The sequence below is a fragment of the Pseudomonas sp. 300 genome (genome assembly GCF_055803035.1).
The window spans coordinates 2886381-2940847 of the sequence record NZ_JAVLRV010000002.1 but is presented as its reverse complement, the minus strand read 5'-3'; the positions used below and the strand labels follow the sequence as shown (position 1 = coordinate 2940847).

Annotated in this window: 58 protein-coding genes, 1 tRNA gene and 1 pseudogene; 36 read left to right on the top strand and 24 right to left on the bottom strand. The window is 59.0% G+C overall.

Features of this window, described 5'->3' with window-relative positions; translation table 11 throughout:
- The first annotated feature begins 148 nt into the window (after nt 1–148).
- A complete protein-coding gene (locus Q7W83_RS19875) occupies nt 149–820 on the top strand; it encodes a response regulator (RefSeq protein ID WP_084322654.1) in 672 nt (223 codons plus the stop codon).
- Nucleotides 813–2201: a sensor histidine kinase gene (locus Q7W83_RS19870; protein WP_150630908.1), complete on the top strand. Its 1389-nt coding sequence runs from the start codon at nt 813–815 to the stop codon at nt 2199–2201. Before Q7W83_RS19875 ends, Q7W83_RS19870 begins: the two co-directional genes overlap by 8 nt.
- 42 nt (nt 2202–2243) lie before the next feature.
- Here Q7W83_RS19870 and Q7W83_RS19865 read toward each other — a convergent pair whose 3' ends face one another.
- Complete coding sequence (locus Q7W83_RS19865) at nt 2244–3065, bottom strand: HDOD domain-containing protein (RefSeq protein ID WP_150630907.1); 822 nt, start codon at nt 3063–3065, stop codon at nt 2244–2246.
- Nucleotides 3066–3101: 36 nt separating this feature from the next.
- Nucleotides 3102–4043: a CAF17-like 4Fe-4S cluster assembly/insertion protein YgfZ gene (gene ygfZ / locus Q7W83_RS19860; RefSeq protein ID WP_150630906.1), complete on the bottom strand. Its 942-nt coding sequence runs from the start codon at nt 4041–4043 to the stop codon at nt 3102–3104.
- A gap of 150 nt (nt 4044–4193) precedes the next feature.
- Here ygfZ and Q7W83_RS19855 point away from each other — a divergent pair, with 150 nt between their 5' ends.
- Both Q7W83_RS19855 and Q7W83_RS19850 read left to right on the top strand, forming a co-directional pair.
- The gene (locus Q7W83_RS19855) at nt 4194–4448 is read left to right on the top strand and encodes an FAD assembly factor SdhE (RefSeq protein WP_007944081.1); all 255 of its coding nucleotides are present in this window, start codon (nt 4194–4196) and stop codon (nt 4446–4448) included.
- Nucleotides 4432–4884, top strand: coding sequence for a protein YgfX (locus Q7W83_RS19850; protein ID WP_150636332.1), 453 nt, complete (start codon nt 4432–4434; stop codon nt 4882–4884). Before Q7W83_RS19855 ends, Q7W83_RS19850 begins: the two co-directional genes overlap by 17 nt.
- On the opposite strand, the gene nadB is transcribed toward Q7W83_RS19850, so the two are convergent.
- Nucleotides 4853–6469, bottom strand: a complete 1617-nt coding sequence (gene nadB / locus Q7W83_RS19845; RefSeq protein WP_150630904.1) for an L-aspartate oxidase — start codon at nt 6467–6469, stop codon at nt 4853–4855. The two genes, Q7W83_RS19850 and nadB, sit on opposite strands and share 32 nt — an antisense overlap.
- A gap of 557 nt (nt 6470–7026) precedes the next feature.
- Here nadB and rpoE point away from each other — a divergent pair.
- The 4 genes from rpoE to Q7W83_RS19825 all read left to right on the top strand — a co-directional run bounded on the left by rpoE (nt 7027) and on the right by Q7W83_RS19825 (nt 10799).
- Nucleotides 7027–7608 (top strand): RNA polymerase sigma factor RpoE/AlgU, encoded by a 582-nt coding sequence (rpoE, locus tag Q7W83_RS19840; RefSeq protein WP_007944079.1) that lies wholly within the window; start codon nt 7027–7029, stop codon nt 7606–7608.
- Nucleotides 7609–7638: 30 nt separating this feature from the next.
- Nucleotides 7639–8226: a sigma-E factor negative regulatory protein gene (locus Q7W83_RS19835; RefSeq protein ID WP_150630903.1), complete on the top strand. Its 588-nt coding sequence runs from the start codon at nt 7639–7641 to the stop codon at nt 8224–8226.
- 8 nt (nt 8227–8234) lie between these two features.
- Nucleotides 8235–9191, top strand: coding sequence for a MucB/RseB C-terminal domain-containing protein (locus tag Q7W83_RS19830; RefSeq protein WP_150630902.1), 957 nt, complete (start codon nt 8235–8237; stop codon nt 9189–9191).
- Between the two features lie 180 nt (nt 9192–9371).
- Entirely contained in the window at nt 9372–10799 is a 1428-nt protein-coding gene (locus Q7W83_RS19825; protein ID WP_473656618.1) for a DegQ family serine endoprotease, read from the top strand.
- Nucleotides 10800–10865: 66 nt separating this feature from the next.
- On the opposite strand, the gene Q7W83_RS19820 is transcribed toward Q7W83_RS19825, so the two are convergent.
- Complete coding sequence (locus tag Q7W83_RS19820; RefSeq protein WP_150636336.1) at nt 10866–12299, bottom strand: M48 family metalloprotease; 1434 nt, start codon at nt 12297–12299, stop codon at nt 10866–10868.
- A 98-nt stretch (nt 12300–12397) separates the two neighbouring features.
- On the opposite strand from Q7W83_RS19820, the gene Q7W83_RS19815 reads away from it, so the two are divergent.
- Nucleotides 12398–12637 (top strand): sulfurtransferase TusA family protein, encoded by a 240-nt coding sequence (locus Q7W83_RS19815; RefSeq protein WP_028621876.1) that lies wholly within the window; start codon nt 12398–12400, stop codon nt 12635–12637.
- Nucleotides 12638–12668: 31 nt separating this feature from the next.
- Complete coding sequence (locus Q7W83_RS19810) at nt 12669–13739, top strand: AI-2E family transporter (RefSeq protein ID WP_150630898.1); 1071 nt, start codon at nt 12669–12671, stop codon at nt 13737–13739.
- Between the two features lie 119 nt (nt 13740–13858).
- Here Q7W83_RS19810 and Q7W83_RS19805 read toward each other — a convergent pair whose 3' ends face one another.
- Nucleotides 13859–14332: a peroxiredoxin gene (locus tag Q7W83_RS19805; RefSeq protein WP_150653777.1), complete on the bottom strand. Its 474-nt coding sequence runs from the start codon at nt 14330–14332 to the stop codon at nt 13859–13861.
- Between the two features lie 10 nt (nt 14333–14342).
- The gene (locus Q7W83_RS19800) at nt 14343–14903 is read right to left on the bottom strand and encodes a glycine cleavage system transcriptional repressor (protein WP_109628402.1); all 561 of its coding nucleotides are present in this window, start codon (nt 14901–14903) and stop codon (nt 14343–14345) included.
- Nucleotides 14904–15231: 328 nt separating this feature from the next.
- Here Q7W83_RS19800 and dapA point away from each other — a divergent pair, with 328 nt between their 5' ends.
- The 8 genes from dapA to Q7W83_RS19760 all read left to right on the top strand — a co-directional run bounded on the left by dapA (nt 15232) and on the right by Q7W83_RS19760 (nt 20975).
- Nucleotides 15232–16110 (top strand): 4-hydroxy-tetrahydrodipicolinate synthase, encoded by an 879-nt coding sequence (gene dapA, locus Q7W83_RS19795; protein WP_150630896.1) that lies wholly within the window; start codon nt 15232–15234, stop codon nt 16108–16110.
- 17 nt (nt 16111–16127) lie between these two features.
- Nucleotides 16128–17243, top strand: a complete 1116-nt coding sequence (gene bamC / locus Q7W83_RS19790) for an outer membrane protein assembly factor BamC (protein WP_150630895.1) — start codon at nt 16128–16130, stop codon at nt 17241–17243.
- Nucleotides 17244–17247: 4 nt separating this feature from the next.
- A complete protein-coding gene (locus tag Q7W83_RS19785) occupies nt 17248–18006 on the top strand; it encodes an MBL fold metallo-hydrolase (RefSeq protein ID WP_008034928.1) in 759 nt (252 codons plus the stop codon).
- Nucleotides 18007–18034: 28 nt separating this feature from the next.
- The gene (gene purC / locus Q7W83_RS19780) at nt 18035–18748 is read left to right on the top strand and encodes a phosphoribosylaminoimidazolesuccinocarboxamide synthase (RefSeq protein ID WP_008034929.1); all 714 of its coding nucleotides are present in this window, start codon (nt 18035–18037) and stop codon (nt 18746–18748) included.
- 83 nt (nt 18749–18831) lie between these two features.
- Nucleotides 18832–18921, top strand: a tRNA-Ser gene (locus Q7W83_RS19775).
- A 366-nt stretch (nt 18922–19287) separates the two neighbouring features.
- Nucleotides 19288–19479 carry a YegP family protein gene (locus Q7W83_RS19770; RefSeq protein ID WP_150630894.1) on the top strand — a complete coding sequence of 64 codons (192 nt, stop codon included), beginning with the start codon at nt 19288–19290 and terminating at the stop codon, nt 19477–19479.
- A gap of 146 nt (nt 19480–19625) precedes the next feature.
- Nucleotides 19626–20552, top strand: a complete 927-nt coding sequence (locus Q7W83_RS19765; protein WP_150630893.1) for a LysR family transcriptional regulator — start codon at nt 19626–19628, stop codon at nt 20550–20552.
- A gap of 57 nt (nt 20553–20609) precedes the next feature.
- A complete protein-coding gene (locus tag Q7W83_RS19760) occupies nt 20610–20975 on the top strand; it encodes a 5-carboxymethyl-2-hydroxymuconate Delta-isomerase (RefSeq protein WP_473656612.1) in 366 nt (121 codons plus the stop codon).
- A gap of 3 nt (nt 20976–20978) precedes the next feature.
- Here the strand turns inward: Q7W83_RS19760 and Q7W83_RS19755 are convergent, their stop codons facing one another.
- From Q7W83_RS19755 to Q7W83_RS19745, 3 genes are all read right to left on the bottom strand, one after another.
- Nucleotides 20979–21914, bottom strand: coding sequence for a LysR family transcriptional regulator (locus tag Q7W83_RS19755; RefSeq protein ID WP_473657665.1), 936 nt, complete (start codon nt 21912–21914; stop codon nt 20979–20981).
- Nucleotides 21915–22019: 105 nt separating this feature from the next.
- The gene (locus Q7W83_RS19750; protein WP_473656609.1) at nt 22020–22940 is read right to left on the bottom strand and encodes a DMT family transporter; all 921 of its coding nucleotides are present in this window, start codon (nt 22938–22940) and stop codon (nt 22020–22022) included.
- A 14-nt stretch (nt 22941–22954) separates the two neighbouring features.
- Complete coding sequence (locus tag Q7W83_RS19745) at nt 22955–24139, bottom strand: cyanate transporter (RefSeq protein ID WP_473656606.1); 1185 nt, start codon at nt 24137–24139, stop codon at nt 22955–22957.
- A gap of 415 nt (nt 24140–24554) precedes the next feature.
- On the opposite strand from Q7W83_RS19745, the gene Q7W83_RS19740 reads away from it, so the two are divergent.
- The 6 genes from Q7W83_RS19740 to Q7W83_RS19715 all read left to right on the top strand — a co-directional run bounded on the left by Q7W83_RS19740 (nt 24555) and on the right by Q7W83_RS19715 (nt 31090).
- Nucleotides 24555–25937 carry a glutamine synthetase family protein gene (locus tag Q7W83_RS19740; protein ID WP_150636364.1) on the top strand — a complete coding sequence of 461 codons (1383 nt, stop codon included), beginning with the start codon at nt 24555–24557 and terminating at the stop codon, nt 25935–25937.
- Nucleotides 25938–26105: 168 nt separating this feature from the next.
- Entirely contained in the window at nt 26106–27755 is a 1650-nt protein-coding gene (locus Q7W83_RS19735) for a phosphoethanolamine transferase (RefSeq protein WP_150630888.1), read from the top strand.
- Between the two features lie 72 nt (nt 27756–27827).
- Nucleotides 27828–28490 (top strand): class I SAM-dependent methyltransferase, encoded by a 663-nt coding sequence (locus Q7W83_RS19730; protein ID WP_150630887.1) that lies wholly within the window; start codon nt 27828–27830, stop codon nt 28488–28490.
- A 123-nt stretch (nt 28491–28613) separates the two neighbouring features.
- Nucleotides 28614–29747, top strand: a complete 1134-nt coding sequence (gene rnd, locus Q7W83_RS19725; RefSeq protein ID WP_150630886.1) for a ribonuclease D — start codon at nt 28614–28616, stop codon at nt 29745–29747.
- Nucleotides 29744–30037, top strand: a complete 294-nt coding sequence (locus tag Q7W83_RS19720) for a YcgL domain-containing protein (RefSeq protein ID WP_007898694.1) — start codon at nt 29744–29746, stop codon at nt 30035–30037. Before rnd ends, Q7W83_RS19720 begins: the two co-directional genes overlap by 4 nt.
- A 120-nt stretch (nt 30038–30157) precedes the next feature.
- Complete coding sequence (locus Q7W83_RS19715) at nt 30158–31090, top strand: D-2-hydroxyacid dehydrogenase (RefSeq protein ID WP_473656598.1); 933 nt, start codon at nt 30158–30160, stop codon at nt 31088–31090.
- A 140-nt stretch (nt 31091–31230) separates the two neighbouring features.
- Here the strand turns inward: Q7W83_RS19715 and Q7W83_RS19710 are convergent, their stop codons facing one another.
- Nucleotides 31231–31824 carry a nitroreductase family protein gene (locus tag Q7W83_RS19710; protein WP_150630884.1) on the bottom strand — a complete coding sequence of 198 codons (594 nt, stop codon included), beginning with the start codon at nt 31822–31824 and terminating at the stop codon, nt 31231–31233.
- Nucleotides 31825–32104: 280 nt separating this feature from the next.
- Here Q7W83_RS19710 and Q7W83_RS19705 point away from each other — a divergent pair, with 280 nt between their 5' ends.
- Both Q7W83_RS19705 and Q7W83_RS19700 read left to right on the top strand, forming a co-directional pair.
- Nucleotides 32105–32554 (top strand): YcgN family cysteine cluster protein, encoded by a 450-nt coding sequence (locus Q7W83_RS19705; protein WP_150630883.1) that lies wholly within the window; start codon nt 32105–32107, stop codon nt 32552–32554.
- 18 nt (nt 32555–32572) lie between these two features.
- Nucleotides 32573–33802, top strand: a complete 1230-nt coding sequence (locus Q7W83_RS19700; RefSeq protein WP_150630882.1) for a hypothetical protein — start codon at nt 32573–32575, stop codon at nt 33800–33802.
- Between the two features lie 111 nt (nt 33803–33913).
- On the opposite strand, the gene Q7W83_RS19695 is transcribed toward Q7W83_RS19700, so the two are convergent.
- The 4 genes from Q7W83_RS19695 to Q7W83_RS19680 all read right to left on the bottom strand — a co-directional run bounded on the left by Q7W83_RS19695 (nt 33914) and on the right by Q7W83_RS19680 (nt 36171).
- The gene (locus Q7W83_RS19695) at nt 33914–34291 is read right to left on the bottom strand and encodes a YgaP family membrane protein (RefSeq protein ID WP_150630881.1); all 378 of its coding nucleotides are present in this window, start codon (nt 34289–34291) and stop codon (nt 33914–33916) included.
- A gap of 91 nt (nt 34292–34382) precedes the next feature.
- The gene (locus Q7W83_RS19690; protein WP_473656594.1) at nt 34383–34853 is read right to left on the bottom strand and encodes an RNA methyltransferase; all 471 of its coding nucleotides are present in this window, start codon (nt 34851–34853) and stop codon (nt 34383–34385) included.
- A gap of 211 nt (nt 34854–35064) precedes the next feature.
- On the bottom strand, nt 35065–35436 hold the full coding sequence (locus Q7W83_RS19685; RefSeq protein ID WP_017336997.1) for a YajD family HNH nuclease: 372 nt from the start codon (nt 35434–35436) through the stop codon (nt 35065–35067).
- A 48-nt stretch (nt 35437–35484) separates the two neighbouring features.
- The gene (locus tag Q7W83_RS19680) at nt 35485–36171 is read right to left on the bottom strand and encodes a spermidine synthase (protein WP_150636375.1); all 687 of its coding nucleotides are present in this window, start codon (nt 36169–36171) and stop codon (nt 35485–35487) included.
- A 93-nt stretch (nt 36172–36264) separates the two neighbouring features.
- On the opposite strand from Q7W83_RS19680, the gene Q7W83_RS19675 reads away from it, so the two are divergent.
- Nucleotides 36265–36555, top strand: a complete 291-nt coding sequence (locus Q7W83_RS19675) for a hypothetical protein (protein WP_150634631.1) — start codon at nt 36265–36267, stop codon at nt 36553–36555.
- Nucleotides 36556–36565: 10 nt separating this feature from the next.
- On the opposite strand, the gene Q7W83_RS19670 is transcribed toward Q7W83_RS19675, so the two are convergent.
- Nucleotides 36566–37039: a Crp/Fnr family transcriptional regulator gene (locus Q7W83_RS19670; RefSeq protein ID WP_150634632.1), complete on the bottom strand. Its 474-nt coding sequence runs from the start codon at nt 37037–37039 to the stop codon at nt 36566–36568.
- Nucleotides 37040–37127: 88 nt separating this feature from the next.
- Nucleotides 37128–39182 carry a S9 family peptidase gene (locus tag Q7W83_RS19665; RefSeq protein ID WP_473656590.1) on the bottom strand — a complete coding sequence of 685 codons (2055 nt, stop codon included), beginning with the start codon at nt 39180–39182 and terminating at the stop codon, nt 37128–37130.
- Between the two features lie 249 nt (nt 39183–39431).
- On the opposite strand from Q7W83_RS19665, the gene Q7W83_RS19660 reads away from it, so the two are divergent.
- The 3 genes from Q7W83_RS19660 to Q7W83_RS19650 are packed head-to-tail and all read left to right on the top strand — an operon-like array spanning nt 39432 to nt 41291.
- Nucleotides 39432–39929: an MFS transporter gene (locus Q7W83_RS19660; RefSeq protein WP_150634634.1), complete on the top strand. Its 498-nt coding sequence runs from the start codon at nt 39432–39434 to the stop codon at nt 39927–39929.
- A 30-nt stretch (nt 39930–39959) separates the two neighbouring features.
- A complete protein-coding gene (locus tag Q7W83_RS19655) occupies nt 39960–40736 on the top strand; it encodes a class II glutamine amidotransferase (RefSeq protein ID WP_150634635.1) in 777 nt (258 codons plus the stop codon).
- Nucleotides 40737–40748: 12 nt separating this feature from the next.
- The gene (locus Q7W83_RS19650) at nt 40749–41291 is read left to right on the top strand and encodes a DUF2937 family protein (protein WP_473656588.1); all 543 of its coding nucleotides are present in this window, start codon (nt 40749–40751) and stop codon (nt 41289–41291) included.
- 123 nt (nt 41292–41414) lie between these two features.
- Here Q7W83_RS19650 and Q7W83_RS19645 read toward each other — a convergent pair whose 3' ends face one another.
- Nucleotides 41415–42593 (bottom strand): vWA domain-containing protein, encoded by a 1179-nt coding sequence (locus tag Q7W83_RS19645; RefSeq protein ID WP_150634636.1) that lies wholly within the window; start codon nt 42591–42593, stop codon nt 41415–41417.
- A 12-nt stretch (nt 42594–42605) separates the two neighbouring features.
- Nucleotides 42606–43451: an AAA family ATPase gene (locus Q7W83_RS19640; protein ID WP_150636379.1), complete on the bottom strand. Its 846-nt coding sequence runs from the start codon at nt 43449–43451 to the stop codon at nt 42606–42608.
- A gap of 202 nt (nt 43452–43653) precedes the next feature.
- Between Q7W83_RS19640 and Q7W83_RS19635 the strand changes: the two genes are divergently transcribed.
- Together Q7W83_RS19635 and Q7W83_RS19630 are read left to right on the top strand one after the other, a co-directional pair.
- Nucleotides 43654–43884: a DUF4160 domain-containing protein gene (locus tag Q7W83_RS19635; protein WP_191623772.1), complete on the top strand. Its 231-nt coding sequence runs from the start codon at nt 43654–43656 to the stop codon at nt 43882–43884.
- Nucleotides 43872–44375 (top strand): DUF2442 domain-containing protein, encoded by a 504-nt coding sequence (locus Q7W83_RS19630; RefSeq protein ID WP_473656585.1) that lies wholly within the window; start codon nt 43872–43874, stop codon nt 44373–44375. The genes Q7W83_RS19635 and Q7W83_RS19630 overlap by 13 nt, the downstream gene beginning before the upstream one ends.
- Here the strand turns inward: Q7W83_RS19630 and Q7W83_RS19625 are convergent.
- Complete coding sequence (locus tag Q7W83_RS19625) at nt 44372–45478, bottom strand: DUF748 domain-containing protein (RefSeq protein ID WP_458377740.1); 1107 nt, start codon at nt 45476–45478, stop codon at nt 44372–44374. The genes Q7W83_RS19630 and Q7W83_RS19625 overlap by 4 nt on opposite strands.
- 97 nt (nt 45479–45575) lie before the next feature.
- Between Q7W83_RS19625 and cysK the strand changes: the two genes are divergently transcribed.
- The 3 genes from cysK (at nt 45576) to Q7W83_RS19610 (ending at nt 49050) form a co-directional block, all read left to right on the top strand.
- Nucleotides 45576–46550, top strand: a complete 975-nt coding sequence (gene cysK / locus Q7W83_RS19620; RefSeq protein WP_473656583.1) for a cysteine synthase A — start codon at nt 45576–45578, stop codon at nt 46548–46550.
- 225 nt (nt 46551–46775) lie between these two features.
- The gene (locus Q7W83_RS19615) at nt 46776–47714 is read left to right on the top strand and encodes an aspartyl/asparaginyl beta-hydroxylase domain-containing protein (protein ID WP_150634642.1); all 939 of its coding nucleotides are present in this window, start codon (nt 46776–46778) and stop codon (nt 47712–47714) included.
- A 472-nt stretch (nt 47715–48186) separates the two neighbouring features.
- Nucleotides 48187–49050, top strand: a complete 864-nt coding sequence (locus Q7W83_RS19610) for a DMT family transporter (RefSeq protein WP_150634643.1) — start codon at nt 48187–48189, stop codon at nt 49048–49050.
- Nucleotides 49051–49207: 157 nt separating this feature from the next.
- Here the strand turns inward: Q7W83_RS19610 and Q7W83_RS19605 are convergent.
- The 5 genes and pseudogenes from Q7W83_RS19605 to Q7W83_RS19585 form a co-directional block, all read right to left on the bottom strand.
- Nucleotides 49208–49380 (bottom strand): annotated as a pseudogene (locus Q7W83_RS19605) (LysR family transcriptional regulator); the annotation flags it as partial.
- A 44-nt stretch (nt 49381–49424) separates the two neighbouring features.
- A complete protein-coding gene (locus Q7W83_RS19600) occupies nt 49425–50342 on the bottom strand; it encodes a DMT family transporter (protein WP_150634644.1) in 918 nt (305 codons plus the stop codon).
- Between the two features lie 174 nt (nt 50343–50516).
- Entirely contained in the window at nt 50517–50936 is a 420-nt protein-coding gene (locus tag Q7W83_RS19595) for a hypothetical protein (RefSeq protein WP_150634645.1), read from the bottom strand.
- Nucleotides 50917–52089: a polymorphic toxin type 44 domain-containing protein gene (locus tag Q7W83_RS19590; protein ID WP_473656579.1), complete on the bottom strand. Its 1173-nt coding sequence runs from the start codon at nt 52087–52089 to the stop codon at nt 50917–50919. The genes Q7W83_RS19595 and Q7W83_RS19590 overlap by 20 nt, the downstream gene beginning before the upstream one ends.
- 20 nt (nt 52090–52109) lie before the next feature.
- Nucleotides 52110–52358 (bottom strand): hypothetical protein, encoded by a 249-nt coding sequence (locus Q7W83_RS19585; RefSeq protein WP_473656577.1) that lies wholly within the window; start codon nt 52356–52358, stop codon nt 52110–52112.
- Between the two features lie 275 nt (nt 52359–52633).
- Here Q7W83_RS19585 and aceK point away from each other — a divergent pair, with 275 nt between their 5' ends.
- A complete protein-coding gene (gene aceK, locus Q7W83_RS19580) occupies nt 52634–54352 on the top strand; it encodes a bifunctional isocitrate dehydrogenase kinase/phosphatase (RefSeq protein WP_150653787.1) in 1719 nt (572 codons plus the stop codon).
- Nucleotides 54353–54467 lie beyond the last annotated feature (115 nt).

Below are 54467 nucleotides of genomic sequence, written 5' to 3'. Positions count from 1 at the left end.
AAACCATCCGTGGGCCGACTGTAACGGTCGAACCTTTCACTAACCTTTCAGTGGGCTTTCACGGTTTTCGGGCTTCACAGCGGCGGATGCGGCTGTAAACTCCGCGCCAAAGAATGGCGTCGAACATCCCTGAATGAGGTAAAGATCCATGCGTGTTCTGCTCGTCGAAGACCATCTGCAACTCGCCGACAGTGTCGCCCAGGCGCTCAAGAGCACCGGGCTGACCGTGGATGTGCTGCATGACGGAGTGGCTGCCGACCTGGCGTTGAGTAGCGAGGAATACGCGATGGCGATCCTCGACGTCGGCCTGCCGCGCATGGATGGTTTCGAAGTGCTGGCGCGCCTGCGGGCCCGGGGCAAGAACCTGCCGGTGCTGATGTTGACCGCGCGCAGCGACGTCAAGGACCGGGTCCATGGCTTGAACCTTGGCGCTGACGATTACCTGGCCAAGCCTTTCGAACTGACCGAACTCGAAGCCCGGGTCAAAGCCTTGCTGCGCCGCAGCGTGCTCGGCGGCGAGCGCCAGCAGACCTGCGGCGTACTGGCTTACGATCTGGACACCCGGCGCTTCACCCTTGGCGAAGAATTGCTGACCCTGACCTCCCGCGAACAAGCGGTGCTCGAAGCGCTGATAGCGCGTCCCGGTCGGGTGATGAGCAAGGAGCAACTGGCTGCCCAGGTGTTCGGTCTGGACGAAGAAGCCAGTCCCGACGCCATCGAAATCTACGTCCACCGCTTGCGCAAGAAACTCGACGGCCAACCGGTCGCCATCGTGACCTTCCGCGGTCTCGGCTATTTGCTGGAAAGCCGCGATGCATAAGCCCAGCAGCCTGCGCTGGCGGTTGCTGTGGAACCTCGCGTTGTTGTTGGTGGTGTTGATGCTGGCCAGTGGTTTGAGCGCGTACTGGAACGGGCGCGAGGCCGCCGACACCGCGTACGACCGAACCTTGCTGGCCTCGGCACGAACCATTGCCGCCGGGGTGTCCCAGCGCGATGGCAGTCTGAGCGCCGACGTGCCCTACGTGGCCCTCGATACCTTCGCCTACGACAGCGCAGGGCGGATTTTCTATCTGGTCAATGACATCAATCAGAAGTTGATCTCCGGTTACGAAAACCTGCCGCCACCGCCGCCGGGCACGCCGCGCACCGATGACTATCCGGCGCTCGCACGTTTCTACAACGCGACGTATCAGGGGCAGAACGTGCGGGTGGTGAGTCTGCTCAAACCTGTGAGCGAGCCGAACATGAACGGCATGGCGGAAATCCGCGTGGCGGAAACCGATGAAGCGCGGGTCAGCATGGCCCGTAGCCTGGCGGCGGACACGTTGCTGCGACTGGGCATGCTGGCGGTCGGCGCGTTGCTGATGGTGTGGTTTGCGGTGAGTGCAGCGTTGCGTCCATTGGAGCGTTTGCGTACAGCGGTGGAGGAGCGGCAGTCCGACGATCTGCGGCCGCTGCCGTTGGTGGAAGTGCAGCATGAATTGTGGCCGCTGGTGCGCGCCCTCAATCACTTTACCGAACGCCTGCGCGGGCAGTTTGAGCGGCAGGCGCAATTCATCGCCGATGCCGCCCATGAACTGCGCACGCCACTGGCGGCGCTCAAGGCCCGGCTTGAGCTTGGCCTGCGCTCGACCGAGCCCGAGACCTGGCGCAACACATTGGAAACGGCGGCCCAGGGCACGGACCGCTTGACCCATCTGGCCAATCAATTGCTCTCGTTGGCGCGGGTCGAGAACGGTGCCCGGGCAATCGCCGAGGGCGGTGCGCAATTACTCGATCTGAGTCAGTTGGCCCGGGAACTGGGCATGGCGATGGCGCCGTTGGCCCATGCCCGTGGCGTGGCGCTGGCGCTGGAGGCCGACGAGCCGGTGTGGCTGCGCGGTGAGCCGACGCTGTTGAACGAGCTATTGAGCAATCTGGTGGACAACGCGCTGGCCCATACGCCGCCCGGCGGCAATGTGATCCTGCGGGTCTCGGCGCCAGCGGTGCTGGAAGTCGAGGATGATGGTCCGGGGATTCCGCTTGAAGAACGTGATCGGGTGTTCGAGCGCTTCTATCGTCGCAACCAGCAGGTGGCCGGGTCGGGGTTGGGGCTGGCGATTGTCGGCGAGATCTGCCGCGCGCACCTGGCACAGATCAGCCTGCACGATGGCGAGCAGGCGGGGTTGAAGGTGCGGGTGAGTTTTATCGCGGGGGAGTGATGGCTGTGCTGCCAGTTCGCGATGGGGGAGGCGCGGTTTCAATCAGTAAAACATCGACCGCGACTCTTCCAGATCCCTGCACATCGCCTCATTCTCCGGGTCGATTCCCAACTTTTTGAAGGCCGGTACGCTGAGCGGGTCGATACGGGCGATGGGATGGTCGGTGTCCTTGTGGCAATACAAGCTGGCCACTTGCACCAGATCCACATAGTCGACGCGCTCGGACTCACGCTTGAAGTCCAGATACAGCCCCGGCACCTGTACCAGCATTTCCGGAAATTCCCAGACCCGGAGCAATTTGTCGCCTAGCAGCGGGTGAATCTGGTCGATCACATGGTTCAGGCTGACCGAGTCTGACAACAGTTCGTAGTGGTCCTCTGCGTAGGTCAGGATCGGCAGTACGCCAATCTGATGTACCAGTCCGCCCAGCGCGGCCTGATCGGGTTTGAGCTGCGTGTAACTGCGGCACAGCGCATAGCTGACCCCGGCGATTTCCAGGCTTTTGCGCCAGACATCGCGCATCTTTTTTTCCACCACGTCAGAGCGCGCATGGAAAATCTGTTCCATGACCAGGCCGATGGCCAGGTTGCTGCTGTAGTTGACGCCCAGGCGCGTGATTGCCGTGTGCAAGTCAGTGACTTCCTGGGTCGCACGCAGCAGCGGGCTATTGACCACTTTGATCAGGCGCGCCGACAGCGCCGTATCGCGGCCAATCACTTTACTCAGGGTGCTGACACTGATTTCCGGGTCTTCAGCGGCCTTGCGAATCTGCAGAGCCACTTCCGGTAACGTTGGCAGAACCAGGTCATCGTTATCGATGGCCTCAACCAAATCCTGTTGGACCTTATCCGCCAAATCGCTCATTTCTTTTCTCTAGGGTGTTGCAAACAGGTACTGCTGTTAACGCTGGATTTCGCGATCGCGATCCAGTTCATAAGGCAGATCAAGCAGGTGCAGGGCTGGCCCTTCGAGCGCGCCCAGATGGACATCGCCACCGTCCGCAGCTTCGGCTTGCAGGACTGCCAGGAGTTCAATGTTTTGCTCCGCGCGTGCGGCAATCACCACTTCGCCGATGGAACTGCCGTGTGTCGGGGAAAACAACGGTGTGCCGGGCTCAGGCAATGCATCGGCGTCCAGCTTCAGACGATACAAGCGACGCTTGAGTTTGCCCAGATACTGCATCCGCGCAACGATTTCCTGGCCGGTGTAGCAACCTTTCTTGAAACTCACGCCGCCGACGGCTTGCAGATTGAGCATCTGCGGGATGAACAATTCGCGTGTGCCCGGCATGACCTGGCCGATCCCTGCGCGGATCTGGCCCAGCAGCCATTGATTGAGGTCGCCTTCGGCCAGCAGGGCAGACAGCTGGCCCTTGACGACATCGGCCTGATCGGCGCTGACCCAGAGTTCGGCACGGTCCGGCGAAACGCGGATAGCGATCAGTTGGTCATGGCGCGCAACGCTGTCGGTGTCTGCCGGCAACGCAAGTCCCAGGCTGCCGAGTGCGGCATCGCCATGGTCAACGCCGAACCGGACCCAGGCAGCGCTTTCATCGGTCAATTTCGATTTGGAGAACACGGCGTACTTTTTCAGATCCGCCAGTTGCGGCTCCAGCAGCTCGGTGGCCATGGCCATGAGCACGCCATCGCCTTGCAGCAGAATGCGGAAGCTCGATTGCATCCGGCCCTTCTGGGTGCAGCGCGCGCCGAGGCTGGCCTGGGTGTCGCTCAGGTAATTGAGGTTGCAGGTCAACTGGCCTTGCAAGAATTTGCCGGCATCAGCGCCGCGGACCGCGAGAACGCCTTCGTGAGACAGGGTGCAGAAAAAAGCAGAATCGGCCATGGGACATCGCAGGTTAAAAGAGTCTGGGGGACATCATAAGGGGGCGCCCATGAAATGGGTAGTTCACAAAAGCTCGGCACTGCCCGACCAAAGCCGACTGTTCGATGATGTCGGGGGCTGTATACTTGCCGCCTATTTGAGGAGCGCTCCATGGTCGAAGATGTAGAACTGAATCGCCTCTACTGGCACAGCCGCCGCGGCATGCTTGAACTTGACGTGTTGCTGGTGCCGTTCGTGAAAGAGGTCTACCCGCACCTCAATGATGTCGACCGTGATTGCTACCGCAAGCTGCTCGAATGCGAAGATCAGGACATGTTCGGCTGGTTCATGGAACGCGCCGAATCGGAAGACCCTGAGCTGCAGCGCATGGTTCGCATGATCCTGGATCGTGTCCAGCCCAAGTAATGCGTTCGAATGCCGCTGGCATGCCTCACGGCAGTTGCTGGCGGCGTATCTGTTGGCCCAGCTGTTCGCGCTGGGTGCGTTGTTTCTGCTTGCCATACCGGTCTGGGCCAGCTTGCTCGGCGCTGTTTGCTGCCTGGCTCATGGCGTCTGGGCATTGCCACGCCAGATTTTATTGACACACCCACAGGCGTTTCGCGGCTTGCGTCGCGATGCGGATGGCTGGCAGTTGTGGAATCAGGCGGCGGGTTGGCAGGCGGTTCAGCTACGGCCGGACAGCCTGGCTCTGCCGCTGGTCGTAGTCCTGCGTTTTCGCCTGCAGGGCGAGCGTCGGGTTCGGGCGATCTGCGTGCCCCGGGATTCGCAGGCGGCGGATGTGCACCGACGCCTGCGGGTTCGGCTCGCGTTCAGTCGGCGTAGGTGGGCGGCACCAGAATAGTGTCCAGCGCCACCGGCAGCAGGTTCGGGTAGTCGAGGGTGTAATGCAGGCCGCGACTTTCCTTGCGTTCCATGGCTGACTGGATCATCAGTTCTGCCACTTGGGCCAGGTTACGCAGCTCGATCAAATCCCGGCTGACCTTGTAGTTGCTGTAGAACTCGTCGATTTCGTCGAGCAACAGCCGCACGCGATGCTGTGCTCGTTGCAGGCGTTTGTTGGTGCGCACGATGCCGACGTAATCCCACATGAATCGCCGCAGTTCATCCCAGTTGTGCGCAATGATCACGTCTTCGTCCGAGTCGGTGACCTGGCTGGCATCCCAGACGGGCAGGGCGATCGGAATCGAAACTTGCGGCAGTTGCTCCAGAATGTCCGCTGCCGCGGAGCGCGCGTAAACGAAACACTCAAGCAACGAGTTGCTGGCCATGCGGTTGGCACCATGCAGGCCGGTGAAACTGGTTTCGCCAATGGCATACAGCCCCGGCACGTCGGTGCGGCCTTGCTGATCGACCATCACGCCGCCGCAGGTGTAGTGCGCTGCGGGAACCACCGGAATCGGTTGCTTGGTGATGTCGATGGAAAACTCCAGGCAGCGCTCGTACACCGTCGGGAAGTGCGTCTTGATGAACGCTTCCGGCTTGTGACTGATGTCCAGATAAACGCAATCGACACCGAGGCGCTTCATTTCGTGGTCGATGGCCCGGGCAACAATATCCCGTGGCGCCAGTTCGGCGCGCGGGTCGAAACGTTGCATGAAGCGTTCGCCATTGGGCAGTTTCAGGTGTGCACCTTCGCCGCGCAGGGCTTCGGTGATCAGGAAACTCTTGGCTTGAGGGTGATACAGGCACGTCGGGTGAAACTGGTTGAATTCCAGGTTCGCCACCCGGCAACCCGAACGCCAGGCCATGGCGATGCCATCACCGCAGGCGCCGTCGGGGTTGCTGGTATAGAGGTAGACCTTGGCGGCACCGCCGGACGCGAGGATCACGAAACGTGCGCCGTAGGTGTCGACTTCTCCAGTGCCGCGGTTGAGCACGTAGGCGCCGAGGCAGCGGTCGCCTTCAAGACCCAGGCGCTTCTCGGTGATCAGATCGACGGCGACCCGTTGTTCCAGCAACTCGATGTTGGGCCGTTGTCTGGCTTTGTCGAGCAGGGTTCTGAAAATCGCTGCGCCGGTGGCATCGGCGGCGTGAATGATGCGCCGATGGCTGTGACCGCCTTCACGGGTCAGGTGAAACTCGAAACCACCGTCTTCGGTGCCGGATTGTTCATCGCGGGTGAACGGCACGCCTTGATCGATCAGCCATTGGATGGCTTCTTTGCTGTGCTCGACGGTGAAGCGCACGGCGTCTTCGTGGCACAGGCCGCCACCAGCGTTGAGGGTGTCATCGACGTGGGACTCAACTGTATCGGTGTCGTCCAGAACGGCAGCGACACCGCCCTGGGCCCAGAATGTCGAGCCGTTGGCGAGGTCGCCTTTGCTCAGTACGGCGATACGCAAATGATCGGGCAAGGTCAGCGCAAGGCTCAAACCGGCAGCACCGCTGCCAATCACCAGAACATCGTGTTGAAACTGTTGGCTCATTTCAGGATTCCGCTCAAAGCGACCCGGGTCGGGGTTGGCGCATGACTCTGGAACGGCGAGTCGAGGCAGCCACACAGCGCACTAGTATATAGAGGGGGGGAGCGGCACAATAGCCGAGGTCACATGGCATTGTGAAACTACTGTGACGGAAAAGACTTGACGCTTCGTCGGATGATTTTTTCACCGGTTCGGCGACAAGAGGACTGTATCGTCGATTTAACAGTCTTTTTCCATTCACGGTTGCACAATGTCGGTCTGGCACAGCTATAAATATTTGGAACTTTTGCCAAAGGCCCAAGATCAATAGACCGTTGCCTGAATCAAGGGACAGTGTCGGCTTCAATGCAGGATTGCGGTTTGATCCTTGCCGGCGAATCCGATGACAAGATTATTCGCGCAGCCGGGTTTTCCCGAGCTGCGCTTTTCGTGCGTGCCAAATCAGAGCCCGCAGGAAACTTGCTTGGAGGGGGAGAACTTTTGCGAAAAGCCCGAGTCTATGTTTGCAAGTCTGGTCGTTTAGTTATGCAAGCTTCCTCCGAGCTTATCGAGGAGAGTTCATGCTAACCCAGGAAGAGGATCAGCAGCTCGTCGAACGCGTTCAGCGCGGCGACAAGCGAGCTTTCGATCTGCTAGTGCTGAAATACCAGCACAAAATTCTCGGGTTGATCGTGCGTTTCGTGCACGACACCCATGAAGCCCAGGATGTGGCACAAGAAGCCTTTATCAAGGCATACCGTGCGCTTGGAAATTTTCGCGGAGACAGCGCGTTTTACACGTGGCTTTACCGCATCGCCATCAACACGGCGAAAAATTATCTGGTTTCACGCGGCCGTCGGCCGCCGGATAGCGATGTCAGTTCTGAAGATGCCGAGTTCTACGATGGCGATCATGGCCTCAAGGATCTCGAGTCGCCTGAACGCGCATTGCTGCGGGATGAGATCGAAGGCACCGTCCATCGAACCATTCAGCAACTGCCAGAAGATTTGCGTACGGCTTTAACTTTACGTGAATTCGATGGTCTGAGTTACGAGGACATTGCGGCAGTCATGCAGTGTCCGGTGGGTACCGTGCGCTCCCGGATTTTCCGCGCTCGGGAGGCCATCGATAAAGCCCTGCAGCCGTTGTTGCAGGAAAACTGAGACAGCGGCGACAGCCAAGAGAGGAACGCCATGAGTCGTGAAGCCCTGCAGGAATCGCTGTCCGCAGTGATGGATAACGAAGCGGACGAACTGGAATTGCGTCGGGTATTGAATGCCTTCGACGATGTAGAAACCCGTGATACATGGGCTCGTTATCAAATCGCTCGGGCAGTGATGCACAAGGATCTGCTGCTTCCACGTCTGGACATCGCTGCGGCAGTTTCTGCTGCGCTGGCTGACGAAGCCGTGCCGGCGAAAGTCTCCCGTGGTCCATGGCGCAGCCTGGGTCGACTGGCTGTAGCTGCGTCGGTCACCGTTGCCGTATTGGCAGGTGTTCGTCTGTACAATCAGGACGAGATCGCGGGTGTCGAACTGGCTCAGCAATCCAGTCAACCGGGTCTGGCCGTTCCTCAGGTCAAGGGCCCAGCTGTATTGGCAGGCTACAATGAAAGTTCGGAAGCCACCGGTCCTATGGCCAATGGCGTTTTGCAAGGTCAGCCAGGCTGGCACGATCAGCGTCTGCCAAGCTACTTGCGCCAACATGCTCAACAGGCTGCACTGAAAGGTACTGAGAGCGCTCTGCCTTACGCTCGTGCAGCAAGCCTGGAAAACCGTTAAGGAGGATCATGCGCGCCATACCTCTACTTTCGCTTCTGCTCGGTGGCTGGTTCATCGTTCCAGCCCACGCCGATGAGGCACAAGACTGGTTGACCCGTCTTGGTCAGGCCGAGCAACAGCAAAGCTTTCACGGTACTTTCGTCTACGAGCGTAACGGTAGTTTTTCTACCCACAACATCTGGCACCGCGTCCAGGATGGCAAGGTCCGCGAGCGGTTGCTCCAGCTCGACGGGTCGGCTCAGGAAGTCGTGCGCATTGATGGACATACTCAATGCGTCAGCGGCACTCTGATTGCAGGGCTTGGGGATTCCCCCAACTCCGCAGCTCGTGCACTTGATCCACAAAAGCTCAAGAATTGGTACGAACTTGCCGTCATCGGCAAGTCGCGTGTGGCCGGACGTGCGGCGGTCATTGTTAGCCTGACGCCTCGCGATCAACATCGCTACGGTTTTGAATTGCATCTGGATAAAGAAACCGGCCTGCCTCTCAAATCATTGCTCCTGAATGAGAAAGGGCAGTTGCTGGAGCGATTCCAGTTTACGCAGCTGGATACTTCCGACGTGCCCTCCGACGACGAGTTGCAGGCGGGCCCGGATTGCAAAGCCGTCACCCTCGACAGCGACAAGGCGTCAGCGGTCAAGGCTGCCCAAAACTGGCATACGGACTGGTTGCCTGCCGGCTTCGAGCTGACAAGCAGTACCTCGCGCAAGGATCCCGAAACCAAAACCCAAGTCAGCAGCCTGATGTATGACGATGGTCTGGCCCGTTTCTCGGTGTTTCTGGAACCGCTGAATGGCGCTACCGTCACCGATACTCGTACTCAGTTGGGCCCAACCGTGGCTGTATCCCGGCGTGTGACGACCCCTCAAGGCGAGATGATGGTCACCGTGGTCGGTGAAATCCCGGTAGGCACTGCTGAACGGATCGCGCTGTCCATGCGCACCGATGCCACTGCAACCCAGTAGTGAGCTATATCGAAATGTTTGGTGAGCATTTCTATTTGCAAATATCCCCGAAATTTTTTATAGGTCAGAGCCCCTCGGCTCTGGCCTTGTTTGTTGTTCCCGGAACAAAAATACCGGCGTATTGTTCCCGGTGTTCCTTGCTCCATATCGCTTAACTATGCTCGTCGTAACGGGAGCCGTATGTCGATACCACGCTTGAAGTCTTACCTCTCCATTTTTGCCACCGTGCTGGTGCTCGGTCAGGCGGTCGCTGTGCAAGCAGCCGAATTGCCTGACTTCACACAGCTGGTCGAGCAGGCCTCGCCCGCGGTGGTGAACATCAGTACCACGCAGAAACTGCCGGATCGAAAAGTGAGCGAGCAGATGCCCGACCTCGAGGGCTTGCCGCCGATGTTGCGCGAGTTTTTCGAACGCGGCATGCCGCCACAACCGCGTACACCTCGCGGCGATCGTCAGCGTGAGGCCCAATCCTTGGGGTCGGGTTTCATCATCTCGTCTGACGGCTACATCCTGACCAACAACCACGTGATTGCCGATGCCGACGAAATTCTCGTTCGTCTCGCTGACCGCAGCGAGCTGAAAGCCAAACTGGTCGGCACCGATCCACGCTCCGACGTGGCGCTGCTGAAAATCGAAGGCAAGGATCTGCCAGTCCTGAAACTGGGCAAATCCCAGGACCTGAAAGCAGGCCAGTGGGTTGTGGCCATCGGCTCGCCATTCGGTTTCGACCACACCGTGACACAAGGCATCGTCAGCGCCATCGGCCGCAGTCTGCCGAACGAAAACTATGTGCCGTTCATCCAGACCGACGTGCCGATCAACCCGGGTAACTCCGGTGGTCCGCTGTTCAACCTGGCGGGTGAGGTAGTGGGGATCAACTCTCAGATCTACACCCGTTCCGGCGGTTTCATGGGCGTGTCGTTCGCAATCCCGATCGACGTGGCCATGGACGTTTCCAACCAGCTGAAAAGCGGCGGCAAAGTCAGCCGTGGCTGGTTGGGTGTCGTCATTCAGGAAGTGAACAAGGATCTGGCCGAGTCGTTCGGTCTTGAAAAGCCGGCCGGTGCGCTGGTGGCCCAGATCCAGGATGACGGTCCGGCTGCCAAGGGTGGCCTGCAAGTGGGTGACGTGATCCTGAGCATGAACGGTCAACCGATCGTCATGTCTGCCGATCTTCCGCATCTGGTCGGCGCGCTGAAGGCTGGCGCCAAGGCCAATCTTGAAGTGATTCGTGAAGGCAAGCGTCAAAATGTCGAGCTAACGGTCGGCGCCATCCCTGAAGAAGGTAAGGAACTGGATACCCTGCCGAAATCAACCACTGAGCGCAGCAGCAATCGCCTGGGTGTTTCGGTGGCCGAGCTGACCGACGAGCAGAAGAAAACCTACGACCTCAAAGGGGGTGTGGTGATCAAGGAAGTCCAGGAGGGTCCTGCTTCTCTGATCGGCTTGCAGCCAGGTGATGTCATCACTCACCTGAACAATCAGGCGATTGGCTCCACCAAGGAGTTCACCGATATCGCCAAGGCGCTGCCGAAGAACCGCTCGGTGTCGATGCGGGTTCTGCGTCAAAATCGCGCCAGCTTCATCACCTTCAAACTGGCTGAATAAACCGGTTGTCGGCTGAGTAAAAAACCGCCTCGAAAGAGGCGGTTTTTTTGTGCCTGTTGAAAGGCGTCAGCCCATCATGTCCTTGATCATGCGCTCTTGCTCCATCAGCTCCCGTTGGCGGGCGTCGATACGCGACGACAGCGGGAAGTTGGTCCCGGCCTTGCGCTTGGCGAAGTCCAGTTGCTGAATGGCCTGGCGGTAGTCGCCAACCAGCGCAAAGTACTCGGCGCGCGCCTGATGCAAACCGATGATATTGCCTGACAGACCACGGGTTTCCGCCACCATGTACCAGACATCAGGATCATCGGGACGGCTTTTGAGCAAACTCTCCAGCGCTTTTTCCGCTTCGGGCGCCCGGTTTTGCTTGAGCAGCAAATCGACGCGCACCTGATTCAGCGGGTAGTTGCCCGGATACTGAGTCAACATCCGGTCCACCCGGGTTTGAGCGTCCGGCAGGCGATTGTTGGTGATATCCAGATCGATCTGCGCCAGGTTGTAGATGATCTCGTTTGGCGACTTGGCCAGCAGCGACTTGAGATTCTCCCGTGCTTCGTTCAGTTGGCCACCCTTGATCTGGGCGATCGCCAACCCATAACGCGCAACGTCGTTTTTCGGGTTTTCATCCAGCTGTGCGCGGAAGCGCTTGGCGCCCAAGCCTGGGGTTTCTTCGTAAATCAGCTGGACTCGCGCACGAATCAGCTGATAACGCATGGAGTCTTCGATTCCGCCCTGTTTGGCCTGCTCGGCGCGGTTGCGGGTGTCGGCGATCCGCGATTCGGTCACCGGGTGAGTCAGCAGGAATTCCGGTGGCTTGGCGTCGAAGCGATATTGACGCGCCAACCGTTCGAACATGGTCGGCATCGAGCGGGGGTCGTAACCGGCTTTTTCCAGGTTGAGGATGCCGATGCGGTCGGCCTCCTGCTCATTCTGGCGCGAGAAACGTCGTTGTTCCTGAATCGCTGCTGCCTGCGTGCCTGCAATGGCCGCGATCCCGGCATCACCGGCACCGGCAGCGGCAATCACGATCCCGGCCAGCAGCGCGGCCATCATCGGTACCTGCATGCGCTGTTGTGCTTCAACGCCCCGGGCAAAGTGGCGCTGCGACAAGTGAGCCAGTTCGTGAGCGAGTACCGAAGCGTATTCGCCCTCGGTCTGGGCATTAAGGAATAACCCGCCGTTGACCCCGACAATCCCGCCCGGCGCCGCAAAGGCGTTGAGTTGCGGGCTGTTGATCAGGATGAACTCCAGGCGACGGTCGTTGACCTGGCTGGTTTCCACCAGCCGATAAACGCTGGATTCGACGTAATCCTTGAGCTGCGGATCATTGAGCTGGGAAACCTGGCTACGCAACAGCGCCAGCCAGGCGCGGCCCAACTGGTGTTCCTGTTGTGGCGAGACAATGGCAGAACTGGCGTCGCCGAGTGACGGCAGATCGTCGGCGAAGCCCGGTGAGGCGAGCAGGCAAGCGAGCGTCAGCAGGGTAGGGCGCAAAAAAGTCATGCACAAAGCCTTAGTCGACAAAGACCTTACTGTAGCCGGACAGTACGCTTCGGACCAGATATTCTAAGCCGCTCGAACACCAGACCAGGAGTAACGCAATGACCGACGCTGTAGCCCATGACGCCGAACTGGACGCCAGCGGCCTGAATTGTCCGTTGCCGTTGCTCAAGGCCAAGCTGGAACTCAATCGGATGGCCAGCGGCGCGGTGCTCAAGGTGATCGCCACCGATGCGGGCTCGCAGCGCGACTTTCGCACCTTTGCCCGTTTGGCCGGTCATACGCTGCTTCGTGAAGAAGATGAAGCGGGCGTTTACCGCTACTGGTTGAAAAAAGCCTGAAAACTGCTGCGTTCGTTTCTAAGGATTATTGATGTTCAAAGTGTTACGCGACTGGATTCAGCGTTATTTCTCCGATGAAGAGGCGGTGGTGCTGGCGGTCCTGCTGTTTCTGGCGTTTACCGCTGTGCTCACCCTGGGCGGCATGCTCGCACCGGTGCTCGCCGGGATGGTGCTGGCGTATCTGATGCAAGGGCTGGTGGTGACACTTGAACGACTTCGCGTGCCGGGCGGCGTGGCGGTGGGGCTGGTCTTCGCCTTGTTCATGGGCGTGTTGCTGGTGTTCATTATTGTCGTGGTGCCGTTGCTCTGGCATCAGCTGATCACGCTGTTCAATGAGTTGCCGGGCATGCTCGCCAAGTGGCAATCACTGTTATTGCTGTTGCCCGAGCGCTACCCGCATCTGGTCTCCGACGAGCAGGTTCTGCAGGCCATTGAGGTGGCGCGAGGCGAGATCGGCAAGTTCGGCCAGTGGGCACTGACCTTTTCGCTGTCGAGTCTGCCGCTGCTGGTCAACATCATGATCTACCTGGTGCTGGTGCCGATTCTGGTTTTTTTCTTTCTCAAGGACCGGGAAATGATCGGCCAGTGGGTCCGCGGTTATTTGCCTCGTGAGCGCGCGCTGATCACCCGCGTTGCCCACGAAATGAACCGGCAGATCGCCAACTACATTCGCGGCAAGGTCATCGAGATTTTCATTTGCGGTGGGGTGACCTACATCGCGTTTGTCGTATTGGAACTCAACTACGCGGCACTGTTGGCGTTGTTGGTGGGCGTGTCGGTGGTGGTGCCTTATGTTGGAGCCGTGGTGGTGACCGTGCCCGTGTTGCTGATTGCGTTGTTTCAGTGGGGCTGGAGCGATCAGTTCATCTATTTGATGGCGGTCTACGGAATTATTCAGACGCTGGATGGCAATGTGCTGGTGCCGCTGCTGTTCTCGGAAGCGGTCAACCTGCATCCGGTGGCGATCATCTGCGCGGTGTTGTTGTTTGGCGGGTTGTGGGGATTCTGGGGGGTATTCTTTGCGATCCCCCTGGCGACGCTGTTCAAGGCAGTGCTGGATGCCTGGCCGCGCAAGGAGCCAGTGGTGGCGCCGCTGCTTTAATCTGATTCACAGGATGAGGCGGAGGGCCTCATCGGGGCAAGCCCGCTCCTACAGGATCGATGCAGTCCCTGTGGGAACGGGCTTGCCCGCGATGGCGTCAGTACAGACGCCAATAAAGCTTAGGCCTTGTTCAATGCCTGAGCCGCTGCCAGAACGGCATCCACATGCCCCGGCACCTTCACACCACGCCATTCCTGACGCAGCACGCCATTCTTGTCGATCAGGAACGTGCTCCGGTCAACGCCCATGTATTCCTTGCCATAAAGCTTCTTCAGCTTGATCACATCGAACAACTGGCACAGCGCCTCTTCTTTGTCGCTGATCAGCTCGAAGGTGAACGCCTGTTTGGCTTTGAAGTTCTCATGGGATTTCAGGCTGTCACGGGACACGCCGAAGACTTCGGTGTTTGCCGCTTTAAAGACCTCAAGCTGATCGCGAAAGCCTTGACCCTGGGTCGTGCAGCCCGGCGTGCTGTCCTTCGGATAGAAGTAGATCACCACTTGCTTGCCTTTAAGGCCCGCGAGGCTGACGGTCTGCCCGCTGGTGGCGGGCGCTTCGAAGTCGGCAACCGGTTGGTCGATGGCAACGGCCATGAAAGCTTCCTTACATTGGGTTTTGTGGGCGCCACGGTTCGATCAGGGCATCCAGGTTCAGCGCGTCGGCGAAATCCAGGAACTGATCGCGCAACCAGCTGATTTGCACGCCGGCGGGCAAGGTCACGGTAAACGTGGCGTTGAGCATGGTGCCGCCGGTTTGCGGCGCCTGATACGTGTCGCAGGTCAGGTTTTCCAGCTCGACGTTATGGTCCATGAAGAACTGGCACAGCTCGTTGATGATGTCCGAGCGATAGGCCGAGCTGACATAAGCGACGTAAGGCAAGGCCTGGGGACGATTCTCCAGCGCCGCGCTACGCACCACGTTAACGGTAAATGCGTGCTTCTTGGCGAGGCCCGACAGGCTGCCTTCCAGGCGAGCCAGGGCGTCCCAGCTACCGGAGATCTCGAGGATCAACGCACTGCACTCGCCATGACGGGTCAGGCGAGAGGTGACCACGGCGCAGCGGTTTTCATGGCTGGCGCGGCACAGGACGTTAGTCAGCTCCATGGGGTTGGCGCCGAGGGCACTGATGACAAGGAATTGTTCGCGAACTGTGGGGGTGGACATGCAGCATTCCTAAAGCGATGAGCGGTCGATACTTCTACGGGCTTTTTTGACCGGGGGCGAGCCTGCGGATGCGAATTCAGAAAACCCGGGCCGAAGGTTGCGACGTGCTCCAGTGTGGCAAGAGCGAGGGGTGGCAACGCTGGATCGGGGCTTGTGATGCCGAAAATGGAGGCTGGAACCCGGCGTACGAGCTTATCAGTACCGATCAAAGTCTGAAGGGTAGCGAAAAGCGGCGCCAAGGGGAATGGCAGCAGCGCAGTACTTCGCTTGTACAAGCATCTTGGCGCCAGTACCATTACGGCTCTCTTTTTCCGGCAGGAGCGGTTGCATGATTGCGGGCAGTATGGTGGCACTGGTCACACCCATGGATGCACAGGGTCGTCTCGACTGGGACAGCCTGAGCAAACTGGTGGACTTTCACCTGCAAAACGGCACCCACGCCATCGTGGCGGTCGGCACGACAGGTGAATCGGCCACGCTAGACGTGAACGAACACATCGAAGTGATTCGTTACGTGGTCAAGCAGGTTGCAGGGCGCATTCCGGTGATCGCCGGTACCGGCGCCAACTCGACTCGCGAAGCCATCGAGCTGACCACCAATGCAAAAACCGCCGGCGCCGATGCTTGCCTGTTGGTGACGCCTTACTACAACAAGCCGACCCAGGAAGGTTTGTACCAGCACTTCAAGGCCATCGCCGAAGCCGTCGACATTCCGCAAATCCTGTACAACGTGCCGGGCCGTACGGCGTGCGACATGCTGACTGAAACCGTGATTCGCCTGTCGACCGTGAAAAACATCATCGGTATCAAGGAAGCCACCGGCGACCTGGCCCGTGCCAAAGCCATCATCGATGGCGTCAGCAAAGACTTCCTGGTGTTGTCCGGTGACGACGCTACCGCAGTCGAGCTGATTCTGCTCGGCGGTAAAGGCAACATTTCGGTGACCGCCAACGTTGCCCCGCGCGACATGGCCGACCTGTGCAACGCTGCTCTGAAAGGCGATGCCGTCACGGCCCGCGCGATTCACGAAAAGCTGATGCCGCTCAATAAAACCCTGTTTATCGAATCCAACCCTATCCCCGTGAAATGGGCGCTGCATGAAATGGGCTTGATGCCGGACGGTATCCGTCTGCCGCTCACCTGGCTCAGCGCTGCCTGTCACGAACCGCTGCGGCAGGCCATGCGCCAGTCCGGCGTACTGGTTTAATTGAGGAAGCACTACGCATGAAGCGATTGGCCGGACTTTCCGCACTTGCCTTGATTATCTCCAGCACCAGTGGCTGCGGATGGGTCTGGGGCCCGGAAGGTTATTTCCGTGACCGTGGTAGCGATTACCTGGAAGCGCAACAGACTGCACCTATGCAAATGCCACCGGACGTCAGCACCGCCAAACGTCTGGATCCGCTGCTGCCGATTCCTCGCAACGTGGCCGATGACACCGTCAAGGGCGAGTACATCGTGCCGCGTCCGCAGCCACTGTCCGCCGCTGCCGATGCCAGCGCCTACTCGCTGCAGAAGACCGGCGACTCTCGCTGGATCGTGGCCCAGAACCCGCCGGCCGAAGTCTGGCCAGTGGCCGTGCAGTTCTTCCAGGACAACGGTTTCCGTCTGGATGAGCAGCGCCCGCAAACCGGCGAATTCACCACCACCTGGCAGCATTCCGACGAGCTGTCCGCCGCGATGGCAAAACGCCTGAGTGCGGCCGGTGTCGGCGCCGACAGCGAAACCCGCGTGCGGGTCCGAATCGAGCCAGGCGTGCAGCGCAACACCAGCGAAGTCTATGTGGTCAGCGCCGAGCGTCCTGCCGGCAGCACCGCCGATGTGGCCTTCACCAACCGTTCGGTCAACACAGGCCTGGACGCGGCACTGGTCGACGATATGCTGGCAAGCATGAGCCGCATCTCGGAGAAGGGCGGTTCGGTCTCCATGCTGGCTTCGCGTGATTTCGATACGCCAAGTCGCGTCAGCCTGAGCGAAGACGGCAGCGGCAACCCGGTTCTGAACGTCGGTAACGACCTGGATCGTGCCTGGTCGAGCGTCGGTCGTGCGCTGGAGCAGGGCGAATGGCGCGTTGAAGACATCAACCGCAGCCTGGGCCTGTACTACATCAACCTGGCCGAAAAAGCCGAGAAGAAAGACGAGAAGCCTGGTTTCCTCAGCGGCTTGTTCGGCAGCAAGCCGGACAAGGAAGAAGTTGAAGCCCGTGCCGAGCGTTATCAGGTTCGCCTGAGCAAGGTCGGCGATACCGTTCAGGTCACCGTCGAGAAAAACATCAACACCGTGGCGCCGGCTGACGTGGCGCGCAAAGTGTTGAGCGTGATTCAGGACAACCTGGGCTGATCACATGCGTTTTGCCGTTCTCGGCAGCGGTAGCCAAGGGAACGGCACGCTGATAGCCAGCGCTGATACGTATGTGCTGGTGGATTGTGGTTTCTCCTTGCGGGAAACCGAAAAACGCTTGCTGCGCCTGGGTGTGAACCCGGCGCAACTGAGCGCGATACTCGTGACCCACGAACATGCCGACCACGTGCATGGCGTGGGTTTGCTGTCTCGGCGCTACAATCTGCCTGTCTACCTCAGTCGCGGCACCCTGCGCGGGATGCGCAAACCGATTGAACCGGCTGGCCTTCTGGCCGGCGGCGAGCAACTGCAGATCGGCGCACTGAGCATCGGCGTCATTGCCGTGGCCCACGATGCACAGGAACCGACGCAATATGTGTTCAGTGACGGTGAGCGGCGCTTCGGCCTGTTGACCGACCTGGGCTCATACTGCAACAAAGTGCTGGACGGCTATCGTGACCTCGATGCGTTGATGATCGAGGCCAACCATTGCCGTGACATGCTGGCTCGCGGTCACTACCCGTACTTTCTCAAGCAGCGGGTGGGCGGTGAACTGGGACATTTGAACAACCACCAGGCGGCATTCCTGGTGTCCGAGTTGGGCTGGCAAGGCCTGCAACACCTGGTCCTGGCCCATCTGAGCAGCAAGAACAACCTGCCGCAGCTGGCCCGGCAATGTTTTGTCGACACCCTCGGGTGCGACCCGGACTGGCTGCAACTGGCCGATCAAGATTCAGGGCTCGACTGGCGACACATCGCCTAGCCCACCTACTTAGCAAGCGGAGCCCATCATGGAAAAACGTGAAGAACTCTACCGCGGCAAAGCCAAATCGGTTTTCAAGACCGACGACGCTGACCGCTTGATCCTGCTGTTTCGCAACGACACTTCGGCGTTCGACGGCAAGCGCATCGAGCAGCTCGACCGCAAAGGCATGGTGAACAACAAGTTCAACGCCTTCATCATGCAGAAACTCGAAGCCGCCGGCGTGCCGACCCAATTCGACAAACTGCTGGGCGACAACGAATGCCTGGTGAAAAAACTCGACATGATCCCGGTCGAGTGCGTCGTGCGTAACTACGCCGCCGGCAGCCTGGTCAAGCGCCTGGGCGTCGAAGAAGGCATGAAGCTCAACCCTTACACCTTCGAACTGTTCCTGAAGGACGACGCCAAGGGTGACCCGTTCATCAACGAATCCCACGTCGTGGCCTTCGGTTGGGGCACCGCCGAGCAACTGGTTCGCATGAAAGAACTGTCGCTCAAGGTCAACGAAGTCCTGAGCAAACTGTTCGACGACGCCGGCCTGCTGCTGGTCGACTTCAAACTCGAATTCGGCGTGTTCTCCGACGGCTCCATCGTCCTGGGCGACGAGTTCAGCCCGGACGGCTGCCGTCTGTGGGACAAGGCCACCGGCAAGAAAATGGACAAGGACCGCTTCCGTCAGGGCCTCGGTGACGTTATCGAAGCCTACGAAGAAGTCGCCAATCGTCTGGGCGTACCGCTTTAATCGACGCAAGCATTTGATAGCACGGAAAAATTTCGCTTAGGGGGTTCGCTTCCGGCAAAAGTGTTGTTATGATGCGCGCCGTTGGAGAGATGCCAGAGTGGCCGAATGGGACGGATTCGAAATCCGTTGTACCTTCACCGGTACCTAGGGTTCGAATCCCTATCTCTCCGCCATTACATAGAAAAAGCCCCGTAGCTGAATAAGCTACGGGGCTTTTTCGTTTCTGGTCGTTTTTTTGGGCGATTTTGGAGCGCGGTAGCAGGGCCGCATTCCGGGTGGATGTCGCAAGCGTACAGTTTTTATTTTACGTAGGAGCCGTCAGCATACTGATGTAAGAAAAACACGTCCGTTCACGAGAAAAGTTACTCAACCAAGTGGCTCCAATTACCACTCCCCGTCTCTACAGGCTGCCGCTTCAATCAAGGGTTTTCTCTCGAAATATCCCCTGACATTGCAAAGCCTCGCCCCCCAAAAACCTCATCTACTCTGGTTTCGCAGGTCACTGATCTGCCGTCATCAGCCATCGCAAGGAGCGATCAATGTATTTTGAGATTTACAGGCAAACCCGTGGCACCGCGCAGACTGGCAAAGGTCAATGGCGGTGGCGTTTGCGGGCGGGGAACCATGAAACGATTGCCAGCGGGGAGTCTTACGTCAACAAGGCGGATTGCGTGCATGCCATCAGCCTGATCAAGGGCACTGAGGATCAGACCCCGGTGAAGGAAATCTAGGCCTGGACCGGTGAAGCTGCTCAATCAGGGCAGCTTCGTTTCAAACAGCCTCGCTTCGGATTGAACGCAAACTGCTTGAGTCGCATAGACGCCGCTTGGGACAGCTACCTAAACTGTCGGCAGTTAGGGACACCCTGGGGCAGTGGATGAATCGCAACGAACTACGCAAGGCGGATATCAACCTGATGGTGGTGTTCGAAACCTTGATGCTCGAACGCAACGTTACCCGGGTGGCGGAGAAGTTGTTTCTCGGGCAGCCGACCATCAGCTCGGCCCTCAACCGCTTGCGCACGATGTTTAACGACCCGCTGTTTATCCGGGTGGGTCATCGGATGGAGCCGACCGCCAGGGCCGAGGAGCTGATTCAGTATTTGTCGCCAGCACTGGACTCGTTGTCAGTGGCGTTGAGCCTGACCCATGATTTCGATCCCGCCGTCAGCACCATGACCTTTCGTATCGGGCTGTCGGACGATGTCGAGTTTGGCTTGTTGCCGCCGTTGCTGCGCGCCCTGCGTCAGGAAGCGCCAAAAGTGGTATTTGTGGTTCAGCATGTCGATTACTGGCGAATTCCCGATTTGCTGGCATCCGGTGACATTACAGTGGGTATCAGCCAGACCCGCGGTCTCCCGGCCAATGCCAAGCGCAAATTGCTGCGGCACATCCAGCCTATGATCTTGCGCGCCGATGCGTCCGACACGCCGCTGACCCTCGATGAGTACTGCTCGCGCCCGCACGTGCTGGTGTCTCACACCGCCAACGTCAGTGGTTACGCTGACGAGTGGCTGGCGGATATCGGTCGTACGCGTCAGGTGGTGCTATCCGTGCCGCAGTACAGTTCGTTGCCGGCCTTGCTCGCCGGAACCGACCTGATCGCCAGCCTGCCGGATTACACCGCCGAGGCGATGGCGGCGTCCGGGCAACTGTTCACGGAGCCTTTTCCGTTCAAGACACCAACCCTCGACTTGTCCATGGTCTGGCTCAGTCATGTCGATACCGACCCTGCCGAGCGCTGGTTGCGCTCGCGACTGGAGGCGTTCATGAGTGAGCGCTTTGTATCGCCGCCGTCCCGGTGAGCAGGACAACTCTGTGTTATATGTACGACCTTTCCGCCAGCCTCAAGGAGCCACGCCATGCCTCACCTGCACATGGAATACACCGCCAACCTGCCTGATTTGAACGCCGACGTGGCGTTGATCCGGCTCAACAATGCGCTGGTGGCTTCCGGTCAGTTTGCTGCCGAGTACGACATCAAAAGCCGAGCAGTCAAGATCGAAACCTTCAAGGTCGGTACGGCAATGGTTGAGCGGGCTTTCGTGTACGTGAAACTGGCGTTGTTGAGTGGGCGCTCGCCGCAGATCAAAAAACAGTTGTCTGAAAGCCTGCTGGCAGTGGTGCAGGACCTGTGTGTATGGCCGACGGGGGTTGAAGTGCAGTTGGCGGTGGAAATCCTCGACATTGATCGAGAGTCCTATAGCAAAGTCGCCATCAACCACTGAGTTTCAGGCCGTTGCCTGTTCAGTGCAGGCCTTGACCACCTGTTCACGCAACCAGATATTGGCGCTGTCCTGATCGGCGCCTTGACTCCATTGCATGTCGAGAGTGAAACCCGGCAAGCCTGTGGGCGCTTCGCAGTGATTGAAGATCGCTTCGCTGGCCAGTAAATGCTGGATGCGTCGGGGCAGGGTAACGATGAAGTCGGTCCCGGTGATCATTTTCAGTGCTGCGCTGTAGCTGTTTGAGCGTGCGATGATTTGGCGTTTTTGCGCTTGCTGTGCCAGCCAGCCATCAACCATGTTGGTGGTCGACGTCCAGGGCGTAGGAAACACATGCCGGCGTTCGGTGAAGGCTTGCAGACTTAAACGCGGCTCCAGGGGCGTGGCTCGTGTATCGAAGACACAGACCAGATCATCCTCCAGCAGCAGGCGGGATTTGAAGTCGGTGTGATTGCGATGAAAATTCGGGCCGAAGCAAATCACCAGGTCGAGACTGCCGTCACGCAGTTCATCGGCCGGAATGTCGGTTTCGAACTTGTGCATGTTGACCATCACCGGTAAATCGGCGGAATCAAAGCTTTTCAATAGACGCGGCAGGATTAACTGCTCGAAGTATTCCGGTGCGCAAATATTGAAGGTGACCGGTTGCAGAGTAGGGTCGAACGCCTGCGCCCCGGCGTGACAGAGGTTGATGCTTTCGAGGATTTTCAGCACGTGGGTGTACATGGTGCTGGCTTTGTAAGTGGGGCGCATCCCCGCGCGGGTGTTGATGAACAACTCGTCTTCGAACGCGCAGCGTAGCTTTTTCAAGCAGTAACTGACGGTGGACTGACTGACGCAGAGCGATTCGGACACTCCGGTGACGCTGCTTTGTTCATACACGGCGATAAACACCATGAGGTCCTGCATGTCGAGTTTTCTAAGCAAGTTACTGTTCAGCATCCATTCCATCTCGCTGTGATCCTTGCGCTGACTGAGCGCAGACTCGTTCGGAAGATCCTAACGGAACGATGGTTCCAGGAGAATGCCTTGTGGGAAGTTTCCCTTTTAGTTGTGAGGCAGTGCCAAATGCACAGTGCGACGGCTGGAGATCAATAACGCCAGCATGCCGATGCCTACGAGTACAGCGCCGACGATTTCCAGCGGCAGTGGTGATTGACGCCACCAGAACCAATGAAACAGCGTGATGAACAATGTGCTCAGGTAAATGTAGGAAATAACCGAGGAGGGGGCGATGACGCCGATGGCCCGGTGCAGCAACCAGAAGGTCGCCAAGGTGGCGAACAGCGCCAGGTAAACCAGCCAGTAAAAATCGTTCAGGGTCAGCAACGACGCGGATCGCCAGCCGCCACTGAACCCACAGAACACCAGCAGGAACAACGCACCGAACAGCATGTTCCAGAAGGTCATGCCCACCGGGCCACGGCCCTTGAGGCTGCTGGTTTTAAGCCGTTGACTCAGGGGCGAATAGAGCGCCATCGCCAGGCAACCGAGCCCGTACACCCACACCGCATAGAGCGACGGCAACTCGCCCGGACCCGCGCCTTTCAACACCAGCAGCACGGCTCCGACGGCCGCGATCAGCATCGGCAATACCCGTTGTTTGAGGCTGCTGTCCGGCATCAATACGGCTTCGAAAAGCAGAGTCAGCAAGGGCACCAGCGTGAACATTGTGCCGGTGTTGACCGCGGAGGTGTAGCGCAGCGCTTCGAACAACGAGCCAAAATACACGGCCAGCAGCAAGCCGAGGACCGCATGGCCGAACAGGCCGCGTCGGGTCATGGCGGTGTCACCCTTGAGTAGCAGCAACGGTAAAAACACGAGGGCGCAAAATAACAGGCGCAAACCGGTCAGCAGGATCGGATCAATGGTTTGACTGACCTGTGCCGCCGCGGAAAACGAAGCAGCAATCAACAGCGCCCAGAGCAGCATGCCGACGTGGGCGGCGGAGAAACCGGTGTGTTTCATGAGGGGCGTCCGGGTCAGTGAATGTGGCGGGCGTAGTGCCGCGGGTTGAATCGCAGGACCATCAACATCATCAGCGCCATGACGCCGGTGAGTGACCACCAGGCCCATTCGAAACTGCCAAGTTGATCACGGATCATTCCGGCAATCAGTGGCGAGAGGCCGGCGATCAGGTAGCCGATGCCTTGGACAAAGGCCGTCAGCCCGCCCGCACGTTGCGGGTTGTCCAGGTGATCCAGCGACACGATCAGGCTCATCGGGAACAGTCCGCCAATGCCCAGCCCCAGCAGGCACGGCCATAACAGACTCAGGTGTCGCGGGCACACAATCAGCCCGCAGAAACCGGCCATGATCAGCACCAGCAACACCACTAGCACCAGGCGACGGTCACGACTGCGGTTAGCGATCGCAGGCGTCAGCAAGCCAGACAGTACTTCCATGGCTGTCAGAAAACCTAACAACAAACCGGCGTTTTGTTCGCTCCAGCCTTTTTCCACGTAGTACGGCGCCAGCCAGGCCAGCACACAGGTGTAGGACGCCGTGCCCAGGCCGAAGAAGATCGCGAGTAACCAGGCGCGGGAATGGGTGAAGAACGACCCGTTTCGTTGCACTTGAGCGGGCCGTGCCGGCATCGCCGAACGTTGGCCGAACCAAAACAGTAGTGCCACCAATGCCAGGATTGCCCAGACCGCCAGGCCTGTCCGCCAACTGCCGGTGCGCGTCATCACCAGCGGCGCGAAGGACGCGGCGAGGGCGGCGCCTCCCATGATCGACGTGACGTAGAGGCCCATGCACACGGAAACGTTGTCGCTGAAACGCGACTTGATCAGTGCCGGCATCAACGCTTGAATCAGTGCGATACCGACGCCCGCCAGAACGGCACTGAGGATCAGTTCGGCTGCCGAGTCAAGGAACAGGCGCGACACCGTTGCCAAGCCGATAATCAGCAACGACACCTGCACCGTGCGCTGTTCGCCGAGCCATTGACTGACGCTGAGGCCGACGAACATCGCCATTCCCATGGCCATTACCGGCAACATGGTCAGCAGCGACGCCAGGCTGAAACTCAGCGGGATGTCGCCGCGAATCGCCGAGAGCAAAGGGCCGACCGCGGCCATGGAAGGGCGCAGGTTCAGGGCGACGAGCATGATGCTGACCATCAACCAGAAGGCAGGGCGGGAAGTGGCGCGGACGTTTTCCATCGATGGGACCTTGAATGACAAGGCCCAATTAGGCGTGCGAGGCTGGAAGGCCGCAAATCAGAAAGTCCGGTCTGGTATTTAGAAATTAAATAAAGGGAGGGCAACGCAAATCCAATGGGGTGCTCTGGAGTAATGTTTAGCCAACCCACAACCAAGGTTCTTCAAATCCCGATTTAACGACTTAACCAGCCATGTGACGCTGATGCTCATCTGTCTACTGCGGTCTTCTTTATGGACGATTGTCCAGTCGCACTTCCTTCCGAACTCGCCTTCTGGGCGTTGTGGCATTGTCGTCACGCGCGCCCGCCGGACTCCTGCCTTTCCCTTTGATTGTTCTTACAGGTCCTGCGCTGTGCGCCGGGATCAAACTGGCAGCGCCTGTGCGTTTGCCTGACGCGCAAACAAGAGAATTCCCATGAGTTGTGCCACGACCTCCTTCGCCACGAAGCAAGAAGCGCTGACTTTTCTGGAACAGAATCCGGATATCGAGATGTTCGAGTTGTTCATCCTCGACAACAACGGTGTGCCACGGGGCAAGTTGTTGCATCGCGATGAGCTACTGGCGGTGTACGAAAGCGGTCGCCCCCTGCCGAGCACCATTCTGGGCCTGACCATCAACGGCGATGACGTGGAAAACTCCGGACTGGTCTGGGACGTGGGTGATATCGATTGCCGGGCCTACCCGATCAGCGGCAGCCTGACCCGCATGCCATGGCGATTGATTCCAACGGCGGCGGTGCAGGTCAGCATGCACCCCAAGGAAGGCATGCCGGCCACCATCGCCGACCCGAGGCACCTGTTGGCGAAGGTAATCGAAGGCTTGCAGGCCGACGGTTATTACCCGGTGATGGCCGCGGAGCTGGAGTTCTATCTGCTGGATCAACAGCGCGACAGCAACGGACGGCCGCAACCGGCGCGGGATGTAGATGGCGGGCGCCCGCGCGGGACTCAGGTCTACGGATTGCGTGAATTGGAACAGATCGAGCCGTTTCTGGCCGATCTCTACAGCGCCTGCAAACTCCAGGGCATTCCGGCGCGCACCGCGATTTCGGAATACGCGCCGGGACAAGTGGAGATCACCCTCGAACATCGCACCGACGCCTTGCAAGCCATGGACGAGGCCGTGCGCTACAAGCGGCTGGTCAAGGGCGTTGCGCATAAACACGGGATGATCGCGTGTTTCATGGCCAAACCGTTCGATGACCTGGCCGGCACGGGCATGCACATGCATGTCAGCCTGGCGGACAAGGACGGCAACAACCTGTTCGCCAGCGAGGCCGCGGACGGTACTCCGCTGCTTAAGCAGGCGGTAGGCGGGATGCTCAGCACTTTGCTCGATTCGTTGTTGCTGTTTTGTCCGAACGCCAACTCCTACCGTCGCTTCCAGACCAACAGTTACGCGCCGCTGGCGGCTACCTGGGGCGTGGACAATCGCACCGTCAGTCTGCGTGTGCCGGGCGGGCCGGCATTCTCGCGGCATATCGAGCATCGAATCTGTGGTGCCGACGCCAACCCGTATCTGGCGGCCGCGGCGATTCTGGCCGGCATTCATCGCGGCATTCGTGAGCAACTTGACCCTGGCGCGCCGGTGGAAGGCAATGGTTACGCCCAGGCCACGGAACTGTTGCCGACCGACTGGCTGACCACATTGCGCGCGCTGGAAGGTTCGGGCTGGGCGCGAGAGGCGTTCGGCAGTGAGTTTCTTGGTGTTTACCTCGCGGTGAAGCGTGCCGAGTATCGACAGTTTATGGGCGAAGTCGGTGAGCAGGACTGGCGCTGGTACCTGAACCAGGCCTGAACCGTTCTCAAATACAACTTAAGTTTTTGTTAAGCACCATAAGCCAACTAATCGTTGGCTTCTTTTTCACAAAAAATTGATGGTTGACTGCCTAAAGTTGCTGCTGTCGCGGTAAATGAAATTTTTACATTTACCGACGGCGCTTCTTTTCAGGAACAGCCGACTATCATGTGGAAATTCAAAGCCGTTCGCCCCGAGTGGGTAACGTTGATTGCCAGCGCCTTTTTATTGACAGGCTTTAATTTAGTTCTCTGGCAACATGTGTTTGAAATCACCGCGTTCGACGGACACGGCGTCGTCATGCGCGTGGCTTTCGGCTTGATGATTCTGGCTGCTTTCAACATCGTATTGACCCTGCTGGCGTTCCGCCCGTTGCTGAAACCAGTCTTGACCCTACTCTTCATGATCAGCGCCGGGGTGGCGTATTTCATGGGCCAGTATGGCGCACTGATTGACACCGGCATGTTGCGTAACTTTGCGCAAACCAATGCCACGGAAGTGCGTGACTTACTCTCGATAAAGTTACTTGTTTATATTGTTTTGCTCGGGGTTTTACCGTCGTGGTTGTTGTGGATGACACCGATTAATTACCGCCGCTGGCACCGTGAGTTACTCAGTAAAGTACTGGTGAGTGTTGCGTCCGCTGCGGTGATCGGTGGCGTCGCACTGGTTAACTATCAAGGCCTGTCCTCGCTGTTTCGTAATCACCATGAGTTGCGTTTGATGGTGGTCCCGAGCAACTACATCGGCGCCTCGTTCGGCTACCTGGGTGAGCAAGTCGCTTCTGCCCGGCAGCCCTTCGTCAAAATCGGTGAAGATGCCGAGAGAAATCCGACCTGGCAAGCGCACGGCCGCAAATCCCTGACCGTGTTGGTGGTGGGAGAAAGTGCCCGGGCCGAGAACTTCGGCGTGCTGGGTTACAACCGTGACACCACACCAAAACTGGATAAGGAAGCAGGCCTGATTGCCTATACCGATGTGCATTCCTGCGGTACTGAAACGGCCGTGTCGGTGCCCTGCATGTTTTCCAACATGGGCCGCAAGGATTACAACGCGAGCAAGGCCAAGAACGAAGAGGGCCTGCTGGATGTGCTCAAGCGTGCAGGCCTCGAGGTGATATGGCGCGATAACCAGTCGGGCTGCAAAGGCACGTGCGACCGTGTCACCCTCGACGATGTCAGTAACCTGAAGGACCCGGTGCTTTGCGCCAATAGTGAATGCCGCGATGAAATTCTCCTGCAAGGTTTGCAGCACTTCATCGACACCCTGGATAAAGACACGGTGTTGGTGTTGCACCAGATGGGCAGTCATGGCCCGGAGTACTTCAAGCGCTACCCGAAAGAGTACGAACGCTTTACGCCGGTGTGTGAAAGCAATGCGCTGAATAATTGCAGCCGCGAAAGTATCGTCAATGGGTATGACAATACCCTCGTTTACACCGACCACGTGTTGTCGACCCTGATCGATCTGTTGCGCAGTAACCAGGACAAAGTCGATACCGCGATGCTCTACCTGTCGGACCACGGTGAATCACTGGGCGAATACAACCTGTTCCTCCACGGCACACCTTACATGCTGGCGCCGGATCAACAAAAGCATGTGGCGATGCTGGCCTGGTTCTCGGACAGCTATCAAAAGTCGTTTTCGGTGGACACCCATTGCCTTCAGTTGAGCCGTGAAAAGCCGCTGAGCCAGGACAACCTGTTCCATTCGATGCTCGGTCTGCTGGAGGTCAACAGCAAAGTCTACAACCAGGATCTGGACCTGTTTGCCGGTTGCCGTGGCGCGGTGATCGACGGTGTATTGGCCAAAGAGTGAGGGCAACGACCTTTTTTTCACGTGTCGACCGTTAACCTGCGGCCGGTGGATTTTCCTACAGAGCAATTACACATGTCCCCTCAGCCGCCATCCGCCATCGAGCTTGAGTTCGCCCGGCGCTACGACCAGGAACACGCGCGCGTCTGTCAGCAGCCGCACCCGCGAGGTCTTGCCGGGCGCCTGGCGTTCTGGCGTGACGAGCAGTTGGTGCGCAACGCGCTCAAAGTGGCTGGCGAGCCGGGGTTGATTCTTGACGTCGCTTGCGGGGCCGGACGTTTCTGGCCGGTGCTGGCCGAACATGCAAACCGGGTGATCCTGGCGTCCGATCCGTCGCAGGACATGCTCGATCATGCCCCCACCCATCACCCGCAATACCTGTTGAAACGAGTCAAGACCTTTCAGAGTTCGGCGTTCACCATCGGTTTGTCGGCGAATGCGGTGGACTGCATTTTTTGCATGCAACTGTTTCAGCACATCGCCAGCGCCGAGCATCGGTCGGCCATGCTCGGCGAGTTCCACCGGGTCAGCCGCGACACCGTGATTGTCGCGGTGCGCATCGATGCTCACTTCAGGCGCCGGCAGCCCGCTGCACAAGGCGTTCATGCCCGGCAGTCGGCCAGCAAGGCCGAGGTGGAAGCCGAGTTCAAACAGGCGGGGTTCCGTTTACTCAGCCACCAGGACTTCCTCCCCGGTTACACGCGGATGCGGGTCTACGTGCTGCGTAAGGCCAGATAACCTCCCTCTGTCAGACAATTCTTGCTAACAAGCAGGTGTTTTCGCTAAAGCTCTTGTTCAGTGGAGGCGCGGAAATCGCCGGGGGCGATATATACTGCGCGCCATTCTTCAAGGGAGAGCCGTGTGGCCATCGATATTCACTGGATTCGCGACAACGATAGCCTCGGCCGGTTTTGCGCCGAGTGGCAGCAGCTGCCCTACGTTGCCCTCGACACCGAATTCATGCGGGTCGACACCTTTTATCCGATCGCGGGTTTGCTGCAGATCGGCGATGGCGTACGCGCTTACCTGATTGACCCGTTGACCATCGACAACTGGCAACCCCTGGCCGCACTGCTGGAAAACCCGGCCGTGGTCAAAGTCGTGCATGCGTGCAGCGAAGACCTCGAAGTCCTGCTGCGCCTGACCGGTAGCCTGCCGACGCCGCTGTTCGACACCCAGCTCGCCGCTGCGTACCTGAACCTCGGGTTCTCCATGGGTTATTCGCGGCTGGTGCAGGAAGTGCTCGGCATCGACCTGCCCAAGGGCGAGACCCGTTCCGACTGGTTGCAACGTCCGCTGTCCGACACCCAGATCAGCTACGCCGCCGAAGACGCCTTGCATCTGGCGGAAGTTTTCGTACAGCTTCGTCCGAAGCTGTCTGACGACAAGTACGCGTGGGTCTTGGAAGACGGCGCCGAGCTGGTGGCGAACCTGCGTCGTGAGGTCGATCCGTACGAGGTTTACCGCGAAGCGAAACTGGCCTGGAAGTTGTCTCGCGCTCAACTCGCCGTTTTGCGCGAACTCTGCGCCTGGCGTGAACGCGAAGCCCGCGCCCGTGATCTGCCGCGCAATCGCATCATTCGTGAACATTCCCTGTGGCCGCTGGCGCGGACGCAACCGGACAACCTCGGCGCGTTGGCGAAAATCGAAGACATGCACCCGCGTACCGTGCGTCAGGACGGCGAATTTCTGCTTGATCTGATCAAGCGCTCTGGCAGTGTGTCGCCAGATCAATGGCCGCCTGCCGTGCCGGAGCCGTTGCCGGTGGACGCTGCGGTGCTGATCAAGCAGTTGCGTGCGCTCGGTCAGGCCGAAGCCGAGCGACTGAACGTTGCGCCGGAACTGATGCTGCGCAAGAAAACCCTGGAAGCGCTGCTCAAGAGCGGCTACCCCAATGGTCCTTACCAATTGCCTGATTCGCTGCGTGGCTGGCGCCGCGAATTGATGGGCCAGGCGCTGCTCGACAGCCTGGCCACCGCCGGAGAACAGCCTTGAAACGTATCTGCTCCATCTATCGAAGCCTGAAGAAAAACGAGATGTACCTCTATGTGCTCAAAAGCGATGCACTGGAGCGCGTTCCGGAAAGTCTGATGGCCGCTTTCGGCAAACCTCACCACGCCTTCGATCTGGTGCTGACCCCCGAGCGCAAGCTGTCGCGCGAGGACATCACCGTGGTCCTGGAAAACCTCGAGAAGCAGGGTTACCACCTGCAAATGCCGCCGGCCGAAGACGAATACATCGAACACTTGCCGGAAGAGCTGTTGCGACGCAACGATCCGATGTGATCGGCAGACAGGCTCTGTTCAGAGTCTGCGTGAAACACTGGAATGATTTTGGCGATGGCCGCGACGAGGGAGCGATACTCCCTCGGCGGCTATCTGCGCTGCTTTTGAAAGGTTTGAACCATGCGCGTTCTGATTGCTGAACACGACCACCCTGTGTACGCCCAACTGCTGCGTCAGGCAGCACCTGATCTGGAAGTGCTGACCAGCGGTGACTCCGCCGAACTGGCCAGCCAGGCTGCCGATTGTCCGATCTGGCTGGGCCAGCCGGACCTCCTGGCGACATTGCTGCGTCAGGGCCATCAGCCACAATGGTTGCAGTCGACCTGGGCCGGCATCACGCCGCTGCTCGCCGACGGCTTGCCGCGTCACTATCGCCTGACCCGCGCGGTGGGGATTTTCGGTCAGGTGATGGCCGAATACGTGCTGACCTACATGCTCGGCCACGAGCGCGAAGTGCTGCCGCGGCTGGTCAGTCAGGTCGAGCGCAAATGGGACAGCCGTCAGGGCCAAAGCCTGGCGGGACGCAAGGCGCTGATCGTCGGCACCGGTGATATCGGCCAGACCGTCGCGCAGTTCCTGCTGCCGTTTGGCGTCGAGTTGTATGGTATCGCCAGTGAAGCTCGCGAGCAGGCGCCGTTTGTCGAAGTGGGCGCGCTGGCGGACTTGCCACGCCTGGTCGGTGAAGTGGATTACGTGATCAATTTGCTGCCGAACACCCCGACCACCCACGACCTGTACGACGCAGCGCTGTTCAAGCAGTTCAAGCCGACCGGTTTGTTTATCAACGTCGGGCGCGGCGTCGCGGTAGTCGATGCGGATCTGGTGGAAGCCTTGAAGGAAGGGCATCTGGCGGGCGCTGTGATCGACGTCTGCCGTCAGGAGCCGCTGCCGCAACGTCACCCGTTCTGGACGGCCTGGGGCCTGTTGCTGACCGGCCACAGTTCGGCGCCGACGTCACCGACGATGATGGTTAAGCTGTTTGTCGACAATGTGCGGGCGTATCAGGCGGGCGAGGCGTTGCGCGGGGAAGTCGATTTCAATCGCGGGTATTGAATCCACTTTGCTTGAATAGTGTGCGAAACCCACTGTGGGAGCGAGCCTGCTCGCGATGGCGGTGTATCAGTCGACATCATTGTTGGCTGACGTTCCCTCATCGCTAGCAGGCTAGCTCCCACAGTTGTTTGCGGTGTGGCTTAGAGGGTGAAGTCGCCTTCAGCCGCCAACTCGCTCAATGGACGACGCGGGCTCGGCGCTTCGCGCGCTTGCAGGTAATCCGCCAGTGTCGCCTTGTCCCCCAACTTGCCCACCGCCACTGCCGCGTGCAGTGCGTAACCTTCAGGAATGTTCAGCACCTTGCGGGTCAGCTCCTGATCGAAACCGGCCATGCCGTGGGTGTGCCAGCCGCTGATGCTCGCTTGCAACGCCAGATGGCCCCAGGCTGAACCTGTGTCGAAGGTGTGCCACAGGGCCGGGGTTTCTTCAGTGGCGCCGGGCGCCGTGAAGGTGGTTTTCGAGATCACGATCACCAGCGCAGAGGCATGTTGCGCCCAGCTGCGGTTGAACTCGTTGAGCAGGCCCAGGTAACGCTCCCAGTTCGGCGTATCGCGACGCGCGTAGAGAAACCGCCACGGCTGCGAGTTGTAGGCCGAGGGTGCCCAGCGTGCGGCTTCGAAAAAGCTCAGCAGCGTTTCTTCGGGAATGGTTTCGCCGGTGAAAGCCCGGGGCGACCAGCGATCGGTGAATTGAGGGTGGATGGCATATTCGGCAACGCGTGGGTTGGCACTCATGCAGAGATTCCTTGCGACGTTTGAGTGAGAAAGTCGATTAAAAACCGGCGGGCACAGTCAGGCTGGGCGATGAGGTTTTTCGTGAGCCTGGCACTTCATCTGAATGCAACGCAGTAGGGCGTTAATGGCACGCAGGTCTGTCTCCTTGCGACTGGCAAAGCTACTGGTCGGCGCAATATCTGACAAGTCCCGGTCTACCGGCAGTCGCCAATGCTTGGCCCGCAAGGGCCTTGGCACTAGACTGGCGGCCTTTTCACCACCTGATGTTGATGCTTGAGCCATGGCCGCCAAAGTCGAACCGTTCTGGATACGCAAAACCCTCGATCAACTCGATCAGCAGGAGTGGGAGTCGCTGTGCGACGGTTGCGGTCTGTGCTGCCTGCAAAAGCTCGAGGATGAAGAGGACAACAGCGTTTATTACACGCGCATCGCGTGCAAGTTGCTGGACCTGAAAACCTGCCAGTGCAGCGATTACCCGAACCGCCGCGAATTCGTGCCGGACTGCATCCAGCTCACGCCGGGCAAGGCCGATGAGTTCAAATGGCTGCCGCCCACCTGCGGTTATCGCCTGGTCAGCGAAGGCAAGGATTTGCCACTCTGGCACCACTTGGTGTGCGGTGATCGCGACGCGGTGCATCACGAACGCATTTCCCAGTCCGGGCGCATGCTCGCCGAAGGCAGCGTGGCCGAGGACGATTGGGAAGACCATCTGATTTTCCGGGCGGGTTAGTTTTACAAAGGAGTGTGTATGGCTGTGGGATTGCGGCTGGCGTTGGCCGTTGGGCTACTGGCCCTGAGTTCGCCGGTGTGGGCGGCGAAGAAAGTCGATCTGGATTACCACGTGCGCCTGTTGCCGCAAAGCGATCAGGCTGAAGTGCGCCTGACGCTGGCCCAGGGTTCGGCGGTGCGCAGTCTGGATTTCGACCTCGACGATGGCAGCCATTACAGCGACTTCAAGGCCGACGGCCAATGGCAACTCACGCCAGGCAAACAGGCCCGGGGTGTCTGGCGCCCGGCGGCCGACAAGGCGAGCCTGACCTACCGCGTGCGCATCAGCCACGGCCGCAAGAGCGGCAGCTTCGATACGCGCATGACCCCGACCTGGGCGTTGATGCGCGGCGATGATCTGGTGCCCGCCGCCAAACTCGATCAGCAGGACGGCATCGAACTGGTCTCACGCCTCGAATTCGAATTGCCCACCGGTTGGAAAAGTGTCGAAACCGCCTGGCCACGGATCGGCAAGAACAAATTCCGCATCGATAACGTCTCCCGTCTGTTCGACCGGCCAACCGGCTGGATGCTTGCCGGTCACCTCGGCAGCCGGCGCACGAGACTTGGGGAAACCGAAGTCACCGTCGCCTCGCCTCAGGGTCAGGGCATGCGCCGCATGGACGTGCTGACGTTGCTGACATTCGTCTGGCCGCAGGTGCAGGCCGTGTTCCCGCGCCATCCCGCCAAACTGCTGATTGTCGGCGCCAATGACCCGATGTGGCGCGGCAGCCTGGCGGCGCGAGAGTCGATCTATCTGAATTCGCGTCTGCCGCTGGTCAGTGAAAGTGGCAGCAGTGCGCTGGTGCGTGAGTTGGCCCAGGTGTTCGGGCGGATCAACGACAAGCAGCGCAGCGACTGGATCAGCGAAGGCTTTGCCGAGTACTACGCCATCGAGCTGGTGCGCCGCGCCGGTGGCATGAGTGATGAACGGTATGAGAGTTTGCGCAGGAAGTTGGCCAAGGATGGCCAGAAGGTCACGACGTTGCGGGGCGAGCAGGTCAGCCCGGCACAGATTGGCAAAGCGGTCTTGTTGCTGAGTGAACTGGATCAGGAAATTCGCATTAAAACCCGTAACAAACGCTCGCTGGACGATGTGTTGCGCGGGGCGATGCATCTGGAAAGTGTGGATACCAAGGAATTCGTGCAACTGGCCGAGAGTGTGATTGGCGAGTCTTCAAAAGTCCTTGATACCGATTTGATTCAGTGACACCGCCATCGCTAGCAGGCTAGCTCCACACTGGAGCTTCGTCGTACACGGAACCAATTTGGGAGCTAGCCTGCTAGCGAAGAGGCCATAAGCCTCAACGAATATTCGGGATCAAACCCCGGCTTTCGGCGACTTCAGCGAATCATTCCCGGTCACGGTGGCGGTGTTGGTCGCCGCCTCGGCATTCGCTTTCAACCGAGCCAGGTCTTCACCGGCACGCTCGATCTTCGCCCGCACGTTATTCATGTCCTGACGACTCTTCTCCAGCAGGCTCTTGGCCGAACTGTGGCCCGTAATGCCACGGGCCAGCGCTACGCCGCCGATGGCCACCTGGATCAATCCGAAAATACCGCCGCGACGCAGACCTTTGCCCACCATCACCAGGCCACCAGCGAGGGAGCCGGCGCGTTCCCAACCGTGGACGTTATGGTTTGAATGGGTCTGGAACGGGGTGGATTCGATGCGCTCCACGCGTTTGAGTTCGCTCATGATCTGTCTCCTGCTGGAAGGGCTGCTTCAAGAATAGATAATTAAGCTGACTGCCGAGGCGGGCGGCTTGTTCCATCGGATGTGCGTCGATTCAGCGGAATTTCGGCCCGGAGCGGGTATTGAGGCCCTTGGCCATGCGGTCATAGAGTACGACGTTGACCGTGGCCGCAAGGTTCATGCAACCGGTGGTCGGGATGTAGACCACGTTTTCGCACCAGTCGCGAATCTCTTTATCCAGCGAGCCGTCTTCCGGGCCAAAGATGTACAGCGCGCGATCCGGGTGGGTGTATTCCGGCAGCGAACGGGCGCCTTCGACCAGTTCCACGGCCACTGGCACGCAGCCCAGCGGCAGGATCTTTTTCAGGTCGTCGATACCGATCAGCGGGATGTCGTAGTGGACGCGTTTGGTATCGGTGACGAAGTCGGCGGCGCGGTCGTAACGCTTGCCGGTGTAGAACACGGACGCCACGTTGTAGCAGCCGGCGGCGCGCATGACCGAGCCGACGTTTTCCGGTGATTTGGGGTTGAACAAACCAATGCAGCTGTACCGTTTGTCTGCCACGAGCGGGGTGCCTTCGGGGAAAAAACGGCGATTATACGGGGATTGGGGGAGGGGTGTTCGGTTTGGAGACTTGTGGTGCCTGGGCAATTGCTATCGCTAGCAGGCTAGCTCCCACATTGGATCCAGGGCGTTCACAAATACTTATGTGCACAGAAGATCCCTGTGGGAGCTAGCCTGCTAGCGATGGGGCCAGGTCAGACAATGAAGATATTCAGTCGTCTTTCTTCATCAACCCCGCCAACGCCGCAAACGGGTTATGCGTCGCCTTGGCAATCTTCGGCGTGCTCAGCGAGCCCTCATCGAAATACTGCTGATCGGTGTACCGCGAGTGCTCGTTGTCGTGGCAATACAGGCACAACAATTCCCAGTTCGAACCATCCTGCGGATTGTTGTCGTGGTTGTGGTCGCGGTGGTGCACGGTCAGTTCGCTCAGGCGCTTGCCGGAAAATTCACGGGCGCAGCGGCCGCACACGTGCGGGTACATCTTCAGGGCTTTGTCGCGGTAACCCATTTCCTTGTCGCGCTGGTTGTCGGCGAGGATGCGGTCCAGCTTCGAAGTGTTGGTCGGCGTTGACGAACTCATGGGTTCACCTTTGTAAAAGACTAATGACGGTTATGAACGAAGTTTAGCTCAGCCCTTGAGCTTCTCGGCAATCCAGATGGTGTGGCGGGTGCCTTTGTTGCCGTGGGCGAAGACCTGGACTTCCTCGGCCTTGAAGCCGGCCTTCTTCAATTTGTCGGAAAACTGCTTGTCGGCACTGGCCGACCAGACCGCCAGCACGCCTTTTGGCCGCAGGGCTTTGGCGCAAGCGCTCAAGCCACCCGCAGAGTAGAGCCAGCTATTGGCCCTCTGGGTCAGGCCTTCGGGGCCGTTGTCGACGTCGAGCATGATCGCATCGAAACCTTGCGGTTCGGTTTGCAGCACGTTGGCCACGTCTTCCATGCGGATCACCGTGCGTTTATCCAGCAACGGGTTCCCGGCTTTTTCGCCCAATGGCCCGCGATTCCACTCGACCACGCCGGGCACCAGTTCGGCGACCACGACTTCTGCGGTCTTGCCCAGATGCTTGAGGGCTGACGCGAGGGTGAACCCCATGCCCAGCCCACCGATCAATACCCGCGAGTTCGGCCGGCCAGCGACCTTGCGGCAGGGGATTTCGGCCAGCGCATCTTCGGAACCGTGCATGCGCGTATTCATCAATTGTCCGCCGTCGCCGCCCTGGATCTTGATGACGAAATCCTCACCGTATTCGAACAGGCACAGGGCACCGCCGTTTTCAGGGATGGGTGCGGTGTCGAGCAGAACGAAACGTTTCATGGAGCTCTCTTGAGAAGATTGGGTATTGGGGAAGGCAAACGAACGCAGTTGGGAGTAGCCTGCAAACAGACAACAAGGCCAACGGAGCCATTGATGAAGCGCACCATTCTAACGGTCATTGCCTTGGCCGCGCTCTCGATAACTGCAGTGCAGGCCCAGGAGCTGCAAACCATTCCCACCAGCCCGTCGCCGCTGCCCGGTTCGCCCGGTACCGCAACGCCGACCCCGTACCCGCAAATCACCCCCAACAGCGTGCCCAAGGCCGGACCCGGCAGTGGCGGGCCGCCGCTGTTGCCACCGATTGAAGTGCCCAGCCCGCCGAAGGACCAGCCCTTGCCGGGCCTTGAGCAAAACCGCACGAAGATTAAGTCGCCCGGCGGTTGAGCCCGCGCAGTTAAACCTGCTGCGAGAGCAGTTGCCCGTCGGCCATGCGCAGGCGTTTGGACAGCGAGACGGCGAGGGCGCGGATGATCTTGGCGGCGATTTTCGGCGCATCGTTGAGCATCTTTTCCATCGAGTCCTTGCCCAGGTTAAGCAACTGACAATTGCTCGCGGCCACGCAACTGGCGGAGCGGCGTTCGCCATCCAGCACCGCCATCTCGCCGAACGCCCGACCGCTGCGCAGGGTGGCCATGGTCACCAATTGTCCGTCGCTGTTGGTTTTTTGCACCGCGACCTGGCCGGTGTGGATGATGCACATGAAGCTGCCGGCATCGCCTTCGTGGAAGATCTCTTCGCCCTCGGCCACCGTGCTGATGCTGAAGTAGCCCGAGGCGGCGGCGAAGTCGGCGGGCAGCAGTTGATCGAACAGGCCACAGTCCATCAGCCAGTCACGGATTTCGTTGTTCAGTAAGGTCGGTTCTGACATGTCGTCACGGTCTTTTTTTGTGTCTGTGCGAGGTTCGGGTCTTCAGTCCGGTGTCTGATCTTAAGACTCATTCACCGGACCAAGTTCCTCAGGCAATCCCCAAAACCCCGAAAACAAATGCGTATTCGAGCGCTACGTCACGCAATCCCTGATATCGGCCACTCATTCCGCCATGCCCGGCGCCCAATTCGGTCTTGAGCAGCAGCGGGTTGTCGTCGGTTTTGGTCGCGCGCAATTTCGCGACCCACTTCGCCGCTTCCCAGTACTGCACGCGACTGTCGTTGTAGCCGGCGATCACCAGCGTCGCCGGATACGCCTGCGCGGTGACGTTTTCGTACGGGGCGTAGGCCTTGATCCGATCATAAACGTCCGGCTCTTCAGGGTTGCCCCACTCGTCGTATTCCGTGACGGTCAGCGGCAAGTCCGGGTCGAGCATGGTGTTCAACACATCGACGAACGGCACTTCGGCAATCGCCGCGCCGAACAGCTCCGGCCGCATGTTGAGCGCCGCGCCGATCAGCAACCCGCCAGCACTGCCACCGCTGATCGCCAATTGCGGTGAGGTGGTGAACCCGTTGGCGATCAGGTGCTCGGCGCAGGCGATGAAGTCGCTGAAGGTGTTGTGCTTGTGTTCCTGTTTGCCAGCGCGGTACCAGGCTTCACCCAACTCGCCGCCGCCACGCACGTGCGCAATGGCAAACGCCACGCCGCGATCCAGCAGGCTCAGGCGCGCATGGGAGAACCACGGGTCGAGGCTTTCGCCGTAGGCGCCGTAGCCGTACAGATAAAGTGGCGTTGGCTTACCGAGGGCTTCACGTTTGACCACCAGGCTGATCGGCACCTGAGTCCCGTCCGGTGCGGTCGCCCACAGGCGTTGGCTGACGTAAGCGTCGGCGTCGAACGGGCCGAGCACCGGGGTTTCCTTGAGTACTTTCTGCTCGCCGCTGACCAGGTCCAGTTGGCGGATCTGCGCCGGACGGTTCAGCGCTTCGTAACGCAAACGGATGCGGTCGCTGACGAATTCCAGGCTGTTTTGCACATGCAGGCTGTAGGCCGCATCGGGCAATTGCACGCGGTAGCTCGGCAGGCCTTGCGGGTGAACTTCGATGATCGGCAAGCCACCTTCACGCAGGCTGAGGCTCATGGCCCCGGCGTTGAGGCTCATGCCATCGATCATCGTGGTGTCGCTGTGGGGAATCAGGTTCTGCCAGTCGGCTTCGGTCGGCGCAATGCCGGTATCGACAGCGGTGTACAAGGCAAAGTTGATACCGTCGCGGTTGGTGCGAATGAACCAGGTCCATTGGCCGTCGAGTGCGCCGTGATCAACGTCGTACTCATGGTCTTCAACCCTCGGCGCGATGCAGGTAAACGCCTGCTGCGGCTGGAACGCATCGAGCACCCAGACTTCGCTGGTGGTCTTGCTGCCCAGCGCCAGCAACAATTGCTGTTCCGAACTCGAGCGGTAGCAATGCATGAAGAAGCGGCCGTCCGGCTCATGGAACACTTCTTCGGCCGCTGTGCCGTCCAGTCGATAGCGGAACAGCTTGTGCGGGCGATGGGTGTCGTCCAGTTCGCCGAAGAACAGCGTCAGGCTGTCGTTGGCCCACGTCATGCTGCCGTCGCAGTCAGCGAACTCCAGTTCACTGACGCGGCCGCTGGATAATTCCTTCACGAACAGCGTGTAAATCTCATCGCCCGTGGTGTCGAGGCTGTAGGCCAGGCGCTGATGGTCCGGGCTGATGCTGAACGCACCAAGGGAAAAGAAGCCACCGTTGGCCAGTTCGTTCGGGTCCAGCAACAACTGTTCCTGGCTTTCGTCGAGTTGCAGGCTGTCATCCGCCGGGCGCGGGCAGCGGTAGTGACGGGCGTATTCGTCACCGGCCGTGGTGCGCGTGTAATACAGATACGGGCCCCACGGGGAGGGCAGCGACAGGTCGGTCTCGAGAATCCGACCCTTGATTTCTTCGAACAGGGTTTCGCGCAGACCGGCCTGATCGGCGGTGTGCGCCTCTAGATAGCGGTTTTCAGCCTTGAGGTAATCGAGCACCGCGTCGGTGTCGCGTTCCTGCAGCCAGGCATACGGGTCAGAACCTTCAGCCTTGTGGGCAATCGGGGCGCTGGTGATGTTGGCGGATTGGGGCATGAAGGGCTCTCGGACGATGTACGGAATAGAGGGTTTCGCAGGCGATATGCAGATCTTGATGCCTCTGCGGTCCCTGTGGGAGCGAGCTTGCTCGCGATGGCGGACTGCCAGACAACATGGATGTTGAATGTACTGACCTCATCGCGAGCAAGCTCGCTCCTACAGGGTTTGTGTCCTGACCGACTGGCATTGGGACAAGCCTGATGTGCGAAAAGTCGTTACTATAAGCGCCTCTTTGCCTGCCTTGCCATGGACACCATGACCGAGAACGACTATCTGATCGCTTGGGGCCTTTACGCCTTCGCCGCTTTAGGCTGCCTGTTGGTGTGGATGCGCATGACCCGCTGGATGTGGCGCTGGTTGCGCGAGCCCCTGCGGCTGCTGGTCGCCGTGTTGCTGTTCAGCCCGACGATCATCGATCCGGTGAAGGAAAAAGTCGCGCCGGCCATCGCCATCACCGCCCTGGACCTCGCGTTCAAGGTCGGCAACAACGCCTGGCGGGCGATCTCCGATCTATTCATGTACGGCATGATCGCCTTCGGCATTTACCTGGTATTCGTGGCGATCCGTTTCCCCATCGAACGCGCTTCCAACGCTCGCAAGGAGCGCACGGCGGCCGCCAAGGCTGCGGCGCAGGCCGACGACCCTGATGACAATCATCCTTTCGGCGGTGCCGGTGATGACCGTTATGGACGTCCGCCGGTCCCGAGCAACCCTCAGCGCATGCGGGTCGAACCGCGTTTGTAACCTTGCCCCTGCCTTTCAGAGAGTCCGAGCATGTGTGAGTTATTGGGCATGAGCGCCAATGTGCCGACCGATATCGTGTTCAGCTTCACCGGGCTGATGCAACGCGGCGGCCGCACCGGCCCGCACCGTGACGGTTGGGGCATCGCCTTTTATGAGGGGCGTGGCCTGCGGCTGTTCCAGGACCCGGCGGCCAGCTGCGAGTCCGAAGTCGCCAACCTGGTGCAGCGCTATCCGATCAAGAGTGAAGTGGTGATCGGGCATATCCGCCAGGCCAACGTCGGCAAGGTCTGCCTGTCCAACACCCATCCGTTCGTGCGCGAACTGTGGGGCCGCAACTGGTGTTTCGCCCACAACGGCCAACTTGCGGACTTTCAACCGACCCAGAGCTTTTACCGCCCGGTCGGCGATACCGACAGCGAAGCGGCCTTTTGCGATTTGCTCAATCGCGTGCGCGCGGCGTTTCCGGAACCGGTCGAGATCGAAGCGTTGCTGCCGGATCTGGTGGCTGCCTGCGCCGAATACCGCAGCAAAGGGGTGTTCAACTGCCTGCTCAGCGACGGCGACTGGCTGTTCTGTTACTGCTCGACCAAACTGGCGCAAATCACCCGTCGCGCACCGTTCGGCCCGGCGCGCTTGAAGGATGTCGACGTGATTGTCGATTTCCAGGCCGAAACCACGCCCAACGACGTGGTCACGGTGATCGCCACCGAGCCCTTGACCGAAAACGAAACCTGGACCCGCTACGAACCGGGCCAATGGAGCCTCTGGCGACGCGGTGAATGCGTCCGCCAGGGCAAGACCGAATAAGGATTCTTTCCCATGTTGCTCAGTTATCTACGGCTGGTGTTGTTCGCGGCGGGCCTGTTGATCGGTGTCCAGGTGCCGGGGTTCATCAACGACTACGCCAAGCGGGTCGAAGCCCACCTGATCGAGGCGCAGACCGGCCTCAGCGGTTTTCAGGGCACCGCCAATCAATTTTTCAAGGGGGATATGCAGGCGCTGGTCGCTCATTACCGCGCCAGCGAAGACCCGATCTTTCGCAGCGATGCCGACAGCCTGAGCAATCTGCTCACCCGTCAGTTGGCCCTCGATAAACAGTTCCAGGCCATGCAAGGCCCGTGGTACATCCGATTCCTGCAGGTTGTACTGGCCGCCGATCCGGATATCCGCAAGGAAACCTGGAACGGTTACAGCTACCAGATCCTGCTGACGCCGGAAGCGATGATCTGGGGCATGAGCAGCGCATTGCTGCTGTCGTTCGGGATTGAATGCCTGTTCCGGCTGATCGACTGGGTGGTGCTGGGCGGCAAACGCCTGCGCCAGAGCCGGCCGATTGAAGAGCGGGATTTGCGCGGGTTGTAAGAGAGGCCATGCGAACCCTGTGGCGAGGGAGCTTGCTCCCGCTCGGCTGCGAAGCAGCCGCCAAGCTTTTGGGGCGCCGTGCGACCCAGCGGGAGCAAGCTCCCTCGCCACAAGTTCGATGTTCTATTTGGAAAGAAACCGCATCCCTTCCTCCAACCCCCGCAACGTCAGCGGGTACATCTGATCATCAATCAAATCCCGCACGATATTGGTCGACGATGTATAGCTCCACGTATCTTTCGGATACGGGTTGATCCAGATGAGCTTCTTGTACTTTTCCTTGAACCGCTGCATCCACACGTAACCGGCTTCTTCGTTCCAGTGCTCGACGCTGCCACCGGCCTGGGTGATCTCATAAGGCGCCATCGCCGCGTCACCAATGAAGATCACTTTGTAGTCGGCGCCGTACTTGTGCAACAGGTCCTGGGTCGACGTGCGCTCGGAGGTGCGGCGCATGTTGTTCTTCCACACCGACTCATAAATGAAGTTGTGGAAGTAGAAGTACTCCAGGTGTTTGAACTCGGTCTTGCAGGCCGAGAACAACTCCTCGCAGATCTTCACGTGGGCATCCATCGAGCCGCCGATGTCGAACAGTAGCAACAACTTGACGGTGTTGCGTCGCTCCGGTCGCATCTGGATGTTCAGCAGGCCGGCATCTTTGGCGGTGTGGTCGATGGTGCCATCGATGTCGAGTTCTTCCGCAGCACCCTGACGGGCGAATTTGCGTAGCCGACGCAAGGCGACCTTGATGTTGCGCGTGCCCAGCTCCACCGAATCGTCGAGGTTCTTGTACTCGCGCTGATCCCAGACCTTGACCGCTTTGCCCTGGCGCTTGCCGGCATCGCCGACCCGAATGCCTTCCGGGTTGAAGCCGCCGGAGCCGAACGGGCTGGTGCCGCCGGTGCCGATCCACTTGTTGCCGCCGGCGTGGCGTTCTTTCTGTTCTTCAAGGCGTTTCTTGAATTCTTCAATCAGCTTGTCCAGGCCGCCAAGGGACTGGATCTGCGCCCGCTCTTCATCGCTGAGGGAGCGCTCGAATTCCTTGCGCAACCAGTCTTCAGGGATCAAGGCCTGAAGGTGGTCATCGAGTTTTTCCAGGCCATTGAAGTAAGCACCGAAGGCCCGGTCGAACTTGTCGAAATGCTTTTCGTCCTTCACCAGAATCGTGCGGGACAAGTAGTAGAACTCGTCCATGTCGGCGAAGGTCACGCGCTGTTTCAGCGCGTTGATCAGGTCCAGCAGCTCGCGCACCGAGACTGGCACCTTGGCTGCACGCATTTCATTGAACAGGTTGAGCAGCATGGCATCAGCCTCTTAGCGGGTGCCGCGACGGCTCATGAATGCCAGACGCTCAAGCAGTTGCACGTCCTGTTCGTTCTTCACCAAGGCCCCGGCCAGTGGCGGAATGGCTTTGGTCGGATCGCGTTCGCGCAGTACGGCCTCGCCGATGTTGTCGGCCATCAGCAGTTTCAGCCAGTCCACCAGTTCGGAGGTCGATGGCTTTTTCTTCAGGCCCGGTACCTTGCGCACGTCGAAGAACACGTCCAGCGCTTCGCTGACCAGATCCTTCTTGATGTCCGGGTAGTGCACATCGACGATCCGTTGCATCGTGACGCGATCCGGGAAGGCGATGTAGTGGAAGAAACAACGGCGCAGGAAGGCGTCCGGCAGTTCTTTTTCGTTGTTGGAAGTAATGATGATGATCGGGCGCTTCTTGGCCTTGATGGTCTCGTCGATCTCGTAAACGTAGAACTCCATCTTGTCGAGTTCTTGCAGCAGGTCGTTGGGGAACTCGATGTCGGCCTTGTCGATTTCGTCGATCAGCAGGATCACCCGCTCATCGGATTCAAACGCTTCCCAGAGCTTGCCCTTTTTCAGGTAATTGCGAACGTCGTGGACCTTATCCGTGCCCAGCTGTGAATCGCGCAGGCGACTGACCGCGTCGTACTCGTACAGGCCTTGATGCGCCTTGGTCGTGGACTTGATGTGCCAGGTGATCAGCCTGGCGCCGAAGGATTCCGCCAGTTGCTCGGCCAGCATGGTCTTGCCGGTGCCCGGCTCGCCCTTGACCAGCAGCGGGCGCTCCAGGGTGATAGCGGCGTTGACCGCCAGCTTCAGGTCATCGGTGGCGACGTAGGCCTGGGTGCCTTCGAACTTCATCTGCTAATCCTCGAACGGTAAACGCCGACCTGACGGGGCAGGGCGGGGCGCAATAGTTGTAGTGCCCGACTATAACGCGCTGCCCGGTCGACTGTGAACGCAGACGGCTTATTCAGTCTCTGAATGGGGCGTCACATCTTGACTCGGTTTCGGCGGCTGGCCAGTATTGAGATATCGCCATTTTGGCGATAGCTTGCGGGGCATGTCTACTAAATATCGATTTCGCGATACGTACCGTATTCAGTTACGCGAGAAGGATCACCCGCCGCCCCATGTCCACCTGGCCGGTGGCGGACTGGATGTGATGCTCTGCCTTGAGACCGTTGAAGTGATGGCCGGCAAGGCGCCGCCGCTGATTATCAAGGAAGCGCTGGATTGGGTCAGGGCCCATCAGGTGCAATTACTGGAGGACTGGAAACGATGTTATCCATGAAACGACCACGGTTGTCCGCCGTGCAGGCGTTGCCGGATTACCGATTGGCCATGACATTTATCGACGGTCAGCAACTCACGCTTGATTTGAGCCATGACCTGCGTACCTATCCGGGACTGCAACCGTTGCTGGAGGCGCGAGCTTTCTATGGTGCAACCCTGGGCGATGACGGCTGGAGCGTCGAGTGGCTTGAGCAGGATATCCAGATCGGTGCAGATACCGTTTATCTGGATGCGCTCGCACAAAACGCAGTGGATGAAAACACCCGGATCTTCATCGACTGGCGTGCGCGTACCGGATTGCCGCTCAAGCAGGCGGCCGAGGCTTTGGGGGTGAGCGCTCGAAGTATCACGCGCTACAGCAGTGGTCGTGAAGCTGTGCCGCGATCACTGGCCTTGGCCTGCCTGGGTTGGGATTTTCTGCAACAGCAATCCAATTCGGCACGGGCGGCTGAAGAAACCGGTCGCTATACCGTTACGCGCAAACCTTAACCGGCCTCCGGCTTCGGCCGCTCATACCGGGCATTGAAGGCCTGGACAAAACCATTACGCAAAATCTGCAAAAACGCCTGAAACGCGCTGATATCTTGCCGATGAACGTTGCCGCTCAGTTCCACACGCGTCGCAAACTGGTTTTTGCCCTGGTTTTTCAGCACGGTTTCCGAGCCGCCGACTATGGCCTCCCAAATGGACCGGAACAGCCCTTTGTCCTTGTTTTCTACGTCCTGCTGCCAGTTGAAAACGTCAACATCCTTCAGCAGCGGTTTGATGTAGCCGGTCAATTGGGCCTTTTTCGCTTGTGCTTCAATCACCACATCACCGTGCCCGGCATTGAAATCGAACTTGCCATAGGCGGAGGCGAAGTCGTTCATGCGTTTGAGTTCGATGTCCCTGGCGCGCAGGCGGAACTGGAAATCTTCGAAATTGCTCAGCGGATCGAAGGTCGCGGTGGTTTCCAATGGGGCGTGCCCCAGCAGCAGCGCTTTGCCCTCGAAGCGTGCGTCGCGCTTGCCTTCCTTGTCGACGACGTTGGTCAGGTTGTAAATGCTGGCGTTGACCTGGGTCGCGTTCATGTTCACGGGAGGCTTGGAGTTGAAATTTCTGAAGCTGATCTTGCCATCGAAGATACGTACTTCGTCCAGGGTGATCGGTGCCAGTTTGCTCAATTGCGCGCGCCAGTCGGTGCCCTGACCGGTCTGCGAGTTCTGCTTGTTGGCGCCGCCGTCGACGAAATTCACCTCAGGGTTGAAGAACTGCACCTTGGCCACGACGGCATGGTCGTACCAGAGCGAATGCCAACTGACAGCAAGATCGATCAGCGGCGCATTGACGAAAGGCACCGGGACCTTGCCGTCGACCTTGACGATTTTCAGCCCGTTGACTTTGTAGGCGCCGCGCCACAGGGCCAGGTCCACGTCGGTGATCTGGCCACGGTAGTCGCCCATGTCGGCGAGCTTGTCGTTCAAGTAGTCACGCACCAGATAGGGCAGGGCAATATGCACGGCCATCAGCAGTACAACGAGACCGACGAGGATCCACAGGGGCCAGCTGTATCGACGTTTCATGATGGTAAATCTCCGGCGATGTAAAGCCATTGACTGCGGTGGTCACCGGACGTTCGACCTGACTGGACGGCTACGGGCAACAGGCATACCGTGGAGAGCTCATTCAACGCTGCATAAGGACCCAGCCATGAGCCGTATTTTCGCTGACAACGCCCATTCCATCGGTAATACGCCGCTGGTGCAGATCAACCGCATTGCGCCGCGTGGTGTGACCATCCTGGCCAAGATCGAGGGACGCAACCCGGGTTACTCGGTGAAGTGCCGGATTGGCGCGAACATGATCTGGGACGCCGAAAGCACCGGCAAACTCAAGCCTGGCATGACCATCGTCGAACCCACCTCCGGCAATACCGGCATTGGCCTGGCGTTTGTCGCCGCCGCGCGGGGCTACAAGTTGATGCTGACCATGCCGGCGTCCATGAGTATCGAGCGGCGCAAAGTGCTGAAGGCGTTGGGCGCCGAACTGGTGCTGACCGAGCCGGCCAAGGGCATGAAAGGCGCGATCGAAAAGGCCGCTGAAATAGTTTCCAGCGACCCGTCCCTCTACTTCATGCCGGCGCAATTCGAAAACCCGGCCAACCCGGCCATTCACGAAAAAACCACCGGTCCGGAAATCTGGAATGACACCGACGGTGCTGTCGATGTGCTGGTGGCCGGCGTCGGAACAGGCGGAACCATTACCGGCGTTTCGCGGTATATCAAGAATACCCAGGGCAAACCGATTCTTTCGGTGGCGGTGGAGCCCGTGGTATCGCCGGTGATCACACAAGCGCTGGCCGGTGACGAGATCAAACCGAGCCCTCACAAGATCCAGGGGATCGGCGCCGGGTTTGTGCCGAAAAACCTCGATCTGTCGATGGTGGACCGGGTGGAGCTGGTCACCGATGACGAATCGAAGGCGATGGCGTTGCGCTTGATGCAGGAGGAAGGGATTTTGTGCGGCATCTCTTGTGGGGCTGCCATGGCCGTGGCCGTTCGCCTGGCCGAAACACCGGAGATGCAAGGCAAGACGATCGTGGTGATTCTGCCGGACTCCGGTGAGCGCTACCTGTCGAGCATGCTGTTCAGTGATCTGTTTACCGAGCAGGAGAATCAGCAGTAATCGATCAAACCTGTGATGTTCCGACGGTGATCCCGATTGGGGGGGGCTGATCCAGGTCAGCCCCCATTCAGGTGCCCTATGTTAAGAAGTACGTTGTTGCATATCCCTTAACAGTGAATGTTGAGAAAAGCGGGTTTTTCCCTAGGCCGGTAGTGTTTATCATGGCCGGCTGCCACGTCGGGTAAATGGCGTCGTGCAGAGTTGCTAATTCTCAAGGAGTTGTAGATGACCTTTTCCTTTGCCGCGAAGGCGTCGCTGTTGCTGCTGTTCCTCGGCAGCACTCTTTATGTGCACTTGCGCGGCAAGGCGCGTTTGCCGGTCCTGCGTCAGTTCGTCAACCATTCCGCTCTGTTCGCACCGTACAACGCCTTGATGTACCTGTTCTCCAGCGTGCCGTCCAAACCCTATCTGGATCGCAGCAAGTTCCCGGAACTTGATGTGCTCAAGGACAATTGGGAAGTCATCCGCGACGAAGCCATGCACCTGTTCGATGAGGGCTACATTCGCGCTGCCGAAAAGAACAACGATGCCGGTTTTGGCTCATTCTTCAAGAAAGGCTGGAAGCGTTTCTACCTCAAGTGGTACGACAAACCCCTGCCATCGGCCGAGGCGCTGTGCCCTAAAACCGTGGCCCTGGTCAGCAGCATCCCCAACGTCAAAGGCGCCATGTTCGCCTTGCTGCCGGGTGGCAGTCATCTCAACCCGCACCGTGATCCGTTTGCCGGTTCCCTGCGCTATCACCTGGGGTTGTCGACGCCGAATTCCGATGACTGCCGCATCTTCGTCGACGGTCAGGTTTACGCCTGGCGCGATGGCGAAGACGTGATGTTCGACGAAACTTATGTGCACTGGGTCAAGAACGAAACCGAGAAGACACGGGTCATTCTGTTCTGCGACATTGAGCGTCCATTGAGCAACCGCGTCATGACCCGCCTCAACCGCTGGATCAGCGGCCTGCTCGGTCGCGCCACGGCGCCGCAGAACCTTGATGACGAACGTGTCGGCGGGATTAACCGGGCCTATGCCTGGAGCAAAAACTCCAGCGACAAGGTCAGTGGCGTGGTCAAGCAGTGGAAGCGTCGCAATCCCAAAGCCTACCGAGTGCTGCGGCCGGTGCTGGCGGTGGTGGTGTTGACGTTGTTGGGGTATTGGTTGTTTGGGTGATTCGTTTTTCAGATGAAAAAACCGCTCTTTCAGGGCGGTTTTTTTTGCCCGTAAACATCCGGAGTGCCCGGCTGGCACGTCAGGGGTTTCGCGTTGAATGGCTGTCGCGGCTGTCGTTGTCCAAGTCATTGCAATTTATGTCGCCCGCTGGTTATAGTCGGCGCTCGGTGAATTCCAACTCACCGTCCACCTCACCCAAAAAGATCAGCCCATGCCAGCTTCCCTCATCAACGCGGTAGTCGATTCAGCGGTCCTCGCTGGCGTCGTGCCGTGCGGGAATCAGCAGCCTGCGCAGATCAGTCATTACCCCCCACCTGTCCGTAGCACGCCGGTGTACGCAGTCGTATCACCGCCGGGCGTTGGCGTTTCGGGCTGATCAGCTTCTGTTTGCTGTGACCCGTGCCTGCCTGAAAAAACTACTGGATTTCAGCTTCGGCTGAGTTGGCTTTTTGCCTGACTACAGGTGGTCTTCATGTTTGTCCTTTCGAAAAAAACCGCGCTCGCGGCGGCGTCCACGAGCCTGTTCGTTCTGCTGTGGAGCAGCGGGGCGATCTTCTCCAAATGGGGGCTGGCCCACGCGTCACCCTTTGCTTTTCTGCTGATTCGCTTTGCCATCGCTCTGTGTGGGTTGGTGCTGCTGGTGCCCTTGCTCAAGCTGAAACTGCCCAAGGGCGGCAAGCCGATGCTGTATGCGATGGCCACAGGCGTGGTGTTGCTGGGGGCTTATCAGATTTTCTATCTGCTGGCCCTGGACTTGAAGGTCACGCCAGGTGTGATGGCCACGATCATGGGCGTGCAGCCCATCCTGACGGTGGTGATCATGGAGCGGCAGCGCTCGGCCAGCCGGATGTTTGGTCTGACGTTGGGTTTGGCCGGCTTGATCATGGTGGTCTATCAGGGCATCGGTCTGGCCGGTATGTCGCTGGCGGGGATGCTCTTCGGTTTGCTGGCGCTGGCGAGCATGACGTTCGGTTCGATCATGCAGAAGCGCATCACTGAAAACCCTCTTGGTACATTGCCTGTGCAGTACCTCGCGGGGTTGTTGCTGTGCGGGATCTTCGTGCCGTTCCAGCCGTTTCACTTCGAGCAAAGCAGCGGTTTTATCGTGCCGGTGTTGTGGATGGGGCTGGTGGTGTCGGTGCTGGCGACGTTGTTGCTGTATCGGCTGATCGCACGGGGCAATTTGGTGAACGTCACCAGTCTGTTTTACCTGGTGCCGGCGGTGACAGCGGTGATGGACTATCTGTTTTTCGGCAACAAATTGGCGGTGTTGAGCATGCTTGGGATGGTTCTGATTATTGTCGGTCTGGGGTTTGTGTTTCGTAAGACAGCGTAGAAACGGGACGGGGGCATATCCGTCGTTTTGGTAACGGCGGCTATTGCCTTCGCCCTTACGGCGAGTCACTTGGAGAAACGGAACGTAATCAACCCATACGGCGGCAACCGCGCTTCCAACTTGATCGGCAACACCGCCAGCTAATCACGCCCGGCGTGATGCCGAGCAAGTCCTCGGCCTCGTACAGCATCTTGGTCGCGGTCGGTTGGATCATGCCGATGTGATCGGCGGCGTGGCGTCATGAGCCGAATTCTGCAACGCCGGCATCAACCGCAATTGGCGCAGACGCAGTCGACTGTGGATCAAGTTGGCATCAGAAATTCGGGGCATGGCCCTGCTCGCGAAAAAGACGGCGGCAAGCCTGACAACAAATGTCAGGCGTTGCCAGCATTGCTGTGTCTAACCTTCTTCACCACCGAAGTCTTCAACACCAACCACAACGCCGCCGCAATCAACACCCCGCCATAAACGTGCGCCATCGACAGCGGCTCATCCAGCAACAACGCTCCCCACAACACGCCAAACGGCGGAATCAGGAACGTCGTTGTCATCGATTTCAAAGGCCCGATCGAGCTGAGCAAGCGGAAGTAAACGATGTACGCAAATGCCGTGCAGCCCAGCCCCAACCCCAGCAACGACAGCCACACATTCCAGCCACCCCAGCTCGCCGGTGGCTGGCTGATCACGCTGTAGCCGAACAGCGGCAGCAGGAACAAGGTCGCCCCGAGCATGCTGCCCAGTGCCGAAAGACGACTGTCGAGCCCCCCGGCCTGATCGAGCCAGCGGCGGGCGAGGAACCCGGCGAAGCCATAACAGGTGGTGGCGAGCAGGCAGGCGAGGGCGCCCATCAGCAATTGCAGGTCGAACGCCACCGGGCCGGCACGGGTCAGGATGCCAACGCCGAACAACCCGAGGAACACCCCGCCCAGCTTGGCGGCAGTGAGTCGTTCACTGAAGAAAAGGCCCCCGATCAACACGCCCATCAATGGCGTGGTGGCGTTGAAGATGGCCGAGTAACCGGCGGGCAGCACCTGGGCCGCCACGGAATAGAGGGTCGCGGGAATCCCGGAGTTGATCACCCCGAGCAGCATCACGGTTTTCAGTTTGCCCTTGAAATCCCAGCTGATGCGCATCAACCCGAGAATCACCAGCAACCCCACCGCCGCAATCGACACGCGGAAAAACGCCGTGGGAATCGAGCCGATCACCGGGGCAATGATGCGCATGAACAGGAAACTCGCGCCCCAGATGGCTGCCAGCGACAGTAACCGAACGATATCGACAGGGCTCACGACGCTCTCCTTCCTTGATGGGGACGAGAGTGTTGCCGAGAGCTCTGGTGTTCGCAACCGCTAACTGGGCATCGAAATCACAAGGTCGATATTTCGGGCATTTTTGGTCAGCGTCCGTTTGGAAAGCTGATTATGTTTCGCGAAATCTCACTCTCGTCTGGTAGCGATCGTAACTTAAAGATTGAAAGGTTCAGTCTCACCCTTGCATTGCTTTAGCCGAGCAATAACCTCAGGGGCAGTTTTAGCTATGTCGATCCTACCTGCTTGATCGAGATAGACGTCTATCGTCATGCCCCATTTGGGCGTGATATCGATGCACCTCTGAAAACCTTTGTCAGTCCACCAATCGAACCTCATAAAAAAATTTTCATCAGGGAATATGTAGCCGAACTCAACCGCTGAACCGCCATGCTTAATATCACCTCTATGGATTCTGTTCTTAGTGTTCCAAACGTATTGGAATTCTTCCTTACCATTTGGTGAAAAATTGACCGCTACGACCGGAGAGGCTAGATACAAAAATGCCGGTGGAAGGATAACGAGAATAAGTAGTATCCAGCGCCCGTATCGGACTTCAGGTTTGTTTACATGCATGTATTTTGACTCCCTTTCCCCACGCGTCGGGTGTTACTGCTAACACTTCGTCCATGATTATTTTGGCGGTCACGCCTCCATCAGGATGTTGGCGATACAGCTTCACGCCAATGCTGATTGATATTCGGTCGGGAACATCATCCCAGGCCCTTAGACCATCCATATCTGCTGACCGATTTGGGCCGGGCAGTTCCCATTGTTCCTTAGGTTTTTTTGCTACCTCTAAAACCTTCCTTTTAGCATCTGAAATTATTTGCTCAGCCCCGGCACCATCCAATAAAGCGCTTTCGGAAAGGCCACCGGCCATGCCCACATATCCATAATGAATGTTCGACCAAATATCGTAGTAGTACGCGTACTTACCGTGCTTGTGCCAAACGTTTCCGTCGTACATCGCTAGAAGTTTTGGCTTGTGATCCCATTCTTGATCCTGGCCAACTTTTCGCGTCCATATCGCTGCCGCTGCAACTTTCTTAGCTTTTGCAATGTCGGCGAAGTCAGGTGATCCGTTCATACGAGCAGGCCATGGTAGCTGCGCAAAATCTTTCGCCGCCGAGTTGTGATCGTAATCAATCAGCTGTCTCATCTCCAAAACAGCGGGATCATCTATATTGCGATTCATCTCCCCAGCAATGTAAGCCGCCAACTCTTCCATCATGTCTGAATGAGGGCAGGATTGTGCTATGCAAAAGGATAGGTAGAACGGCGGGATTTCGGTGTTCGGAAACCAAATCACCATGTCTTGGTAATCCGGCGGAAAGACCGGCTTGCCGAGGATTTTTTTGGCAGTTTCCGTCGGCGGGTACACCCAAACCGGCGGCAACGGCTGCGTATCTTTCACCATCGGCATGGGCGCTGCGGTGGCGGGTGTCCAGGTCAACTTGACGCCTTGTCCTAATTCAACGACAAAGCGTTCTCCCACAGCGGTCGCCGCAATGACGGGCACGTTTTCCCAATCCTTGTTTTTGTCGGTGTAGAAGCCATAAGCGCGAACCGAGTCGTCCGCGAGTCGCTCGACATGGAGTCGCACGCGGGTCTTGGCGGTCGTGAGCGTTGTGTATTGATCGAGGGTATATAGCGCGCAGTCGGTTGAGGTCAGGTTTGACACGAGCACAAGGGCGAGAATATCCAGATTCGCCGGCTCGGCTGTCAAAGTCCCGCCAAGGCGTCCGGTCAGGGCCGTGGCGCTGCTGGAGCCACCGATCCATGCCAGCGCTGCGTTGGCCGAGCCGCTGCCGAGTACAGCTGCGTCAGTAACTCCACGGGAATGAACCCGCTGGGGTCGCTGTGGTTGGTCACGCCTTCTGGCAACACACAGGATTTGGCGAATACACAGCCTCGAATTTCCGGCTTGGCGAGTGCCGGTTGAGGTGTTGCATTACGTCGGGCTTCATCGCGAGCCTGAGCTTGTTCGTAGCGCAAACTGTCCGCTTCCTGGCGCGTATTTCGTCCTGGGTCGGTCTACGGGCGCGGCGGCATTGGGGGCAATCACACATGATAAAAGCGTCAGTACTTTATTTAAAAAAGTACACGCTAGCGGCGAGTTCAATAGTCGGCTGTAGGGCTATTCCGAAAATACGTACTCCACTTTCCTGTTTTGTCTGGCCGCTGGAGCTCATCGCAAGTAAATTCCCCTTCTCCTTTACCCGCTTCACTGGCTAAGCTCAGGCCTTCCGAATTCCCGCAGAGGTCTCACCATGCCGCAGCAATGGCCAGCCGCCGACATCGCCCGAATGATCCTCGATGGCTTTGACGATTACCGCGAGCATTTCCGGCAGATCACCGACGGCGCCCGGGCGCGCTTCGAGCAGGCCAAGTGGCAGGAGGCGCAAGTCGCCTCGGCGGCGCGGATCAACCTCTACGAAGAGAAAGTCAGCGAAACGGTCGAGCGGCTGCGCATCGCATTCGACGCCGACACGCTGGATGTCAGTTGCTGGCCGCTGGTCAAAAGCGCCTACATCAGCCTGATCGACTTGCGTTTCGACGATGAGCTGTCCGAGACCTGGTACAACTCGATCTTCTGCGGGCTGTTCAGCCACGACCTGATCAGCGATGGCTGCATGTTCATCCACACCACCCGGCCAAGCCTGCGCCGGGCCCGTGCCGCGCAAACCCGCACCTACAAGCCCCAGGGCAAGCTGTCCGACATGCTGGCGAGCATTTTTGCCGACTACCGTTTCAGCGAGGATTACGCCGACCTGGCGGGCGATCTGCGCCGCCTCGAAGCGCAGCTGCGCGAGAACCTGCCGGATTGGGTGTGCAAAGACCCGGAACTGAGCGTCGAGCTGTTTTCCTCGGTGCTCTATCGCAACAAGGGCGCTTATCTGGTCGGGCGCATCTACACCACCGACGAGCAATGGCCGCTGGCGATTCCGCTGCTGCACCTTGAGGGCCGTGGGATTCAGATCGATGCGTTGATCACCGATGAAGCCGACGTGTCGATCATCTTCTCGTTCACCCGTTCCTACTTCATGGTCGATGTGCCGGTACCGGCGGAGTTCATCGGTTTCCTGCGGCGGATCCTGCCGGGTAAACACATCGCCGAGCTGTACACCTCGATCGGTTTCTACAAGCACGGTAAATCCGAGTTCTACCGGGCGCTGATCAATCACCTGGCCAACACTGACGACCAGTTCATCATGGCCCCCGGCGTGCGCGGCATGGTCATGAGCGTGTTCACCCTGCCGGGGTTCAACACCGTGTTCAAAATCATCAAGGACCGTTTCTCGCCGTCGAAAAACGTCGACCGCGCAACGGTGATCGAGAAGTACCGGCTGGTGAAAAGCGTCGACCGCGTCGGGCGCATGGCCGATACCCAGGAGTTCGCCGATTTCCGTTTCCCGCTCAGCAAGTTCGACCCGGCGTGCCTGGAAGAATTGCTGGAGGTAGCCGCGTCCACGGTGTCGGTGGAGGGCGACACCGTGTTGATCCGCCACTGCTGGACCGAGCGGCGGATGACGCCGCTGAACCTGTACCTGGAAAACGCCAACGACGATCAGGTGCGCGAGGCGCTGGAAGACTACGGGTTGGCGATCAAGCAACTGGCGGCGGCGAACATTTTCCCCGGCGACATGTTGCTGAAAAACTTCGGCGTCACCCGGCACGGTCGCGTGGTGTTTTATGACTACGACGAGATCTGCTTTCTGACCGAAGCCAACTTCCGCCACATCCCGCAACCGCGCACGCCGGAAGATGAGATGGCGTCCGAGCCGTGGTATTCGATCGGGCCGCTGGATGTGTTCCCCGAGGAGTTTCCGCCGTTCCTGTTCGCCGATGCCGGGCAGCGCAAGTTGTTCGATCAGTTGCATGGCGAGCTGTACAACGCCGATTACTGGAAAAGCCTGCAAGAGGCGATTCGTGGCGGCAAAGTGATCGACGTGTTCCCGTATCGGCGCAAGGGCCTGGATAACGAGTAGTTCTCTGCGTCCGCTGCGCGGCCGAATCGCGAGCAGGCTCGCTCCCACTTTTGAACGCGGTGCCGCCGATTCTGGGGGCGCCGCAGATCCCGTGTGGGAGCGGGCTTGCCCGCGA

Excerpts from the sequence above, each read along its gene's own strand:
- cysK (WP_473656583.1), top strand. The coding sequence starts at position 45,576 with ATGAGCCGTATTTTCGCTGACAACGCCCATTCCATCGGTAATACGCCG.
- bamC (WP_150630895.1), top strand. The coding sequence starts at position 16,128 with ATGAAGCGATTGGCCGGACTTTCCGCACTTGCCTTGATTATCTCCAGC.
- Q7W83_RS19650 (WP_473656588.1), top strand. The coding sequence starts at position 40,749 with ATGTTGCTCAGTTATCTACGGCTGGTGTTGTTCGCGGCGGGCCTGTTG.
- Q7W83_RS19695 (WP_150630881.1), bottom strand. The coding sequence starts at position 34,291 with ATGAGCGAACTCAAACGCGTGGAGCGCATCGAATCCACCCCGTTCCAG.
- Q7W83_RS19870 (WP_150630908.1), top strand. The coding sequence starts at position 813 with ATGCATAAGCCCAGCAGCCTGCGCTGGCGGTTGCTGTGGAACCTCGCG.
- Q7W83_RS19750 (WP_473656609.1), bottom strand. The coding sequence starts at position 22,940 with ATGAAACACACCGGTTTCTCCGCCGCCCACGTCGGCATGCTGCTCTGG.
- Q7W83_RS19685 (WP_017336997.1), bottom strand. The coding sequence starts at position 35,436 with ATGAGTTCGTCAACGCCGACCAACACTTCGAAGCTGGACCGCATCCTC.
- Q7W83_RS19800 (WP_109628402.1), bottom strand. The coding sequence starts at position 14,903 with ATGTCCACCCCCACAGTTCGCGAACAATTCCTTGTCATCAGTGCCCTC.
- Q7W83_RS19815 (WP_028621876.1), top strand. The coding sequence starts at position 12,398 with ATGACCGACGCTGTAGCCCATGACGCCGAACTGGACGCCAGCGGCCTG.
- Q7W83_RS19785 (WP_008034928.1), top strand. The coding sequence starts at position 17,248 with ATGCGTTTTGCCGTTCTCGGCAGCGGTAGCCAAGGGAACGGCACGCTG.
- Q7W83_RS19655 (WP_150634635.1), top strand. The coding sequence starts at position 39,960 with ATGTGTGAGTTATTGGGCATGAGCGCCAATGTGCCGACCGATATCGTG.
- Q7W83_RS19665 (WP_473656590.1), bottom strand. The coding sequence starts at position 39,182 with ATGCCCCAATCCGCCAACATCACCAGCGCCCCGATTGCCCACAAGGCT.
- Q7W83_RS19770 (WP_150630894.1), top strand. The coding sequence starts at position 19,288 with ATGTATTTTGAGATTTACAGGCAAACCCGTGGCACCGCGCAGACTGGC.
- Q7W83_RS19630 (WP_473656585.1), top strand. The coding sequence starts at position 43,872 with ATGTTATCCATGAAACGACCACGGTTGTCCGCCGTGCAGGCGTTGCCG.
- nadB (WP_150630904.1), bottom strand. The coding sequence starts at position 6,469 with ATGAGCCAACAGTTTCAACACGATGTTCTGGTGATTGGCAGCGGTGCT.
- Q7W83_RS19670 (WP_150634632.1), bottom strand. The coding sequence starts at position 37,039 with ATGTCAGAACCGACCTTACTGAACAACGAAATCCGTGACTGGCTGATG.
- rpoE (WP_007944079.1), top strand. The coding sequence starts at position 7,027 with ATGCTAACCCAGGAAGAGGATCAGCAGCTCGTCGAACGCGTTCAGCGC.
- Q7W83_RS19710 (WP_150630884.1), bottom strand. The coding sequence starts at position 31,824 with ATGAGTGCCAACCCACGCGTTGCCGAATATGCCATCCACCCTCAATTC.
- Q7W83_RS19625 (WP_458377740.1), bottom strand. The coding sequence starts at position 45,478 with ATGGCTTTACATCGCCGGAGATTTACCATCATGAAACGTCGATACAGC.
- Q7W83_RS19610 (WP_150634643.1), top strand. The coding sequence starts at position 48,187 with ATGTTTGTCCTTTCGAAAAAAACCGCGCTCGCGGCGGCGTCCACGAGC.
- Q7W83_RS19735 (WP_150630888.1), top strand. The coding sequence starts at position 26,106 with ATGTGGAAATTCAAAGCCGTTCGCCCCGAGTGGGTAACGTTGATTGCC.
- Q7W83_RS19830 (WP_150630902.1), top strand. The coding sequence starts at position 8,235 with ATGCGCGCCATACCTCTACTTTCGCTTCTGCTCGGTGGCTGGTTCATC.
- Q7W83_RS19875 (WP_084322654.1), top strand. The coding sequence starts at position 149 with ATGCGTGTTCTGCTCGTCGAAGACCATCTGCAACTCGCCGACAGTGTC.
- Q7W83_RS19635 (WP_191623772.1), top strand. The coding sequence starts at position 43,654 with ATGTCTACTAAATATCGATTTCGCGATACGTACCGTATTCAGTTACGC.
- Q7W83_RS19595 (WP_150634645.1), bottom strand. The coding sequence starts at position 50,936 with ATGCATGTAAACAAACCTGAAGTCCGATACGGGCGCTGGATACTACTT.
- aceK (WP_150653787.1), top strand. The coding sequence starts at position 52,634 with ATGCCGCAGCAATGGCCAGCCGCCGACATCGCCCGAATGATCCTCGAT.
- Q7W83_RS19820 (WP_150636336.1), bottom strand. The coding sequence starts at position 12,299 with ATGACTTTTTTGCGCCCTACCCTGCTGACGCTCGCTTGCCTGCTCGCC.
- Q7W83_RS19765 (WP_150630893.1), top strand. The coding sequence starts at position 19,626 with ATGAATCGCAACGAACTACGCAAGGCGGATATCAACCTGATGGTGGTG.
- Q7W83_RS19760 (WP_473656612.1), top strand. The coding sequence starts at position 20,610 with ATGCCTCACCTGCACATGGAATACACCGCCAACCTGCCTGATTTGAAC.
- Q7W83_RS19825 (WP_473656618.1), top strand. The coding sequence starts at position 9,372 with ATGTCGATACCACGCTTGAAGTCTTACCTCTCCATTTTTGCCACCGTG.
- Q7W83_RS19855 (WP_007944081.1), top strand. The coding sequence starts at position 4,194 with ATGGTCGAAGATGTAGAACTGAATCGCCTCTACTGGCACAGCCGCCGC.
- Q7W83_RS19730 (WP_150630887.1), top strand. The coding sequence starts at position 27,828 with ATGTCCCCTCAGCCGCCATCCGCCATCGAGCTTGAGTTCGCCCGGCGC.
- Q7W83_RS19615 (WP_150634642.1), top strand. The coding sequence starts at position 46,776 with ATGACCTTTTCCTTTGCCGCGAAGGCGTCGCTGTTGCTGCTGTTCCTC.
- Q7W83_RS19700 (WP_150630882.1), top strand. The coding sequence starts at position 32,573 with ATGGCTGTGGGATTGCGGCTGGCGTTGGCCGTTGGGCTACTGGCCCTG.
- purC (WP_008034929.1), top strand. The coding sequence starts at position 18,035 with ATGGAAAAACGTGAAGAACTCTACCGCGGCAAAGCCAAATCGGTTTTC.
- Q7W83_RS19680 (WP_150636375.1), bottom strand. The coding sequence starts at position 36,171 with ATGAAACGTTTCGTTCTGCTCGACACCGCACCCATCCCTGAAAACGGC.
- Q7W83_RS19705 (WP_150630883.1), top strand. The coding sequence starts at position 32,105 with ATGGCCGCCAAAGTCGAACCGTTCTGGATACGCAAAACCCTCGATCAA.
- Q7W83_RS19865 (WP_150630907.1), bottom strand. The coding sequence starts at position 3,065 with ATGAGCGATTTGGCGGATAAGGTCCAACAGGATTTGGTTGAGGCCATC.
- Q7W83_RS19755 (WP_473657665.1), bottom strand. The coding sequence starts at position 21,914 with ATGCTGAACAGTAACTTGCTTAGAAAACTCGACATGCAGGACCTCATG.
- Q7W83_RS19805 (WP_150653777.1), bottom strand. The coding sequence starts at position 14,332 with ATGGCCGTTGCCATCGACCAACCGGTTGCCGACTTCGAAGCGCCCGCC.
- dapA (WP_150630896.1), top strand. The coding sequence starts at position 15,232 with ATGATTGCGGGCAGTATGGTGGCACTGGTCACACCCATGGATGCACAG.
- Q7W83_RS19745 (WP_473656606.1), bottom strand. The coding sequence starts at position 24,139 with ATGGAAAACGTCCGCGCCACTTCCCGCCCTGCCTTCTGGTTGATGGTC.
- Q7W83_RS19715 (WP_473656598.1), top strand. The coding sequence starts at position 30,158 with ATGCGCGTTCTGATTGCTGAACACGACCACCCTGTGTACGCCCAACTG.
- Q7W83_RS19645 (WP_150634636.1), bottom strand. The coding sequence starts at position 42,593 with ATGCTGCTCAACCTGTTCAATGAAATGCGTGCAGCCAAGGTGCCAGTC.
- Q7W83_RS19640 (WP_150636379.1), bottom strand. The coding sequence starts at position 43,451 with ATGAAGTTCGAAGGCACCCAGGCCTACGTCGCCACCGATGACCTGAAG.
- Q7W83_RS19835 (WP_150630903.1), top strand. The coding sequence starts at position 7,639 with ATGAGTCGTGAAGCCCTGCAGGAATCGCTGTCCGCAGTGATGGATAAC.
- Q7W83_RS19660 (WP_150634634.1), top strand. The coding sequence starts at position 39,432 with ATGGACACCATGACCGAGAACGACTATCTGATCGCTTGGGGCCTTTAC.
- Q7W83_RS19675 (WP_150634631.1), top strand. The coding sequence starts at position 36,265 with ATGAAGCGCACCATTCTAACGGTCATTGCCTTGGCCGCGCTCTCGATA.
- Q7W83_RS19740 (WP_150636364.1), top strand. The coding sequence starts at position 24,555 with ATGAGTTGTGCCACGACCTCCTTCGCCACGAAGCAAGAAGCGCTGACT.
- ygfZ (WP_150630906.1), bottom strand. The coding sequence starts at position 4,043 with ATGGCCGATTCTGCTTTTTTCTGCACCCTGTCTCACGAAGGCGTTCTC.
- Q7W83_RS19810 (WP_150630898.1), top strand. The coding sequence starts at position 12,669 with ATGTTCAAAGTGTTACGCGACTGGATTCAGCGTTATTTCTCCGATGAA.